The 47,824-nt window shown below is 60.0% G+C and carries 42 protein-coding genes; 13 read left to right on the forward strand and 29 right to left on the reverse strand.

From position 1 onward, the window contains the following. Positions 1–197 precede the first annotated feature (197 nt). The gene (gene eat, locus ACI2KB_RS27355) at positions 198–1,562 is read right to left on the reverse strand and encodes an ethanolamine permease (RefSeq protein WP_404639918.1); all 1,365 of its coding nucleotides are present in this window, start codon (positions 1,560–1,562) and stop codon (positions 198–200) included. A gap of 360 nt (positions 1,563–1,922) precedes the next feature. Between eat and pyrF the strand changes: the two genes are divergently transcribed. Further along, positions 1,923–2,621 carry an orotidine-5'-phosphate decarboxylase gene (gene pyrF / locus ACI2KB_RS27360; protein WP_404639994.1) on the forward strand — a complete coding sequence of 233 codons (699 nt, stop codon included), beginning with the start codon at positions 1,923–1,925 and terminating at the stop codon, positions 2,619–2,621. Positions 2,622–2,695: 74 nt separating this feature from the next. Here pyrF and ACI2KB_RS27365 read toward each other — a convergent pair whose 3' ends face one another. Further along, positions 2,696–3,784: a glycerophosphodiester phosphodiesterase gene (locus ACI2KB_RS27365; protein WP_404639920.1), complete on the reverse strand. Its 1,089-nt coding sequence runs from the start codon at positions 3,782–3,784 to the stop codon at positions 2,696–2,698. A 343-nt stretch (positions 3,785–4,127) separates the two neighbouring features. Here ACI2KB_RS27365 and ACI2KB_RS27370 point away from each other — a divergent pair, with 343 nt between their 5' ends. From ACI2KB_RS27370 to ACI2KB_RS27390, 5 genes are all read left to right on the forward strand, one after another. Further along, positions 4,128–5,486 (forward strand): diguanylate cyclase domain-containing protein, encoded by a 1,359-nt coding sequence (locus tag ACI2KB_RS27370; RefSeq protein ID WP_404639922.1) that lies wholly within the window; start codon positions 4,128–4,130, stop codon positions 5,484–5,486. A 100-nt stretch (positions 5,487–5,586) separates the two neighbouring features. Beyond that, positions 5,587–6,522, forward strand: a complete 936-nt coding sequence (locus tag ACI2KB_RS27375) for a 2-hydroxyacid dehydrogenase (RefSeq protein ID WP_404639996.1) — start codon at positions 5,587–5,589, stop codon at positions 6,520–6,522. 153 nt (positions 6,523–6,675) lie between these two features. Then, the gene (locus ACI2KB_RS27380; RefSeq protein WP_404639924.1) at positions 6,676–7,440 is read left to right on the forward strand and encodes an SDR family oxidoreductase; all 765 of its coding nucleotides are present in this window, start codon (positions 6,676–6,678) and stop codon (positions 7,438–7,440) included. 332 nt (positions 7,441–7,772) lie between these two features. Continuing rightward, a complete protein-coding gene (locus ACI2KB_RS27385; protein ID WP_404639926.1) occupies positions 7,773–8,462 on the forward strand; it encodes a fumarylacetoacetate hydrolase family protein in 690 nt (229 codons plus the stop codon). Between the two features lie 83 nt (positions 8,463–8,545). Continuing rightward, positions 8,546–9,451, forward strand: coding sequence for an AraC family transcriptional regulator (locus tag ACI2KB_RS27390; protein ID WP_404639928.1), 906 nt, complete (start codon positions 8,546–8,548; stop codon positions 9,449–9,451). A 137-nt stretch (positions 9,452–9,588) separates the two neighbouring features. On the opposite strand, the gene ACI2KB_RS27395 is transcribed toward ACI2KB_RS27390, so the two are convergent. Next, positions 9,589–10,497 carry a LysR family transcriptional regulator gene (locus ACI2KB_RS27395; RefSeq protein WP_404639930.1) on the reverse strand — a complete coding sequence of 303 codons (909 nt, stop codon included), beginning with the start codon at positions 10,495–10,497 and terminating at the stop codon, positions 9,589–9,591. 60 nt (positions 10,498–10,557) lie between these two features. Here ACI2KB_RS27395 and ACI2KB_RS27400 point away from each other — a divergent pair, with 60 nt between their 5' ends. Together ACI2KB_RS27400 and ACI2KB_RS27405 are read left to right on the forward strand one after the other, a co-directional pair. Further along, on the forward strand, positions 10,558–11,268 hold the full coding sequence (locus ACI2KB_RS27400; RefSeq protein ID WP_404639932.1) for a CTP synthase: 711 nt from the start codon (positions 10,558–10,560) through the stop codon (positions 11,266–11,268). A gap of 5 nt (positions 11,269–11,273) precedes the next feature. Next, positions 11,274–11,600 carry an antibiotic biosynthesis monooxygenase family protein gene (locus ACI2KB_RS27405; RefSeq protein WP_404639934.1) on the forward strand — a complete coding sequence of 109 codons (327 nt, stop codon included), beginning with the start codon at positions 11,274–11,276 and terminating at the stop codon, positions 11,598–11,600. 117 nt (positions 11,601–11,717) lie between these two features. Here the strand turns inward: ACI2KB_RS27405 and ACI2KB_RS27410 are convergent, their stop codons facing one another. The 4 genes from ACI2KB_RS27410 to ACI2KB_RS27425 all read right to left on the reverse strand — a co-directional run bounded on the left by ACI2KB_RS27410 (position 11,718) and on the right by ACI2KB_RS27425 (position 16,056). Then, positions 11,718–12,626, reverse strand: coding sequence for a DMT family transporter (locus ACI2KB_RS27410; protein ID WP_404639936.1), 909 nt, complete (start codon positions 12,624–12,626; stop codon positions 11,718–11,720). A gap of 328 nt (positions 12,627–12,954) precedes the next feature. Continuing rightward, entirely contained in the window at positions 12,955–14,373 is a 1,419-nt protein-coding gene (locus ACI2KB_RS27415) for a short-chain fatty acid transporter (protein ID WP_404639938.1), read from the reverse strand. A 273-nt stretch (positions 14,374–14,646) separates the two neighbouring features. After that, a complete protein-coding gene (locus ACI2KB_RS27420) occupies positions 14,647–15,303 on the reverse strand; it encodes a CoA transferase subunit B (protein WP_404639940.1) in 657 nt (218 codons plus the stop codon). A 51-nt stretch (positions 15,304–15,354) separates the two neighbouring features. Further along, complete coding sequence (locus ACI2KB_RS27425) at positions 15,355–16,056, reverse strand: CoA transferase subunit A (RefSeq protein WP_404639942.1); 702 nt, start codon at positions 16,054–16,056, stop codon at positions 15,355–15,357. 132 nt (positions 16,057–16,188) lie between these two features. Here ACI2KB_RS27425 and ACI2KB_RS27430 point away from each other — a divergent pair, with 132 nt between their 5' ends. The 4 genes from ACI2KB_RS27430 (at position 16,189) to ACI2KB_RS27445 (ending at position 20,063) form a co-directional block, all read left to right on the forward strand. After that, positions 16,189–17,088 carry a LysR family transcriptional regulator gene (locus tag ACI2KB_RS27430; RefSeq protein WP_404639944.1) on the forward strand — a complete coding sequence of 300 codons (900 nt, stop codon included), beginning with the start codon at positions 16,189–16,191 and terminating at the stop codon, positions 17,086–17,088. 303 nt (positions 17,089–17,391) lie between these two features. Further along, on the forward strand, positions 17,392–18,762 hold the full coding sequence (locus ACI2KB_RS27435; RefSeq protein WP_404639946.1) for a gluconate:H+ symporter: 1,371 nt from the start codon (positions 17,392–17,394) through the stop codon (positions 18,760–18,762). 265 nt (positions 18,763–19,027) lie between these two features. Next, positions 19,028–19,303 carry a hypothetical protein gene (locus ACI2KB_RS27440; protein ID WP_404639948.1) on the forward strand — a complete coding sequence of 92 codons (276 nt, stop codon included), beginning with the start codon at positions 19,028–19,030 and terminating at the stop codon, positions 19,301–19,303. A 154-nt stretch (positions 19,304–19,457) separates the two neighbouring features. Next, positions 19,458–20,063, forward strand: a complete 606-nt coding sequence (locus ACI2KB_RS27445) for a LysE family translocator (protein WP_404639998.1) — start codon at positions 19,458–19,460, stop codon at positions 20,061–20,063. A gap of 5 nt (positions 20,064–20,068) precedes the next feature. On the opposite strand, the gene ACI2KB_RS27450 is transcribed toward ACI2KB_RS27445, so the two are convergent. The 20 genes from ACI2KB_RS27450 to ACI2KB_RS27545 form a co-directional block, all read right to left on the reverse strand. Continuing rightward, positions 20,069–21,457: a heavy metal sensor histidine kinase gene (locus ACI2KB_RS27450; protein ID WP_404639950.1), complete on the reverse strand. Its 1,389-nt coding sequence runs from the start codon at positions 21,455–21,457 to the stop codon at positions 20,069–20,071. Next, positions 21,454–22,128, reverse strand: a complete 675-nt coding sequence (locus tag ACI2KB_RS27455) for a heavy metal response regulator transcription factor (protein ID WP_404639952.1) — start codon at positions 22,126–22,128, stop codon at positions 21,454–21,456. The genes ACI2KB_RS27450 and ACI2KB_RS27455 overlap by 4 nt, the downstream gene beginning before the upstream one ends. A 75-nt stretch (positions 22,129–22,203) precedes the next feature. Beyond that, positions 22,204–22,890 carry an alpha/beta hydrolase gene (locus ACI2KB_RS27460; protein WP_404640000.1) on the reverse strand — a complete coding sequence of 229 codons (687 nt, stop codon included), beginning with the start codon at positions 22,888–22,890 and terminating at the stop codon, positions 22,204–22,206. A 187-nt stretch (positions 22,891–23,077) separates the two neighbouring features. Further along, positions 23,078–23,662 carry an NADPH-dependent FMN reductase gene (gene ssuE / locus ACI2KB_RS27465; protein ID WP_404639954.1) on the reverse strand — a complete coding sequence of 195 codons (585 nt, stop codon included), beginning with the start codon at positions 23,660–23,662 and terminating at the stop codon, positions 23,078–23,080. A 1,035-nt stretch (positions 23,663–24,697) separates the two neighbouring features. Beyond that, positions 24,698–25,780, reverse strand: a complete 1,083-nt coding sequence (locus ACI2KB_RS27470; protein WP_404639956.1) for a polysaccharide biosynthesis/export family protein — start codon at positions 25,778–25,780, stop codon at positions 24,698–24,700. A gap of 164 nt (positions 25,781–25,944) precedes the next feature. Continuing rightward, a complete protein-coding gene (locus ACI2KB_RS27475; protein ID WP_404639958.1) occupies positions 25,945–27,357 on the reverse strand; it encodes an undecaprenyl-phosphate glucose phosphotransferase in 1,413 nt (470 codons plus the stop codon). 13 nt (positions 27,358–27,370) lie between these two features. Then, complete coding sequence (locus ACI2KB_RS27480) at positions 27,371–28,594, reverse strand: glycosyltransferase family 4 protein (protein ID WP_404639960.1); 1,224 nt, start codon at positions 28,592–28,594, stop codon at positions 27,371–27,373. Between the two features lie 99 nt (positions 28,595–28,693). After that, on the reverse strand, positions 28,694–29,734 hold the full coding sequence (locus ACI2KB_RS27485) for an acyltransferase family protein (RefSeq protein ID WP_404639962.1): 1,041 nt from the start codon (positions 29,732–29,734) through the stop codon (positions 28,694–28,696). A gap of 9 nt (positions 29,735–29,743) precedes the next feature. Next, the gene (locus ACI2KB_RS27490) at positions 29,744–30,865 is read right to left on the reverse strand and encodes a glycosyltransferase family 4 protein (protein ID WP_404639964.1); all 1,122 of its coding nucleotides are present in this window, start codon (positions 30,863–30,865) and stop codon (positions 29,744–29,746) included. Positions 30,866–31,025: 160 nt separating this feature from the next. After that, entirely contained in the window at positions 31,026–32,348 is a 1,323-nt protein-coding gene (locus ACI2KB_RS27495) for a hypothetical protein (RefSeq protein WP_404639966.1), read from the reverse strand. A gap of 91 nt (positions 32,349–32,439) precedes the next feature. After that, on the reverse strand, positions 32,440–33,693 hold the full coding sequence (locus ACI2KB_RS27500) for a glycosyltransferase family 4 protein (protein ID WP_404639968.1): 1,254 nt from the start codon (positions 33,691–33,693) through the stop codon (positions 32,440–32,442). Then, a complete protein-coding gene (locus tag ACI2KB_RS27505; protein WP_404639970.1) occupies positions 33,690–34,691 on the reverse strand; it encodes a glycosyltransferase in 1,002 nt (333 codons plus the stop codon). The genes ACI2KB_RS27500 and ACI2KB_RS27505 overlap by 4 nt, the downstream gene beginning before the upstream one ends. An 87-nt stretch (positions 34,692–34,778) precedes the next feature. Next, positions 34,779–35,306: a transcription/translation regulatory transformer protein RfaH gene (rfaH, locus tag ACI2KB_RS27510; RefSeq protein ID WP_404640002.1), complete on the reverse strand. Its 528-nt coding sequence runs from the start codon at positions 35,304–35,306 to the stop codon at positions 34,779–34,781. A 6-nt stretch (positions 35,307–35,312) separates the two neighbouring features. Then, positions 35,313–36,113, reverse strand: coding sequence for a WbqC family protein (locus tag ACI2KB_RS27515; RefSeq protein WP_404639972.1), 801 nt, complete (start codon positions 36,111–36,113; stop codon positions 35,313–35,315). Between the two features lie 54 nt (positions 36,114–36,167). Then, complete coding sequence (locus ACI2KB_RS27520; protein WP_404639974.1) at positions 36,168–38,381, reverse strand: polysaccharide biosynthesis tyrosine autokinase; 2,214 nt, start codon at positions 38,379–38,381, stop codon at positions 36,168–36,170. After that, positions 38,382–38,834 carry a low molecular weight protein-tyrosine-phosphatase gene (locus tag ACI2KB_RS27525; protein WP_404639976.1) on the reverse strand — a complete coding sequence of 151 codons (453 nt, stop codon included), beginning with the start codon at positions 38,832–38,834 and terminating at the stop codon, positions 38,382–38,384. It lies immediately after the preceding gene. Beyond that, complete coding sequence (locus ACI2KB_RS27530) at positions 38,824–39,753, reverse strand: glycosyltransferase family 2 protein (protein WP_404639978.1); 930 nt, start codon at positions 39,751–39,753, stop codon at positions 38,824–38,826. Before ACI2KB_RS27530 ends, ACI2KB_RS27525 begins: the two co-directional genes overlap by 11 nt. Positions 39,754–39,756: 3 nt before the next feature. Then, the gene (locus ACI2KB_RS27535; protein WP_404639980.1) at positions 39,757–41,271 is read right to left on the reverse strand and encodes a lipopolysaccharide biosynthesis protein; all 1,515 of its coding nucleotides are present in this window, start codon (positions 41,269–41,271) and stop codon (positions 39,757–39,759) included. 49 nt (positions 41,272–41,320) lie between these two features. Continuing rightward, positions 41,321–42,442: a DegT/DnrJ/EryC1/StrS family aminotransferase gene (locus tag ACI2KB_RS27540; protein WP_404639982.1), complete on the reverse strand. Its 1,122-nt coding sequence runs from the start codon at positions 42,440–42,442 to the stop codon at positions 41,321–41,323. Positions 42,443–42,508: 66 nt separating this feature from the next. After that, positions 42,509–43,294, reverse strand: coding sequence for a hypothetical protein (locus ACI2KB_RS27545; protein ID WP_404639984.1), 786 nt, complete (start codon positions 43,292–43,294; stop codon positions 42,509–42,511). Positions 43,295–44,212: 918 nt separating this feature from the next. Between ACI2KB_RS27545 and ACI2KB_RS27550 the strand changes: the two genes are divergently transcribed. Continuing rightward, positions 44,213–46,021, forward strand: a complete 1,809-nt coding sequence (locus ACI2KB_RS27550; RefSeq protein WP_404639986.1) for an aminopeptidase P family protein — start codon at positions 44,213–44,215, stop codon at positions 46,019–46,021. A gap of 78 nt (positions 46,022–46,099) precedes the next feature. Here the strand turns inward: ACI2KB_RS27550 and ACI2KB_RS27555 are convergent, their stop codons facing one another. Continuing rightward, positions 46,100–46,390, reverse strand: a complete 291-nt coding sequence (locus tag ACI2KB_RS27555; protein WP_404639988.1) for a hypothetical protein — start codon at positions 46,388–46,390, stop codon at positions 46,100–46,102. Positions 46,391–46,567: 177 nt separating this feature from the next. Beyond that, complete coding sequence (gene rhtA / locus ACI2KB_RS27560) at positions 46,568–47,452, reverse strand: threonine/homoserine exporter RhtA (protein WP_404639990.1); 885 nt, start codon at positions 47,450–47,452, stop codon at positions 46,568–46,570. Positions 47,453–47,824: the final 372 nt, after the last annotated feature.

Raw genomic sequence — 47,824 nt, forward strand, 5'->3', positions numbered from 1 at the left:
TTGTGGGGCCTGCTTGCTGGCGAACGCGGTGTGTCATTCAACATGGATGTGTGTGACAGACTGCATTCGCCAGCAAACGGGCTCCCACAGGTATGGCGTCGAATAAAGGCTTGGGTCTGGCGCGGTCAATGTGGGAGCCGCCTTGGTGGCGAATGCGGTTGACCCGCCAACATAGAATCTCCCACATAGCGCTTCTTCTAAACCCCCGTCAACATCGAATCGGCAGGCGCCGCCGAGCGCGCATGGCCGGTTACGCCGAAATACACGAAACCTACGGCCATGAACGCCAGGAAAATCAGCCCGATCAGCGCGTTGAACCAGGCCATGGCAATCAGGCAGACCACCGCCAGCAGCAGCGCGATGCCCGGCACGATGGGGTAGCCCGGCGCGCGGAACGTACGCTCCAGCAGCGGCTCGGTCTTGCGCAGTTTGAACAGGCTCAACATGCTCATGATGTACATGACGATCGCGCCAAATACCGCCATGGTAATCATCGCCGCAGTGAGGGTCATGCCACTGAGGTTGATCAGCCCGTCACTGTAAATCGCCGCGATACCGATCACGCCCCCGGCAATGATCGCGCGATGAGGCGTTTGAAAGCGCGACAGTTTGGCCAGCGAAGCAGGCAGATAACCGGCGCGGGCGAGGGCGAAGAATTGCCGCGAATAGCCCAGAATGATGCCATGGAAACTGGCCACCAACCCGAACAGGCCGATCCACACCAGCATGTGCAGCCAGCCGGAGCTTTCGCCGACCACCGCTTTCATGGCCTGAGGCAGCGGATCATTGATGTTCGACAGGGCTTTCCAGTCGCCCACACCACCGGCGAAAAACATCACGCCCATCGCCAGCAACACCAGGGTGATGATGCCGCTGATGTAGGCTTTCGGAATGGTGCGCTTGGGATCTTTCGCTTCTTCGGCGGCCATGGCGGCGCCTTCGATGGCGAGGAAGAACCAGATGGCGAAGGGGATCGCTGCAAACATCCCGGCAATCGCCGGAGCGCCAAAACTGTCAGACCCGGCCCAGCCATTCAGCGCGAAGTTGCTGAAACTGAAGGCTGGAGCCACGACGCCCATGAACACCAGCAGTTCCAGAACGGCCAGCACGCAGACCACCAATTCGAACGTGGCCGCCAGTTTGACCCCGAGGATGTTGAGGATCATGAAAACGATATAAGCGCCGACGGCTGCATGCTTGGGGTCCAGCGCCGGAAATTGCACGTTGAGGTAAGCACCGATGGCCAGCGCGATGGCGGGCGGGGCGAAGACGAACTCGATCAGCGTCGCGAGGCCTGCGATCAACCCGCCTTTCTCACCAAAGGCTCGGCGGCTGTAGGCAAACGGACCGCCCGCGTGGGGAATGGCAGTGGTCAGCTCGGTAAAACTGAAGATGAAACAGGTGTACATGGCCGCGACCATCAGCGACGTGAGTAGAAAACCCAGCGTCCCGGCCACACCCCAGCCGTAGCTCCAGCCGAAATACTCACCGGAGATCACCAGCCCCACAGCGATCCCCCACAAATGCAGCGTGCCCAGTGTGGGCTTCAGTTGCGTATTCATGCGTCACTCCCTGGATTGATTGGCTCATCGGAAGAGAGTGCGTTGCAGTGGTCATGCCAGTAGTGTGCAAATATGTCGCAATGTTTCGAAAAGGGTCGTATACAGGATGCTAGTTCGGCGATCAGGCCTTGATCGTGCGCGATAAGTGGGCGTTCGTTGCTCTCTGTGGGAGCGAATTCATTCGCGATGAGGTCGGTATAGACACTGCATCTCCATCGTCTGGACCTCCGTCATCGCGAATGAATTCGCTCCCACAGGGTGAACCGCGATGCTGGGTCACACTTTACGATCACCGGGTCCCGCGCAGCGGCAGGTTCCGCTACAATGCGCGCCGATTTCGACTTGCCAGAGAACCCGCTCATGTCCGCTTGCCAGACCCCCATCATTGTTGCCCTGGATTTCCCGACCCGCGAAGCGGCGTTGAAACTGGCGGATCAGCTCGACCCGAAACTGTGTCGGGTCAAGGTGGGCAAGGAATTGTTCACCAGCAGCGCATCGGGCATCGTCGAAACCTTGAACGACAAGGGTTTCGAAGTGTTCCTGGACCTGAAATTCCATGACATCCCCAACACCACGGCGATGGCGGTCAAGGCCGCTGCCGAGATGGGCGTGTGGATGGTCAACGTGCACTGCTCCGGCGGCCTGCGAATGATGGAAGCCTGCCGCAATGTGCTGGAGCAGCGCAGTGGCGCCAAGCCTCTGTTGATCGGCGTGACCGTGCTGACCAGCATGGAGCGTGAAGACCTGGCGGCCATCGGTCTGGACATCGAGCCACAGGAGCAAGTGCTGCGTCTGGCGGCATTGGCGCAAAAGGCCGGGATGGACGGCCTGGTGTGCTCGGCACTCGAAGCTCAGGCCCTGAAGGCGGCCCATCCTTCGCTGCAACTGGTGACGCCAGGTATTCGCCCTGCGGGCAGTGCCCAGGACGATCAGCGCCGCATTCTGACACCGCGTCAGGCGCTGGATGCCGGTTCCGATTATCTGGTGATTGGTCGCCCGATCAGCCAGGCGGCGGATCCGGCCCAAGCGTTGGCGGCAGTGGTGGCCGAGTTGGCGTAAAAGCGTTAACACGGTGTGTGGGAGCCAGCAAGCCGGCTCCCACAGTTCTACATCCCCCCTCGCGACTTATGGGTTCAATACCCGATCCGCTTCAGAATCGACTCCATACTCTCCTTCGACGGTCGACCATAGAACTTCAGCAGTTCCGACGCCCGGTTGGTGAAGAAACCGTCGACCCCGCGCGCGCTGATGGCCTTGAAGTCCACCGCATCGTCCACGGTGTAGGGATGGATGACCAGGCCGCGATCATGGGCCATTTTGTTCATCCACGGCTGCACCAGATCCATGTAGCTCTGATCACCGCCGTCTTTCAGCGCCGCCGCAGGTCCCGTGCCGATGGCGCCGTGGGCCTTGGCCCAGTCCATCCATGCGGCGAACTCTTCCTTCGATTTCACTTCCTGTGTGGCATAGAACGCTGCTTTGTCCTTCGCGCCGGAGTCCTTGAACGTCTTGTCGGAGGCGGCCTGAATGTAGCCGTCACCCAGCCACAGCAACAGCACCTTTGGCGTGTTCGGCATGGCTTTCTGCAATAACTCAAGGCTCGGCTTTTCGAACGTCTGCAGCACCACGCGGCCCGGTGTGTGGGCCACATTGACGTAGCCCTTCTCGGCGGCCGGGCGCTGGCTCAGCCAGCCGCGCTGCTCCAGCTTTTTCTTCAAATCGTCTTCGATGCCTGGAAACTGCGCGGGGACTTTGGTCTCGATGTACAGCCCCGGTTTGTTCTTGCCGCCCTCGGCGATGTCGATCACCTCATCCAGCGTCAGAATTTTCAGTCCGGCGTAACCGGTACGGGCGCGATCCGGATGGGCCTTGTTGAACCAGGACCCGGCGTCCAGACGCTTGAGCTCTTCGAGGGTGAAGCTGCTGACCGGGTTCTTCGCACGGTCAGGATAGACCTCGGCGATGTTGGTGGTGCGCTCCAGCGTGTCGTCATGCAGTGCGATCAGCACGCCATCTTTGGTGCGCTGGATGTCCATTTCCAGATAGTCGGCACCCAATTCGCGAGCCAGGGTGTAGGAGGGGATGGTTTCTTCCGGGGCATTGAACGACGCACCCCGGTGGGCGATCACCGCAGGCCACGGGATACCGGCCTTGGCTGCCAACGCCTTGCCTGGCTCACTGGCCGCCATGGCGGGGACCGAAGACAACAGAACAGCGCTCATTGCACTGGCCAACGCTGTTCTGCAACGCAATGATCTGGAGATTCCTCTAAGCATTGATAACGTTCCTTGATAAGCATGATTCATTCATGAAGCGGCGAGAAACCGCTGCGCGTTTCTGCCTGCCAGGCAGCGCTGTGTGTCCGGGCGCATCCGTCAGACCATAAACAGCTATCTTCAGTGCGGGCAACCGATGTGTCGCGACTGGAAAAAACCTGTCGTTATGAACGCCGGTCGCATGGCCGAACGTCACGGCTTTGTGCACTATGGCGGCCCGTGTTGCGCTTTTTCATGACGGTCAGCTGTCAGGTGCGTGAACGTTCTTTTTGCAGGTGGCTTTTATCGTATGGAAACAAACACTTACGCTGCATTGGTGGGATTTGTCGACATGCTGCTGGATGCCATCTGCGTGGTCGATGCAGAGGGTCGCTACGTGTTCGTCAGTGCGGCGGCGGAGCGGATTTTCGGCTATCTGCCCCATGAACTCATCGGTCGCAAGATGATCGAGCTGGTTCATCCCGATGATCGCGAACGCACATTGGCCGAGGCCCGCGACATCATGGCCGGGCAGCCCAACGTAGGTTTCGAGAACCGTTACGTCCGCAAAGATGGCCGTGTGGTGCACATCATGTGGTCGGCGCGCTGGTCGGAAGTGGACAACCTGCGCATCGCTGTGGCCCGGGACATCACCGAGCGCAAGCGTGCCGAGTCGATGCGCGCTGCGTTGTTTCGCATCTCCGAAGCCGCTCACACGGCCAGTGATCTCTCGGCGTTGTTCAAAGACATGCACAGCGTGATCGGTGATTTGCTGCCTGCGCGCAGTTTCTTCGTCGCCCTGCGTGACAAATACAGCGGGCTGCTGAATTTTACCTACCACGTCGACGCCCTCGACCCGACCTTGCAACAGCCGATGGCCAACGCGCTGGCGACCGAAGTGGTGGGGCAGGGGCGCTCCCTGTTACTGGCCCCTGAACATGGCCAACAGGACACGCCACACTGTGCGCCTGACTACTTGCGCGCTCTGCTGGGCGCCGACGGTCTGTCCTGGCTGGCGGCACCGCTGGAAACCCAGCATGGCATCATTGGCGCGCTGCTGGTCAAGAGCCACCCTGATTGCCCGCACTACGACGAACGCGACAAGGATCTGCTGCAATTCGTCTCGACCCAGGTCGCTGCTGCCATTGAACGCAAACAACTGTATGACCGCCTCAAAAGCATGGCCCAGTACGACCAGTTGACCCAGATTCCCAACCGTATGCTGCTTCAGGAGCGATTGCAGCAATCCCTGGAGCGCGCCAAAAACAGCAAGGGCCGCCTGGCGCTGCTCTATCTGGACCTGGACAAATTCAAGCTGGTCAACGATACCCTCGGCCATGCCGCTGGGGACTTGCTGCTTCAGGAGGTCGCGCATCGACTCAAACAGTGCGTGCGCGAAACCGACACCGTGGCGCGCATCGGGGGCGACGAATTCGTGGTCTTGCTGGACCGGGTCAATAGTCGGGACGATGCAGGCAAAGTCGCCGAGAAAATCTGCAAGGTGCTCAATGTGCCGATGGTGCTCAAAGGGCACGACTGGCAGATCCTGCCGAGCATCGGCATTGCCAACTATCCGGAAAATGCGACTGATCTGGCGCAACTGTTCCGGCATGCCGATGATGCGATGTACAGCGCGAAGAAGAATGGGGGGAATCGATTCGAGGGGTAAGAGGGCACGGGCATCTACCGTGTTGAACGTAATTTCCCTGCACAACCGCTCTGACTCGCGCTACTGTCTGTCCCATCGAAAATGACCCGACGGTGTGATGATGACGAAGACGGTGCTGGTGCTGGTCGAGAGCGTGAACGAGTATTTGCCGATTCTGGAGCAGAGCGGGTTTCGCTTGATTCTGGCGCCGACCCCGGCCACGCGGGCTGAGGCGGTGGCCACTCGGGGCGATGAGATCGATGCAGTGCTGACCCGTGGGCCGTTGGGGTTTACCGCAGATGAGATGGCGGCGTTGCCGAAGCTGGGGATCATTTGTGTGATCGGTGCGGGTTACGAGCAAGTCGATCTGCCCGCTGCTGAAGCACGGGGCATTACCGTGACCAACGGCGCCGGGGTTAATGCGCCGACGGTGGCCGATCATGCCATGTCGTTACTGTTGTCGCTGGTGCGCGACATTCCCCTGGCCGATGCGTCGGCGCGGCGCAGCGAATGGCGCAAGGTGACGCGTCCGTCGTTTACCCACAAGCGGTTGGGGATTCTTGGGCTGGGCGCGGTGGGGCTGGCGATTGCCAAGCGTGCGCAGGGTTTTGACATGCAGATCAGTTATCACAACCGTTCACCACGCGCCGATGTGGACTTTCATTACTGCGATTCGCCACGGGCGCTGGCCGCAGAGTGTGACTTCCTGATCATCGCGACCCCTGGCGGCGGTGGCACACAGCATTTGATCGACAAGTCAGCCATCGAAGCGTTGGGTGCAGACGGGTTTCTCATCAACATTGCCCGCGCCAGCGTGGTTGACACCGAGGCGCTGGTCGATGCGTTGCAGCACGGGCGTCTGGCCGGAGCCGGGCTGGACGTGTTCGATGATGAGCCTCACATCCCTGACAGCCTGAAAACCCTGCACAACGTGGTGTTGACGCCCCATGTGGCGGGCCTTTCGCCAGAAGCTTCACGTGACACAGTGCAGATGGTGGCCAACAACCTGCTGGCGTTTTATGCGGGCAAACCGGTGTTGACCCCGGTGCACAGTTAACTTGAGCTCCACCTGTCTGTAGGGGTGAGCTTGCTGGCGATCCAGTCTTCAGGCCATTGCATGGGTGACTGATCGGACCTCGATCGCGAGCAAGCTCACGCCTACAGGTTCGCTCGGATGTATTCCTAATCCATTAACAAAAAGGAGTTCTCCATGTCTTTATCGCCTGCCTTGAAAGTCGCGCTGGTCACCGGCGCAGGAAGCGGCATTGGCCGCGCCGTCGCACTGCAATTGCTCGAAGACGGCTACGCCGTGGTGCTTGCCGGGCGTCGGCTGGAACCCTTGGTTGAATTGGCCGAACAAGCCAAGGCGGCGGGGCAGCAGGCGTTGGCCGTCTCTACCGATGTGCGTGACGCGGCCAGTGTCGAAGCGCTGTTCGCGACCATCGAAAACACCTTTGGACGATTGGACGTGTCGTTCAATAACGCCGGAATCGGCGCTCCGGCGGTGCCGATGGACGAATTGTCGGTCGAGCAGTGGAAAAACGTGATCGATACCAACGTCACCGGCATGTTCCTCTGCGTGCGCGGGGCGTTCGGCCTGATGCGTCGGCAAATGCCGCAGGGCGGGCGGATCATCAACAACGGCTCGATTTCGGCCCACACGCCGCGCCTGTTCAGCTCCCCCTACACCTCCAGCAAACACGCGGTGCTGGGCCTGACCAAAAGCACCTCGCTGGACGGCCGTCAGTACAACATCGCCTGCGGCCAGATCGACATCGGCAACGCGCTGACCGAAATGACCGACCGCATGACCAAGGGCGTATTGCAGCCCAATGGCGAGCTGCAAGTGGAGCCGACCATGAATGTGCAGCACGTGGCCGACGCGGTGAGTTACATGGCCAGCCTGCCGCTGTCGGCGAACGTGCTGAACATGACGGTGATGGCCAACAGCATGCCGTTTGTGGGGCGTGGGTAAGCTCCTTGGAACGCGCGGTCAGTCAGCCAGTTTTGGTGCCTGCCCCGACGCATTCGCCACCAAGGCGGCTCCCACAATGATTGCGTCGGACTGAGAACATCAGAGTTGCCGCAAAATCTGTGGGATCCGGCTGGCTGGCGAATACGATACCTCAGTCACCTCATCCCTAGCTGACCCACCGCTTTCACAACAAGTCAGCTCTCACAAGTGCTGTGTTCACCTGCAGCTCCGTTGCTCCGTCCATAACCTGCGGGGATCTGTCCAACTGCGCCTGCTGCCAAGTCCTCACACTGCTTTCATGTCAATCAACCTTCAAAAGAGAGGACATGACCATGAGCGAATTCGTCATTGCACCCATCGCCACGCCATCGCTGGCGGTGGCTGGAACGTCTGCGCGCTTTCCCATCCGTCGCGTGTTCTGCGTCGGTCGCAACTATTCCGAACACGCCCGTGAAATGGGCCACGACCCCGATCGCGAGCCGCCGTTCTTCTTCGCCAAACCCGCCGATGCCGTGGTGCCTGCCGAAGGCACGATCCCGTATCCGCCGCTGACTCAGGACTTGCACCACGAAATCGAGCTGGTGGTGGCCATCGGCAAGGATGGCGTGAACATCAACCCGCAAGACGCGTTGAGCCACGTCTGGGGCTACGGCGTCGGCCTGGACCTGACCCGTCGCGATTTGCAGGCGCAAGCCAAGAAGATGGGCCGCCCATGGGAGTGGGCCAAGGCATTCGACGCCTCGGCACCCGCCACCGCCCTGTTGCCGGTGAGCAAAGTGGGCCACCCGGACAGCGGATCGATCTGGCTGGACGTCAACGACGAATCCCGCCAGCGCGGCGATCTGGCGGACCAGATCTGGGCCGTCAAGGATGTGATTGCCTACCTGTCGCAATCGGTGGGCGTGAAAGCTGGTGACCTGATCTACACCGGCACCCCAGCGGGCGTGGGCGCGCTGCAACGGGGGGATGTGGTCACGGCGGGCATCGAAGGGCTTGCTGAGTTGACCGTCACGATCGGCTGACACACCTGACAATCTTTTGGTCGAACGGCTGTCGTTGCCCTAAGATGCGGCCGTCCGACCGAGAGTTTGCAGGTGTTTCAGCGATGGCCAATACCTCCCGCATCCAGACCTATGGCATGCAGCAACGCAGCGACCGTATGGATTTCTACATCCGTGACAAGTCCGCTCGCCCGGCCCTGACCTCGCCCCATCGACACGAATATTTCCAGATCCAGATCAACCTGGGGGGCGACACCGTGCAGCACATCGGTGGTGCGATCCGGCCCTTTCCGCGCAACACGTTGGCGTTCATCCTGCCCCATCGCCTGCACGTCATTCCTCACCCGGAAGACGGCAATTTCGTGCTGATCAACTTCTCTCAGGATTTTCTGTTGCAGCACCTGCAATGCGACCCGATGGACCTGGAGGACGTACCGCTGAACGAGGCGCCTGAGTTGGCGCCGTTTCGCTTTCAGGAACATCTGGATTTCATCCTCGACGACGCCCGTTTTGCCGAGATCACGGCATTGCTCGGTCAGATGCGCGAAGTGGATCAAACCCGGCAATTGGGTTCGGCGTCGATGTTGCGGGGGTATCTGCTGCAACTGATTGGTCAGGTCTGCAATCAGTTCGAGCCCGAGTTACGCGCGCTGTCGGCAAGCAAGGCAGAGCGCCGAGGGCGGCGGGATGCGATGGCGCGGGTGATGGATTACATTCGCGAGCATATTGCCGATCCGGCCCTGACCTTGACCGATGCGGCAGCGGCAGCGTTCCTCTCGCCCAACTACCTGACGCACCTGTTGCGCAAAGAGACGGGCAGTACGTTTTCCGAGCTGGTTCTTGAGCGGCGCATGCGCCTGGCGCGCACGTATTTGATGAACAGCAGCAAACCCCTAAGCCACATTGCCCAGATCTGCGGGTTTGCCGATGAAGCGTACTTTTCGCGACGTTTTCGCAAGGCCAATGGCATGCCACCGGGGCAGTTTCGTCGTGAGCAGCGGGGTGGGTGAGAGCGCTGGTCTCTGTGGGAGCGAATTCATTCGCGATGAGGTCCGTGCAAACGCTGCATCTCCATCGTCTGGGCCTCCGTCATCGCGAATGAATTCGCCCCCACAGGGTGCTCGCGGTGTCAGGCATATCGATGCCTTCAGGCCCATTTGAGTGTTTGGGTCAGCTCACTGAACAACGCCGACACCGAACGCAGCGCCCGGCAATCCGGTCGAGTCAGCAGCCACAGTGCGGTGTCGTAGCCTTCAAGCGGGTCCCCAAGTCGCTGCAAATCTCCCTCATGCAGCATGAAGTCCGGCAGCGCGGCCACGCCCATTCCGGCCCTCACCAATTGCGCAACCGCCAGCATTGAACTGCACCGGTAGGCCAGGTTCACGCCCGGCAGTTGCTGGCGACGCCAGGTCACAGTCGGGTGGTCAGGGAGAAAATCGTCCGGCGCAATCCAGTCCATGGCGCTCAAATCGGTCGGTTCGTGTCGTTGCAGGTAGGACGCGTTGGCGCAGACCTGATACGAAACAGTCCCCAGACGCGTACCCACCAGATGCTCCGGCGGGGCATTGGTCAGGCGCAGCGCGATATCGGCGTCGCGGCGGCTGAGGTTGGCGAAGGTGCTGGACGTGTTGAGTTCCAGCTTGAGGCCTGGATAGTCGGGCATGAAGCGGGTGAGGGCGGGCAGTAGCAGGCTTTGGAGGACGGCTTCGGTGCAGGTCAGACGTACTGTGCCGCTGACAATGTGCTGGCCTTGTTCAAGGCTGATCTGCGCCAGACTCAAGGCGTGTTCGGCGCTTTCTGCCTGCTGTGCCAACAGAATCGCTGCGCTGGTGGGGTGATACCCTGAGCGGCTCTTATCGAACAGTGCCGTGCCCACGGACGCTTCCAGCCGACGCACTGCTCGAAACACCGTCGAGACGTCGACTTTGAGTCGTTCAGCCGCCTTGGGCAACGTCTTGCCGCGCACCAGCGCGAGGATCAACGTGAGGTCGGCATGACTGATTCGATATTGCATGGCTGCATTGATCCTTTGCGTTAATGCCAATTTTGATTGCATCACGGCAAGCTTATAGTCATCCCCAGACCGATCGCAAAGCGTTTGAAACAGGGAGCAGGCATGAAGCAGAAACAGGTGATCCGTATCGCGCTGGTGGGTGATTACGATGAAAGCGTCCCCGCCCATCAGGCCATTCCCGTGGCGCTGGACCGAGTGGCAGGGGAGACCGGCATCGTCGTCGAGGGCCTCTGGGTGCCGACGACAGAGGTGGGACAGGGCGCTGAATTGGAGGCGTTCGATGGGGTTTGGTGTGTCCCGGCCAGCCCCTATCGCGACATGGACGGTGCGCTGACGGCGATTCGTTTTGCTCGGGAAAGGCAAATGCCGTTTTTGGGCACTTGCGGGGGCTTTCAGCATGCGCTGCTGGAATATGCGCGCAATCATCTCGACTGGACCGATGCCGAGCATGCCGAAACGGCGCCGGATTCCGATCAGGCGATCATCACGCCCCTCAGTTGCTCACTGGTCGAGGCGTTCGCGCCGATTCGCCTGGTGGCCGGCTCGCGTATCGCCAAGGCCTATGGGGCTGAGGAAACCCACGAGCGTTATCGCTGCCGCTACGGCTTGCGCAAGGAACTGGAAGCGCAGGTTTTCGCCGGACCTCTGAAGGTTTCAGGCTATGACCACGACGAGGAAATTCGCGCGATGGAACTGGAGGGACATCCGTTCTTCGTCGCCACTCTGTTTCAACCCGAACGCGCCGCACTGCAAGGCCGTACTCCGCCGCTGGTGAAAGCCTTCGTGCTGGCCTGCGCGGCAAGCGGAGGCTGATCGCGATGATGACCGATACCTTTGCGGTGCCATATTACGCGGTGGTCTTTACGTCGACTCGCACAAACGAGGACGACGAGGGTTATGCGCACGCCGCGCAACGAATGCTTGCCCTGGTGCGCCAGCAGCCCGGATTTTTGGGTGTGGAATCAGCAAGAGGGGCGGGTGGCGTGGGCATCACCGTTTCGTATTGGCGCGACGAAGCGGCGATTCTGGCCTGGAAAGAACACCCGGAGCATCGGGAAATCCGCGAACGCGGGAGGTCGACCTGGTATCGCCGCTGCACCACGCGGGTGACGCGGGTCGAGCGTGATTACGCCTATTCGCAGTGATGCAGCAGACGTTGTGGGAGCCGGCTTGCTGGCGAAGGTGGTGGATCAGTAATGGCAACGTTAACTGTCACACCGCCTTCGCCAGCAAGCCGGCTCCCACAGGTTATGTGATGTTCCTCAGCTTTGCGGTGCGACCCGCTGCGCCGCGATCTTTCGGCCACTTTGCAGCACGAATACTCCACCGAGGATCGCGGCAATCGCCACCACGTCCAGCACATGAGCGGGTTCGCCTGCCACGAAAATGCCGATCAGCAGGGCGATCACTGGCGGAATGTAGGTGGCCGACGCTGCGATCACCGCGCCCAGCCGTTCGACGATGAAGTAATACAGGATGTACGCCACGCCCGTACCCGACAGCCCCAGACCGAGCGAAACGCCGATCATGGCTTTCGGGCTTTCACTGATGTGTTCGATGCCGGTGCGGTCGGTGACGGCGAACAGGATCAGCATGGCGATGCCGATCTGATAGGTGCACAGCGCCACCGCTGAAATGTTCAGTCCGGTCAGGAAGCGTTTGGCGTAGACGAACGAGCAGCCGATGCTCAGCGAGCCGAGCATCATGTACATCACACCCTTCGCTGAAATGGCGGCATCGCCACTGGCCCAGGGCCGCGCGATCAGCAGCACCCCGATGAAGCCCATCAACACGCCCAGGGTCATGCGGGCATTGAGTTTTTCCTCTCGCAGAAACAGAAATGCACAACCAAAGGTAAACAGCGGAATCACGCCGCTGAGCAGGCCCGCGACGCTGGACAGCAGCAACGTCGTGCCTTGGGCGTAGAGGTAGTAATAGACCGCCGTCGCCAGCAGGGCCATGACCAGAAAATGATGGGCGTGGCGCAGGTGCTTCCAGCTCAGGGCGCGGGTGGCGAGGGCGTAGATCAGGATCGGCAGGAAACCGAACACCGAGCGCACCAGCACGATTTGCGCCGGGGAAATCCATTCCAACGCCCACTTCATGAACATGAAGTTGGTGCCCCAAATCAGCCCCAGGAGGGCGAAGGCAAAGTAGGCGATGTTTTTCATGGGGACTGCCGGGTGGTCGATGAGGGGCAGCGATTGTGCGGGGTTATGTGGTTCGATACAAATTATCGTCAACCAGCCGACACGGCACTGTGGCGCGCCGAATGATTCCGGCCGGATGCGACGCTTGTGGGAGCCGACTTGCTGGCGAAGGCGAAGGGTCAGTAATCGAAACGTTGACTGACACACCGCCTTCGCCAGCAAGCCGGCTCCCACTGAATCAGCGTCGATCACAAATCCATGATTCGACATGCAACCTGTGGGAGCCGCCTTGGTGGCTAAAGGGGTTGATTAGTCAACATAGAATCCCCCACAGGTTATGTGGAGACCCTTACGGCATCACTGGCGGGATATACGCCAGCGTAGTCCCCAACGCCCACAGCAGGAACAGCACCAACGGCGTGTGCACCAGCAATTGCACGAAGGAGAAGCCAATCAAATCCCGCGCCTTCAGGCCCAGCACGCCGAGCAGCGGCAGCATGTAGAACGGGTTGATCAGGTTCGGCAGCGCTTCGGCCGCGTTGTAGATCTGCACCGCCCAGCCCAGGTGGTACTTCAGGTCGTTGGCCACTTGCATCACGTACGGCGCTTCGATGATCCACTTGCCGCCACCGGACGGAATGAAGAAGCCCAGGACTGCCGAGTACACGCCCATCAGCAGGGCATAGGTGTCGTGAGACGCGATGCTGGTGAAGAACGTCGAAATATGGTGCGCGACAGTCTGTGCATCGCCGCCTTTGACGGTGGTCAGCAGCGCGGCAATCGAACCGTACAGCGGGAACTGAATCAGCACGCCCGTGGTGGTCGGCACGGCGCGAGCCACGGCATCGAGGAAGCTGCGTGGACGCCAGTGCAGCAGGGCGCCGACCATGATGAACAGGAAGTTGTAGGTGTTCAGGCCCGAAATCGCGGTGATCGCAGGCTTGGTGGTGAACTCGTTGTACAGCCAGCCGGACGCTAGCACTACCATCAGAATGATCAGCAGTGGGCTGTATTCCAGCCATTCGCCCGGGCGGGTGCGGGCAGGCAGCGGTGGCAGGCTGAATGCCGGGTCGACGCCGCATTCCTTGGCGTCACGGGCGTTGGCCGGGCCAGGGGCGGTGGCGTAGGCGACGATGATCGAAATCACCACCAGCGCCAGCAGCATGATGCCCGATTGCCAGAGGAAGATGGTCTGAGTGAACGGGATCATCCCGGTAATCGCCAGAATCGACGGCGGCAGGCTGGCCGGGTTGGCTTGCAGTTGCGCAGCCGACGACGACAAGCCCAGTGCCCAGACAGCGCCCAGACCCAGATAGGCGGCTGCACCGGCAGCGCGGTAGTCCATTTTCAGATCGGTACGACGGGCCAGTGCACGCACCAGCAAGCCGCCGAATACCAGCGACAGGCCCCAGTTGAGCAGCGAGGCGACCATGGAAATCAGCGCGACCCAGGCCACGGCGGAGCGACCGTTTTTTGGAATCCGGGCCAGACGGTCGATCAGTTTGACGGCGGGTGGCGAGCTGGCGACGACGTAGCCGCCGATGACCACGAAGGCCATTTGCATGGTGAAGGGAATCAGGCTCCAGAAGCCGTCACCAAAGGCCTTGGCGGTGTCGGCGGGTTTTGCGCCAATGGCCAGCGTGGCGAGGGTGACGATCACCACGGCGAGGGCGGCGAACACCCAGGAGTCAGGGAACCAGCGCTCGGCCCACTTGGCGCAGCGCAGAGCAAATCGGGCGGAGCGGCTTTCTTCGAGATCGGCGGCCACGTGTGTTACCTCTTGGAGTTATTTTTGGATGCTATTGGCATAGCTGTTTTTAGTGTTGGCAGTGACGCAAGAAAAGGTGCAGCGCTAGATACGGCAAAGCCCCTTCATTGCTGAAAGGGCAAAGTGGCATAGCGATGTGACATCAGATGTGACACTTGGCTTCTGGCCGAAGGCCGTGGGAGCCGGCTTGCTGGCGAATGCGGTGGGTCATTCACAGTTGTGTTGTCTGACACGCCGTATTCGCCAGCAAGCCGGCTCCCACAGGTGTCGCAATCAGAACGTCATCTCAACCACATCATCCGGCACGATCAATTTACCGGCGGTTTTGGCGACGATCTCTTCGACGCTCACGCCCGGCGCGGTTTCGCGCAGGATGAAGGCGCCGTTTTCGATTTCCAGGTAAGCCAGGTCGGTCAAAACTTTCTTGATGCAACCGGCGCCGGTCAGCGGCAGGCTGCAACGCGACAGCAGTTTGGACTCGCCGTCCTTGGAGGCGTGGGTCATGGTTACGATGATGTTGTCGGCGCCGGCCACCAGGTCCATCGCGCCGCCCATGCCTTTGACCAGCTTGCCGGGGATCATCCACGAGGCGATGTTGCCGTTGACGTCGACTTCGAAGGCGCCCAGTACGGTCAGGTCCACATGGCCGCCACGGATCATGGCGAAGGATTCGGCGGAGGAGAAGATCGAAGCGCCCACGCGGGCTGTCACGGTCTGCTTACCGGCGTTGATCATGTCGGCGTCGATGGTCTCTTCGGTCGGAAAGGCGCCCATGCCAAGCAGGCCGTTTTCCGATTGCAGCATCACGTCGATGCCTTCAGGAACGTAGTTGGCGACCAGGGTCGGAATGCCGATGCCCAAGTTCACGTAAAAGCCGTCTTGCAGTTCGCGCGCCACGCGCTGTGCCATTTGTTCGCGGGAGAGTGCCATGGTTCGGGTCCTTTTATTGTGTTCGGTGGCCCATGCTCTGATGGGGACAGATCAGGCTTTTCTGACGGTGCGCTGCTCGATGCGCTTCTCGAAAGTGCCCTGAATCACGCGGTCCACATAAATGCCCGGCGTGTGGATTTCGGTCGGCAGCAGTACGCCTGGCTCGACGATTTCCTCGACTTCGACCACGGTGATCTTGCCCGCCGTGGCGGCAACCGGGTTGAAGTTCTGCGCGGTGTGGCGATAGACCACGTTACCGAAGTGGTCGGCTTTCCAGCCCTTGATGATCGCGAAGTCGCCGGTAATGGCTTCTTCCAGAATCACGTTGCGGCCTTTGAACTGGCGAGTTTCCTTGCCTTCGGCAACCGGAGTGCCGTAGCCAGTGGCGGTGTAGAAGGCGGGGATACCGGCACCGCCTGCGCGCATTTTCTCGGCGAGGGTGCCTTGGGGAGTGAGTTCGACTTCCAGTTGGCCGTTGAGCAACTGCTCTTCGAACAGTTTGTTCTCGCCGACGTAGGAAGCGATCATTTTGCGGATCTGCCGGTCTTCCAGCAGGATGCCCAGACCGAAGCCATCGACGCCGCAGTTGTTGGACACAACCGTCAGGCCTTTCACACCCATGCGCTTGATCTGCGCGATGAGGTTTTCCGGGATACCGCACAGGCCGAAACCACCGGCCAGTACTGTCATGTTGTCAGTCAGCCCGGCGAGGGCTTCTTCGTAGGTTGCGACGCGTTTGTCGAGTCCGGCCATGGTGCTTGGTCCCCGCTTCGTTGTAGTTGTGTCCGACAATCGCCTTGCCGGAGGGCGTTGGTCTCATCTTCCTCCCGCGTCAGTGATTTGTTAATTTTGTTTTTTTCATGAATTGATAAGTTAAATAAATCAATGAACGTCAAGCAGCTTCGCGCGTTTCTAGCAGTGGCCCAATGCCTAAGCTTCGCTCAAGCGGGGGAACGGCTGCACCTGTCGCAACCGGCGTTGAGCCTGACCATCAAAGCGTTGGAGGACGATCTGGGGGGGCAACTGCTGACGCGCACAACGCGCACCGTCAGCCTGACCCCGGAAGGCGAAGCGTTGCTGCCCCTGGCGCGACAGTTGCTGGCGGACTGGGACAACGCTGAAGAAGTCCTGCGCCAGCGCTTTACCTTGCAAATGGGCAAGGTGTCGATCGCAGCGATGCCGTCGTTTGCCGGAAGCCTGTTGCCGGTGGCGCTCAAGGTGTTTCGCGAGCGCTATCCCCGCGTGAACGTGGCGGTTCACGACGTGATCAACGAGCAGGTGCTGGAGATGGTCGATCATCGGCGCGTCGAGCTGGGCATCGGGTTTGAGCCTGAATCGAGGAACAGCATGACCTTCACTCCGTTTTACCTGGACCGCTTTGTCGCGGTGGTGCCCTCGAATTCACCCTTGGCCGGGCGCGGCGTGGTGAGCTGGGACGAACTGCTGCACCACGATTTCATTACCTTGCAACGGCCTTCGGCAGTGCGTCTGTTGCTGGAGCAGGACTTGCAAACTCAACACGGCAAGTTGTCTGTGGCCTTCGAAAGTCATCAGTTGTCAACGGTGGGAAGAATGGTCGCCAACGGCCTGGGCGTCAGTGCCGTGCCGTCCCTGTGCATTCAGCAAATGGAAGAATTGGGCGCTCGTTGCGTGGCGCTGGAAGGCCCGCGTATCGAGCGGCGGATCGGGTTGATGACCTTGGCCGATCACAAATTGTCGGCAGCGGCGCAGGCGTTGCGGGATGTGTTGATTGAGTGTGCACAACCCGCTTTGGAGGCTGACTGAGATCCCCTCTGTGGGAGCGAATTCATTCGCGATGCGTTAGTACACCCGCCAGAAATGTGTCGGACGTACCGTCGCATCGCGGATGAATCCGCTCCCACAGGCTTCGGCGCTCATCCAGTCATTTGTGAGAAACGGACTTTTTTTGAAATTCATTTAGATGAATGAATGAATGGCACGCCGTTTCGGCCACTTCCTGCGAAAAAAATCACTGCGACGTCTTGCCGCATCCGGTATCGTTCGGCCGTCTGAAACAAATTGTTGCAGACATACCTTCAATAAGAATCGAACGATAAGGGGTTCCGCGTGGATCTGTCGTCTGCTGCGTGGGTGTTTCACGACACCCGCCTGATCATCTGCTGTCTGGTCGCCATTGCCACGATTATCGTGCTGATCAGCGCCACCAAACTTCCACCGTTTCTGTCGATTCTGGTGGGCACTTTCATCGCAGGGATAGGTGCGGGGCTGCCAGCGGAGGCGGTTGCAAAAGCGTTCAGCAAGGGCGCTGGCGGGATTCTTGGCGAGGCCGGGATCATCATCGCGTTGGGTGCGATGCTCGGCGCGTTGATGGCTGAATCGGGCGCGGCGGACCGCATTGCCTCGACGCTGCTCGGGCTGGGCAAAGGCAAGACCTTGCCGTGGGTCATGGCGTTGGTGGCGATGGTCATCGGCTTGCCGCTGTTCTTCGAAGTGGGCCTGGTGATGATGGTGCCGATCATCTTCGTGATGGCACGTCAGTCCAATCTGCCGCTGCTGAAAATCGCCATTCCGGCATTGGCAGGCATGACCACCTTGCACGCCCTGATGCCACCGCACCCCGGTCCACTGATCGCCGTCAGCGCGTTGCACGCCGACCTGGGGCTGACCATGTTGCTGGGTTTCTGCATCGCGGTGCCTGCGGTGATTCTGGCAGGTCCCCTGTATGGCAACTGGCTCTCCAAGCGCTTGCACGTTGAAGAGCCTGCTGAATTGGGCGAGCTGTTTTCGGCCAAGTCGAAAGTCGCGCGCCAGCCGGGCTTCGGCATTTCGCTGTTGATCATCTTGTTGCCAGTGATCCTGATGCTGGGCAGCACCCTGGCCAAAGTCGCCATGGAGCCGGAAAGCGGCATCGCGCTGACCTTGAAGTTCCTCGGTGAGCCGCTGGTGGCACTGGGCATTGCCGTGCTGGCCGCGACGGTATGCCTGGGTTGGGCCAACGGCATTTCCCGCGAGCACGTGGGGGCAACCTTGCGTAAAAGCCTGGCGCCGATTGCGGTGCTCCTGCTGACCATCGGTGCCGGTGGCGGCCTGAAACAGACCTTGCTGGATGCCGGTGTCAGCCAGACCATCAGTAAAGCCGCCGAAGGCGCGCACATGCCGTATCTGCTGCTGGCGTGGTTGATTGCCGTGGCGCTTCGCCAGGCCACCGGATCGGCTACCGTCGCCACCACCACGACCGCAGGCATTCTTGCGCCGATGATGGCGGGGCTGGCACCGATCGAGGCATCGCTGGTGGCGTTAGTGATTGGTGCCGGTTCGGTGTTCTTCTGCCACGTCAACGACGCGGGCTTCTGGATGGTGCGCGAATATTTCGGCCTCCAACTCAAGCAGACGATCTGGGTGTGGTCGGTGTTGCAAACCATCGTCTCGGTGGTCGGCCTGATCGGCACCTCGTTGTTGTGGCATTGGTTGGTTTAACCGCTTTCGAGTGACACAGAGATTACTGTGGGAGCGAGTTTGCTCACGAATGCTGCGTTACAGGCACAAGAGATGTTGTGGCTGGACTGTCCTCTTCGTGAGCAAGCTCACTCCCACAGATTCTGCAGCGTCTCCTCTTTTACCGGTGTGCTCAGGCATCGGTTCTGAAAACCCGATAGCGACTATCAAGACGACTGATTTCTGCTGAAAAGCCCCGGCGCGTAGCCTTGGCTTCATTCCAGAAACGAGCCGAATGGAGGCTCCCATGAATCGTCTTCTCGCCCTCGCCATGTTGCTTTCAGTCGCTGTTCTTTCCGGCTGTGCCGCTGGCAATCATCCTGAATTGCGCCCTTACACCGCTGAAGAAACCCACCAGTTGGCCCTTGAAGACCTGAACCGTCGCGGCCTGTCCTACGACGAATATCAGGCTCGCAAAGCGCAACTGATGGCTGAGCCGCAACTGCAACAAGCCCACGAATTCGACACCCGCGGCGAAGTGAACGCCGACATCAGTACCCCGTCGAAAGCGCGTCAGGGCTAAGCGCTCTGGCTCAAGGGTTTGAACGAACAGTTTCATCTGTTATGCAGGTTTGATGAAACTGTACGGGTAAAAGTCAGCCTCACTGTCCGTGTGTTTCACGCCGCGCTTTCGATAGCGTGAGCGCCAGAAATCAGAAAACACACCGTGGACCCGCATCATGCTGACTGCCGATTTGCTGCTCGCCTTTGTTCTGTTTGCCTTCGTGTCATCGATTACCCCAGGCCCCAACAACACCATGTTGTTGTCCTCGGGCGTGAACTTCGGTTTCAACCGCACCATTCCGCACATGCTCGGCGTGAGCTTCGGCTTTGCGCTGATGGTGCTCGCTGTCGGCTTTGGTCTGGGCGCTGTGTTCAAGGCGTATCCGGTGTTGTACACCGCGTTGCGCTATGCGGGGGCGGCGTATTTGCTCTATCTCGCGTACAAGATCGCCACCTCGGGTCCCGCCAGCGAGAGTGCTGAGCGCAGGGGCAAGCCCATGAGCTGCCTGAGCGCGGCGGCGTTTCAGTGGGTCAACCCGAAAGCCTGGGTGATGGCCGTTGGTGCCATCAGCACCTACACCCCCATGAATGGCTACTTCACTAACGTCGTGCTGATCGCGATGGTCTTCGGGATCGTCAACCTGCCCGCCGTGGGCATGTGGGCGGGCTTCGGCAGTCTGTTGCGTAATGTGCTGCGCGACCCGTTCTGGCTGCGGGTGTTCAACGGGATCATGGCGTTGCTGCTGGTGTTGTCGCTGTATCCGCTGTTGGAGCACTGATCGACTCAGGCATGGGGGAACCACAGGCTGAAGACGGTCACGCCCCCCTCGCTGGCGACCCGACATTGCCCCCCATGCAGTTTCATGATCGAGGCGACGATGGACAGCCCCAGCCCGCTGCGTTCAGAAGACTGTTGCCGCGAATGGTCCGCACGATAGAAGCGGTCGAATAATCGTTCGATCACTGCCGGGGCAATGGTCTCCCCCAGATTGCTGACCTGTACGATGCTGAAGTGCGCCTTTCGCTGTACCTCGACACGGATTTCGCTGCCCGTTTGGGCATGCCGCACGGCGTTGGACACCAGATTCGCCAATGCACGACGAAACAGGGTGACGTCCGCCCACAAGGTGCCGTCGCCGCTCCAGGTCAGGCGCACGCCGCGCTCTTCGGTCAGGTCCTCGAAATAACTGCCGATGCGCGCCAGCTCTTGCGCGACGTTGATGTCGCTTCGCTCGATGGCTTCTTCGGCGTGTTCGGTCCGGGCGAGAAACAGCATGCTGTCGATCATCTTTGAAAGCCGCTGTAGTTCCTCGTAATTGGAACCCAGCAAACGCTGGTAGTAGTCCATTTCCCGGGCTTTTCCCAACCCGACCTCGATCTGGCCCAGCAGGTTGCCGATGGGCGTGCGCAGGTCGTGGGCCATGTCGGCGCTGACCTGTCTGAGATCGATGAACCCTCGTTCGAGCCGGGCCAGCATGGCGTTGAACTGAGCGATGACGGCATCGAGTTCCTGCGGTGCGTTCTCTCGATCGATACGGCTGGACAGCGTGCCGATGCCAATGGTCGCAGTCTGTTCGGCCAGTCGACGCAGCGGCCGCATACTGCGTCGCGCCAGAACATACGCCAGCAGCGCGATCAGCACCGCCGTGACGCTGGACAGCGTGAGGATGTCGTTGCGATAACCCGCCAGAATCCGCGCCCGCTCGTTGAGCAGACGCCCGGAGGTGACTTTCAGCGGCGGCTGATTGCCTGTCGTTCGCACCTCGGCCGCCATGTAGATGAATGGCGTGCCGTCAGCGGCCTGGCCATGCTGAACCTGCTTCAGCGACAGCGGTGTGTCGGCATCAACGGCGTCGACCTGCGGCACATCGCGATTGCCGGGGTTGACCGCAATCAGCTCGGCGCCACCTTGGGTTTGCACGATCAGCAGGGATTCGGAGTTGCCCAGCATGTTGCCGAACAGGCGCGGTTTGTCGCGCACCATTTCCTGGGCGTCGCTGTCTTGCAGCAGATTGCGGATTTGATCGACCCGAGTGACCAGCGCGGCGTCGTCGCTCAGGGAAAGTTGCGCGCGCAGCCCGAAGTACAGCGCCGAGCCGAGAATGGCCATGGCGCCAAAAGCAAAAAACGCCAGCAACAGGGCCAGGCGCAGCGTCAGCGACAGCCGATTCATGCCTCGTACTCGAAGCGATAGCCCACGCCATGCACAGTGTGAATCAGCCGGGTGGGGAAGGGGTCGTCGAGCTTCTGGCGCAGGCGCCGGACAGCGACATCGACCACATTGGTGTCGCTGTCGAAATTCATGTCCCAGACCAGCGACGCCAGCAGACTGCGCGGCAGAACTTCATCGCGCCGTTGAATAAAGCACATCAGCAGGCTGAACTCCTTGTTGGTCAGGCTCAGACGTTGCCCGCCACGGGTCACTCGACGCTTGGCCACATCGACCTGCAAATCGCCGACCTCGATGGCGTCCACAGGGCGTTCTACGTGGCCTCGACGCAGGATGATGCGGATTCGCGCCAGCAGTTCGGCGAAGGAAAACGGCTTGACCAGGTATTCATCGGCACCCAGGCCCAACCCGCGCAAGCGGTCTTCCAGGGTGCCGCGGGCGCTGAGAAACAGCACCGGTGTTTGCTGGCGGCTGCCCAGTTTTTCCATCACCGTCCAGCCGTCCATCTCGGGCAGCATGACGTCCAGCAAAATGAGGTCGTAATGATTTTCACGGGCCATGTGCAGGCCGTCGATGCCATTGCTGGCGTGATCGACGACATACCCCGCTTCGGTCAGCCCCGCGCAGAGGTAGGAGGCGGTCTTGAGTTCGTCCTCGATGATCAGGATGTTCATAGGCGCGATGCACCAACCTCGTCAAGCGAGTGGAGGCCGGAGCGGGCGCCCCGGCCGATGGACTCAGTGTAACGATTAATGAGCGTCCGTCGCGTGGGTGGCCTGCACGATCAGGTCAGCGACTTTCTCAGGCTGGGAAATCAGCGACACATGGCTGGCGGCGAGCTCGATGGTATGGGCCTTCATGCGCTGGGCCATAAAGCGCTCAAGATCGGGGTTGATGGTGCGGTCGTCGGTCGACACCGCGTACCAGCTTGGCTTGTCGCGCCAGGCGGCCACGGTGGTCTTGGCGGTGGTCACCGCCTTGGCGACCGGCTGCTGAACGGCAAAGTAAGTGCGCGCTTCTTTTTCGGGCAGATCCCCTGCGAAGTCATGCACGAAAGCCTGTTCGGAGAGCAAACCGTAGCCATCACTGGACCATTGCAGGCCTGCGCCCGCCGGGGCCGCAGGGAATTTTTTGGTCAGGGCTGGATAGTCCTCGCCAACATCCGGTGCGCGGGCGGCGATGTACACCAGGCCTTTGACCTTGGGATCGTCACCGGCCTGGGTGATCACCATGCCCGCGTAGGAGTGGCCGACCAGAATCGTCGGGCCGTCCTGCATGGCCAGTGTGCGCTTGACCGCATCGACGTCGGCGTCCAGCGAGGTGGTCGGGTTTTGCACGGCAGTCACGTGCAGGCCCTTGGCTTGCAGCAGTGGGATCACCTTGGCCCAACTGGAGCCGTCGGCGTACAGGCCGTGGACCAGCACGACGTTCTTGATGTCACCCGCAGAAGCCGGCGCGGCCTGGGCTTGAGCGACCGCGAACAACGACAGGGCTGAGAAAGCGAGGGCAAGGGGAAGACGCATGTTCATGGTGACCACTCCGATCAGTTCTGTGAGTGGCCACTCTAGAAAGCCCGCTCCCTCAGGAGGGTGACGCAAGGATTACAAAAAACTGACAGGCGATTCACAGCGCCAGCTTCAAGTGCCCCCCGGCTTCCTTGTGCCGCGCGTTGGTCCGGTGTTGCAGGCCGAGGAAGAAATGATCCAGCCCGTCGTGCAGGCGCTGAGTCAGCAACTCATCCAGCTCACCGCCTAACGGACTGTCGTCGACGTAGCTGATCTGGCTGTCGATGGCGAACACGCCATGCAGCACTTCCTGGCACTTGAGCGCGGACAGCACGGGCTTCAGCGCATAGTCGACCGCGAGCATGTGAGCGATGCTGCCGCCGGTGGCCAGTGGCAGCACCACTTTGCCGTGCAGCGAGCGCTCGGGGAGCAAGTCCAGCAAGGTTTTCAAGGCACCGGAAAACGAGGCTTTATAGACCGGTGTGCCGATCAGCAAACCATCGGCCTTGGCCACCGCCTCGATGAAGGCGACGACTTCCGGGCTGTCGAAACGGGCGTACAACAAGTCTTCAGCGTTGAAATCCTGAATGCGCACGGTTTTTACACCGACACCATGATCGGCCAGCCACTGCGCCGCATGTTTGAGCAACACGCCCGAACGGGATCGGGTTGCAGGACTGCCTGAAATTGAAACCACCAGCATGTTCTGATTCCTTGGGGTCAGCGCGAAAATGATGGGCGTTTGGACCCTTTGGTGTTTCAAAGCAGCATGTGTGCCAGAGCGGTTGAGGCCAGAGAGTGGCCAACAAAACCGTGGGTTTCAGCGTATTCGAAGCCTTGACTATTGATACTCCATACTGGCTCGCGATGCTGTAAGTGTTGATCTGCTGTTGCTGTATCAACACCTCCGGTTTCCCATAAATTTCGTGGTAAATGCACATCTGAACGCCGACTTCTCGTCGCGTCAGCTCTCGCTCTCGCTTTTGCCCTTGCTCTTCATACACAAATAGCCCAGACACCGCCGAACGCGACTTGGGTGCTGGCTGAACGGAGGTGTCGTGTAGTGGGTTGAGCCGCATGGATGCGGCGAGAGCCGATCGGCCATGGATGGCCGTCATCGGCGTGCCCACGCAGCGGCGCAGGAGTGAAGGGACCCGGCGCAGCCGGGCCAAACCAGGAGCAAGCGGTTTTCCCCCATTTTGCCAAGACAAAATGGGGTCGCCCGTAAGGGGCGAAACCCTGAATCTCTATATCCCCAATAACGGATCTGCACCCGATTCCAAAGGCGCCAGTCCTTAAAAGCGTGGTCCAGATATCGGGGGCTAATCCGTTCGCGAAGGTGACGCTGATTCACCTTTCCGCTCTTACAGCGGGCAACTTTTTCTTTCGGGAAAAAGTCACCAAAAACCATTGCTCCTGGTTTGGCCCGGCTGCGCCGGGTTCCTTCTCTCCGGCGCCGCTCCGTGGGCACGCGAGGGATGGCCATCCATGGCCACCTCGCTCTCGCCGCATCCCTGCGGCTCAACCCACTCCACGACACCTGCGTTCAGCCAGCACCCAAGTCGCGTCCGGCGGCGTCTGGGCTGTTTGTGTATGAAGAGCAAGAGCGGACGAGGACGAGGACGAGAATATTGAGTCTGTGAAGAGCCAGAATCTCAGGGCAAAAAAAATCCCCGCAGCCACTGACTGCGAGGATTTTGCCGTTGCTTCCAACTTGCCGCTTGAAGCTTGCCGCTGATCAGTTCCGGAACATCGCACCCGTCTGGATGATGTTGTTCGAACCCAACAGTTGGCTCACATAACGGCTCCAACGGGTAATGTTGGCAGGGCCAACGAACACCACGTCCTGAGCTGCCAGTTCGAAGCCCTTGGCCAGCGCGTAACTGGTCGGCTTCTTGGCGTTAAGGTGATACACGGTCGCCGAGTGGGTCGCGTCCTGCGCCCGAATCACGTACACCGCCTCACCGTCCGCCGCATCAGGGCTCAGGCCGCCGGACGTGCCGAGGGCTTCAAGCAGCGTCACGCTGGTGGTGCTGAACGAAATCACCTGAGGGCGCTGAACCTCACCCAACACGTAGATCTTGTTCTTCGAGTTGCTGTTCAGGTGCAGGTAGTCGCCGTCCTTGAGGAAAATCTTGCTCAGTTGTGAATCCTTGCGGTTGAGCGAGTCGACGTCGATCACATAATCCTTGCCGTCGCGACGCAGGGTCAGGCCCGCGAGGTTGGCGTCGGTCAGGTCAAGACCGGCCTGGCTGATGGCCTGAACCAGACTCAGCGGAATGTTGGTGATCGGCTGTGGGCCGGGGGTCTTGAATGCGCCGGACAGGAGCACGCGCTGACTGTTGTAACGCAGCACTTTGACGTCGACCTTGACCTCGGTGTACTGCGGCAACAGGCCCATGCGCAGCTGCTCGCGAATTTGCGAAACGGTCTTGCCCGCCGCCTGGATGCGGCCGACGTACGGGAAGAACACCGTGCCGTCGTTCAACACCTCACGGCTGTTGGCGTCCAGTTGCTCCTGAGAACCGGGGGCCGTCAGTTCAGGGTGTTCGAACACTGTGACCAGCAGGGCGTCACCCGGCCCGACCACGTACTCAGGGGTCTTGTAGTTCAACAGCTCCGGTGGCAGCGGTTTGGCGGCAGCCGCGGCCACTTTCTGTTGCTGGGCCAGGGTGGTGGGCGTGATGTTGACCAACGTGACCGCCGGACCATCCGGGTCTTTATCGGTGACATCGCTGAGTGACATGTACTGACCGGGGGCGAATGCGCAGCCTTGCAGAACCAGACTGGAAAGCAGCACTACCGCGAACGTTACTTTCATATGAGTGTTCCTTCTTAATCCTAAAAGGTGCGTACTGGCACCGCAGTGATTTCGTTGCATCCCTTACTCACACCGAACATCGGATCTCTTTCGCTCATACACCCGTGCACCTCCTGCCGTGCGTAGCTGCGCGGCCAAGTCGTTATTGTTGGCAGTTGTCTTTTTTAGAAGGCGTTCTTGTTGACGAAGCCTTTGAAGAGCGTCAGCAGGATGATTTTCATGTCCAGCCAGACCGACCAGTGCTCGATGTACTGCAGGTCGAATTCCACACGTTTCTGCATCTTGTCCAGCGTGTCGGTTTCGCCACGCCAGCCGTTGATCTGTGCCCAGCCGGTGATGCCCGGCTTGACCTTATGCCGCAGCATGTAGCCCGACACCTGCTTGCGGTATTGCTCGTTGTGCGCCACCGCGTGAGGGCGCGGACCGACGATGGACATCTCGCCGCGCAGCACGTTGAAGAACTGCGGCAGTTCATCCAGCGAGGTGCGTCGCAGGAACGCGCCCAACGGGGTGATGCGGCTATCGTTGCGGGTGGCCTGTTTCACCACGTCGCCGTTCTCCTGCACGCTCATGCTGCGGAATTTCCAGACCATGATCGGTCGGCCATCCAGCCCGTAACGACGCTGACGAAACAGCACGGGGCCGGGCGAGGTGAGCTTGATCGCCAGCGCAATGAGCATCAGCGGCAGGGCGATCATGCTCAGGATCAGGCTCGACAGGACGATGTCCTCAAGGCGTTTGACCAGGCTCCAGGCGCCGTCCATGGGCGAGTCGAAAATGCTGATGCTCGGCAGACCGTTGATGCTTTCGCTGCGAGCGTGCAGCAGCTCGAACATGAACACGTCCGGGATCACATAGACCGACGCAGTGGTGTCGCTCAGGCCCTTGATCAGTTCTTGAAGCCTGGCCTGGGCGCCGAGGGTCAGGGTGATGTAGACCTTGTCGATCTTGCCGTCGCGGGCGTCCTGAATCAGCGCGTCCAGATCACCCAGCACCGGGATGCGTCGGCCGATGCGGGCCAGGTCCATCTGTTCGGGTTTTTCGTCGTAAAAGCCCAACAGGTTCAAGCCCATCCACGGCGCGCTTTCGATGGACATCGCCAGACGCTCGCCACAATGGCCAGTGCCGACGATGGCTACGCGGCGGGTGTTGAAGCCCCGGCTGCGCAGGGTGTGCAGCAAGCTGCGAATCGCCAGGCGATAGCCGCACAGGGCGACCAGCACGCTGGCAAACCAGGCCATCTGGCTGTTGTCGGCCAGATCGGCGGGCTGCAACAGCAGGTAATCGACAAACAGCAACAGGACGAAGGCCAGCCCCCAGTAGTTGGCGACTTTCAGCAACTCGCGCAGGATCCGTTCACCGCGCCATGAGCCGTACAACTGGTGGTACTCGGCCAGCCAGTGGAAGGCCACGGCGGCCAGCAGGATTTGCATCCAGATTTCCGTGCTCATGCCGGTGCCGGCGAGGACGTTCACGCCGTAGCCGCCGATGACGACCACCGCCAGGTCCAGCAGGCGATGAGCAACCGACAACGACGATTGATGAGCATGCAAGATGCCGCGAAGAGGTGTGCGCATGTTTTGTGCTCGCTCAGACAGATTTGATCGGAACAACGCGGGCGGACAGTTCATTGGCGACCAGGCCGGAAGGCGCCGAAGTCGGCCGTGTGGGTGGGGGCTGACGCGTCTGGCGTACGGCGAGCAGGCGGTGCTCGACGAACTGGCGCATTTCCTGTTCGAAGCGCGCTTCGCTGAAACGCTCGGCGTTGGCCCGACAGGCCTGCGCGGTGATGCGCGAGCGTTCCGCTTCGAAAGTCTCGATGGCGGCGATTAACGAGGCCGCGTTCTGCTCCGGGTAGAACACCCCGGTGGGTTGCGGGTGGTCCAGACCACAAACGGTTTCCAGCACACCGCCCTTGCCGAAAGCGATCACAGGCGTGCCACAGGCCTGTGCCTCCACCGGGCTGATACCAAAATCTTCCTCGGCGGCGAACACGAAGCCCTTGGCGTTGCGCATGTGTTCCTGCAACACCGCGAAGGGTTGATAGCCGAGCAGCGTGACGTTCGGCGCGTGGGCCGCAGCGGCTTTGGCTTTTTCCATTTCCGGGCCGTCGCCGACCACCACCAGACGCTTGTCCGGCATCGCCGCGAAGGCTTCGATGATCATCGGCAGGCGCTTGTACGGCACCATGCGTGAGGCCGTGAAGTAGTAGTCCTGCTTCTGTTCTTGCAGAGCGAAGCCACGGGTGTCGACCGGTGGGTAAATCACCGTCGATTCGCGGCGGTACGATTTGGTGATCCGCGCACCGATGAAATGCGAGTTGGCGATGAACTCGTCGACTCCGGCAGAGGTGCGCTGATCCCACATGCGCATGTAATGCAGGATCATCCGCGCCACTTTGCCTTTCAGCCCGGCACTCAGGTTGGCTTCCTTGAGGTACTGGTGTTGTAGGTCCCAGGCGTAACGGATCGGCGAATGCACATAGCTGATGTGCAACTGATCGGGGCCGCACAGCACCCCCTTGGCCACCGCATGGCTGCTGCTGATGATCAGGTCATAACCGGACAAGTCCAGTTGTTCGATGGCCATCGGCATCAGCGGCAGGTAGCGCTGGTATTTGGTTTTCGCGTGGGGCAGTCGCTGGATGAAGGTGGTGGTCGCCACCTTGCCGCCCAGTTGCGCGCGGTCTTGGTCGCTGAGGAAATCGATGACGGAAAACAGGTCCGCCTCGGGCCAGATTTTAATGAGCGAGGCCAAAACCCTTTCGGCACCGGCGTACGTCACCAGCCAGTCGTGGACAATTGCAATCTTCATTGGAGTTCTCTGCTGTAACGGCTCACGTGACCCCCGTACGCCTAGCGCAGCTAGTCTCGGGGCGGGAGCGGTTGTTTTTGCGCAGGCCGACTACAAGCGTTAAGCGTTTACTGGCTGCGTCCGTGCTTTGCGATTGTTCAAGCGTTTGCCGAGTTGAATGAACGGCGATTCGATGCAGTGGAAACACAGGTGCGCGGCACCGAGTGTCAGGAGTGTGGCGAACACCGCGACCACCAGATCAGATGCGCCCGTGTTGTTCAGCAACCACTCGGCGAGCATGCCCATCGAGGGGTGCAGCAGGTACAGCGAGTAACTCACCGCGCCCAGCCAGACCAGTGCGGGATGGTCCAGGCGCACACTGCGGGTCAGCAGCAGAAAGCTGCTGATGGCCACGGCGTAGGTGAAGCAGTAACGGCCCCAGGTTTCACCATTGCCCATGTCCTTGTTGTACGCCATGAACAGGGTCGGTGGCAGCAACACAGCAAAGGCAATCAGCAAGGTTTTCAGGTTGCGGGTCAGTTCCTGGCTGTGTTCGGCCAGCAGCCACTGGCGCCAGATCGAACCGAAGAACATCAGCGACAACGCCAGCGGCAGGGCCACCGGCAACTTGCGTTCGCTCAATGCGCGAACGACACCCATCGCCAGCGCCATCAGCAGAAACACCAGTGAACAGCGCGTGCGAAAGGTCTGGTCGTACAGCTTGCCGCCCATGAACAGCGCCAGGCACAGGGCGTAAAACACCAGCTCGATGAACAGCGTCCAGTACAGACCGATCACATCGTCGAAGCCCAGTGCGGCCTGGACCATCGTCAGGTTCGCGCCAACCTGAGCCAACGAGGGCAGGGGAGCGCCGGTCAGCTTGAGCACCGCGATAAACAGAAACAGCGACAGCCAGTACGCCGGATACAAGCGCATGAAGCGCGACACCAGAAACCGCTGCGCGCCGTCGGGGCCGGGCTTGAGGCTGTAGGGGATCACCACGCCGCTGATCATGAAAAACCACAGCACCCCCAGCTTGCCAGGGTCGATCAAGTAGTCGAACACCCAGACATGCCCGACGACCGGTAAATACAGGTGGGTGAACACCACCAGCAACGCAGCGATGCCGCGCAGCGCGTCGAGATAGGCCAAACGTTTCATGGGCGTGCCTCAGAGCTTGCTGGAGGATTCACGACGCAGGGCGTCAGCGCTGGAAGCGGCGCGGCGGTCCTTGGGGCGGTTGAGCAACGTGTCGATGCGTTGAGACACCCGCCGCGCCGACTCATCCCAGGAAAACCGGGTCACGTTGTTCAAGCCGCGCCGTCGCAAGGACTGGCGCAGCGGCAGGTCGATGAGAATGCGCTCCATCGCCGACGCCATGTGGCTGATGTCCAGCGGGTCGAAATACAGTGCGCTGGCTTGCAGCACCTCTGGGATCGACGCGGCGTTGGCGGCCAGTACCGGGCAGCCACAGGCTTGCGCTTCCAGAGGGGGAATGCCGAACCCTTCATAGAGCGACGGAAACACGAATGCGGTTGCGCCCTGATACTGCTCGATCAACTCGTCATCGTTCAGGCGTCCGAGAAAACGGATGCGTGAGTCGCGGCTGGCCAGGCGTTGCAGGTTGTCATCGGCGAACACGTCGCTGGCGCCGCCGACGATGCGCAGCTGCACGTCGTCGTGGTCGCGCAGCATCAGGAACGCCTGAATCATGCGGCTGAAGTTCTTGTGCGCGCTGGGAGAGGACACCGCCAGCAGGTATTCCGGTTGATCACGCAGGGGCGGCCCCGGCTGGAACGCGCCGCTGACCGCATTGGGCACGACGAAAATCTTCTTTTCCGGGTAGTTGTAGAACTGCGAGATCTCGCCCTTGGAAAAGTTGCTGACCGTCAGCAGCGCCTTGATTCGCGACAGCATGATGGGGGTCATTGTCCGGTACAGCAGGCGAAACAGCCGAGTGTAGCTTTCCGGATGGCGCACATAGGTGACGTCGTGGTGGGTGGCGATTTGGTTGCTGTAGAACAACGGCGCGGTGCTGCACAGCGACACCAGCAGCGGGGTGCCCTGACGGCGCAGGTACAACGGCAGGTCCAGTTGTTCCCACAGATGGCCGCCGTGGCGTCCGATGCATTGCACGTTCAACGCGTTGGCGCTGTCATGCATCTTGATCCCGTGGGGCGCGACGAAAACCACGTCGTCGCGCAACTGCGCGAGCGCCAGACAGGTCTGCTCTGCGAAGCGCTGAACGCCGCGTAACTCCTGTGTCAGAAAGCGTGCATTGATCACAATCATTGTGGTCGACCTGTAAGAGAGGGGGTCTGATATTCGTTGTGGGAGCCGGCTTGCTGGCAAAAAGCGGTGTGCCAGTCACCTCACCGGTCACTGATCCAGCGCTTTCGCCAGCAAGCCGGCGCCTACAGAAAGGGTGTACGCCTCAAAAGCAAGTTAGGTATCAAGGCAAGGCAAACAACGCTGGGCGGGTGCCCAGCGTGATGATTTTCGGAAACTCGTCGATCGGCACTTGCGCTGAACAGCGGCCTTCGTTGCAGTTCCACGGTATGCCACTGTCGACCAGCCCGTTCTGCGGCTCGCGGGTGTCGATGTACTGCACGTTGCCGCGTATCACGCTGCTCGCGTCAACCTTTATCGAGCGGGGCAGACCGGCGGTCCAGGCGACCATGATCTGGTCCGAGCCTTTGGCAAAGCGCAGCAGGTATTGCGAGTCGATTTCACGACTTTTCTCCGCGTCATAGCGAAACTGGTGCAGCGTCGGGCTGATCGCCTTCAGGGTCAGGTACGCCTGTTTGATGCTCAGGTCCTGATTGAGCAGCCCGAAATTCTGTTCAGGGTCGGTGGCGTCCGGGCCGTCGTTGAGCAAGCCGTTCCACCACATGCCCTTGACGTTGGGCATGGTCTGGACCAGAAAAAAACTGCGGGCCAGAAACGCGGCCTGGGTCTTCTCGTCACCCCCGCAGCGCCCGTCGTTGCTGGGCCAGCCCATTTCTGTCAGGTACAGCGGCACGTCCGTCTTGTTCTTCGTCTTGTCCTTGAGGTCTTCGTTGATTCGTCGCAGCCAGGCAATCCAGTTCTCCGGGGTGTTGCGTTCATCCGAGCGGCAATGCACATAAGGGTGCAGCGACAACCCGTCGACATGATTGAGAATCCCCGATTCCACCAGCCGGTCCGCGAAGCCCAGGTCCATCCCCTGACTGGTCACCGCCCCGGCCAGAATCATCATGGGCCGCTGGTTGGTGCGAATACGCCTGGAGGCTTCTTCGATCAACAGGCTGTAGTCCTGAGCGAAGGCCGGAACAACGGGGTTTTCCTTGTCCCACTCGTTCCAGATTTCGTAAAAATCCACGCTGTCGGTGAGCTGCCGAGTCACGAAGCTGACGTAGTTGGCGTACGCATCGCGAATCAGCGGTTTACGCGGTTTGGCGTAGTTGTCGTAAAACGGGTTGCCGTAGCCCAGCACCAACAGGGGGCGTAAATGGTGTTCTTGGGCCTTGCTCAAGTAGGCCTGCCAGGCCGGTTCAATCCTCATCAAGCCTCGTCGGGGCTCGGCGCTGGACCAGTAGGCGTCATCCCGCACCGAGTCCACGCCTGCCGCTTCGAGCAGTTGCAGCGCCTTGGCCGAGGTGGTGCTCTTGTTCATCAAGTGTGTGTCGACGCCAATGATGAACCCGTCGTCAGCCAGGGCCGAGCCACTGATCACCCAGCTCAGCAGCAGGATTTTCAATGGTCGTCGTAACCTCGTCAGGCGCGTGATCGGCATGGCTTGTCTCAGTGAAGAGGCACGGTCCGGAGCGCTTGCTCAGTCAGGTCTCGGGCCGTCGGCAAGGAATGTCGCGTGCGCACGCGGCTCGTCAGACCGGATGCGGCAGGACCGTCGGGTCGCGGTGCACGATGTTGTCGAGCAACGTCTGGGCGAAGATGCTTTCGTAGCTGTCCAGCATCAGGTCCAGATTCAACAATGCCGCCACACTGACCCGTGCCTGGCGGCTCAAGCGGGCCAGCAATTCCGGCTGTTGATGCAGGCGGAGCAACGCATGGCCCAGCGAGTCAGGATCGTCCGGGTTGCACAACAAGCCGTTGAGCGGGTCCTGGATGATCTCCGGCAGCCCGCCCATGCGGCTGGCAATGACCGGCACCGAGTGCGCGCACGCCTCGACGGCGACCATGCCGAACGGCTCGTTCCAGAGCGACGGCACCACGGCCACATCGATCTGGCTGTAGAACGTTTCAGGCTGCTGATATCCGACGAAACTGATATTCGGCGACGTGACCAAGGCTCTGAAGGCGGCCTCATCGCTGGCCTGTCCGCGCCCGGCAATCTGCAAGGTGGCGTCGAACGGCAGGCGCTGAAACTGTTCGATGAGCCAGCGTACGCCTTTCTGCTCCGAGAGGGTGCCCATATATCCGAAACGCAGCGGGGCCTTCTTCAGTGCCGGGTCAAACTGCCGTTGTGTGCTCGGCGAGTTGTACACCGCCGCGTAGGGGCTGGCGTTGTGCACCACATAGCCTTTGGCCGCGTTGAAATAGCCGCGCTTTTGCAACTTGTCGAGGATGAACTGGCTGACCCCGACTACCGCCGACACCTGCGCCGAGCGGGCATCGTGACCTTTGCGAAACTGTTGGCACGTGCCGCAGGGCTGCTGGCAGCACTGGCCGCGTTTGAACATGTTGGCACTCGGGCACATCAAGTACATGTCGTGCAGCACTTGAACGATGGGCAGTTGCGCGGCAGTGATCTCATCCCACACCGACACCGACCAGCCCGCCAGGTTGTGGCACACCACCAGTTGCGGCTGTTGTTCCTGAATCACCTGCTTCACATAGCTGCGCATCGCGCCGTTGTAGCGATCGCGCAGGTGCCAGCCCAACCGGGCCAGACGTCCCGGCCGCTGCGCCCCGAAATGCCAGTAAAAATTGTGCAGACCGGCGCGATAGACCGTTACGCCGTTGACCTTTTCGCTCGCCAGCCCCGCGTCGGGACCGGTCACCAGCACGCTGACCTGGCAGCCTCGTTGTTGCAGGCCTTCGACGGTGCGCTGAAGAATGATCTCCGCGCCGCCGCCGATGTGAGGTGAATACAGGCTGCTGATGAACAGGATATTCATAATGGATACGACTGATTCAGACCCAGTACGCCGGACTCACCGTCACGGATGGCTTTTTCGATCAGGTTCAAACGCGCCTCGGCGCCGCGTTTGCGGGCGATCAGGCGCAACAGCCGGAAGAACACCCAGCGGTTGAGGCTGTACAGCATGGATGAGTTGGCCCAGACGTTCTTGTCGAACCACGCCTGGTTGCGCGCACCGTAATAGGCCCGCAGGTCCGAGCCGCCGAGCAGGAAGCTCTCGTAGATGTTGTTGGTGCGCGCCTTGATGTTCCAAGAGTTCTCCAGGTCATCGAGCACTGCCTCGGGCACCAGGAAAATCCGCCCACCCCCTGCGGTGATGCGCCAGGTGTATTCGCTGTCATCGGCGTACAGCATCAGCGCGTCCAGCGGCAGGCCGATCTTGCGGTACAGGTTGCGATGAGCGAGCAGGCCGCCATAGGTCGCGAACGGCAGTTGCACCATTGGCAAAGTGCCGGGCGCGGCCTGCGGTGCGCCCCAGGGCAGGCGACGCCAGATCTTGTACGGCAACTGGGCGATGTGAAAACCGAAGAAGCTGGAACGGCGTTGAATCGCGAAACGCTTTGGCACCCCGGCAGCGATGTCGGCCTGGTGCGTTGGGCGGAAACCCAGCACGGCGGCCTTGTCTTCGCCGTCGATCAGCTTGCGCTCCTCCAGCACCCGGTGCAGCGTAGCGATGGCATTGATGGTCGGTGCGTTGTCGTCGTCCATCAGCCAGATGTGCTCGGCCCCCGCGTCCAGCGCGGCCTGAATCCCCACCGAATACCCCCGGGCAGAACCGGTGTTCTCGTGCAGGTAAATCACGCTGACCTCGCTGGGCCAGGTGCGACGCAGGGTTTCCAGCGGCGCCGTGGAGGCATTGCTGACGATGATCACCCGATCGATCAGCGGGCTTTCCAGTGAACGGCTGACGAGCGTGTGCAGATAGTTGAAACGGTCACCATAGGTGAGCGTCACCAGCGTCGTTTTCGGGATCATGGTGAGTTTCCGGGCGAAAAGGGTTCAAGAGGCTGAAAGCGTCAGCCCCTATAGAATTCGAGGTATTGAATGCAGGAGTGCGCGGTTTCAGCTCACCCGCGCTTCCATCCGCGACAGGCTGCTGACCGGCAGGGTCACTTTCTGTTCGCGGTGCAGCAGGTTGAGCAGGATCACCGCACGCTCATCGCCATCGGCCGCGAGGAAAATCGCTTCGATGTCGTTGAATCCGTCGGCCGTGATGCGCACCGCCTCGCCTTGCTGGAAGACCACCTTGGGCGGCGGCGCCAGCAGGCGTTCACGAATCTGTTCGATCAACTCGTCCTGCACCGGAATCGGCATCCCGCCGAAAGTCACGATGCGGGCCACGCCACGAGTGGAGCGGATCGGGTACCAGTTATCGTTCGTTTGATCCATGCGGATGAACAGGTAGCCGGGAAACAGCTCTTCTTCGGAAGGGCCGCGAGCGCCGCGTTTTTTCTCGCCATGCTTGACCGGACGGTAGCATTCGAAGCTTTGGCGTTGCAGGTGCTCCTGCGCGCGGGCTTCCTGGCGGGGTTTGGTTTGAATCAGATACCAGCGTGCTGGGTTACTTGAGGTGCTGACGGCTTGAGACATCATTGATCACTCCACTGCAATCCGGTTCGACAGAGTTGATACAAGCTCAGGGTGGTGCGTCATTCGGGCCAGCAATCCGGGCTCGGCAGCGGGCGGGTTCTTGTCCAGCTGGAACTGGGTCAACATGTGTTGAACCTGCTCCACGCAGTTGAACATCAATACGTCGATGATCGACAGATTGGCGACGAAAGGTTGTCTGAACTGCCGGTATTCCACCGGATTCATCCGGAAGAATCGCACCAGCAGGCCGTTACGTGCGAAATGGTCCCGGTCGTACACCACCGAGCCGCCTTCCGGCGTGATGAACGTGGTCGCATCGAAAGTGTGCGCGATTCGGATAATGCGCTCCTGCTTGTCGGCGGGATTGCCAAGAATCAGGTCAGAACTGCGCATGATCGGCGTCACGATGTGCAGATAGGCGCAAAGCTCGCGAATTGCATGTTCGGCACACAGCGCAATGTTCTGCTGTGGAAAACGGATCAACCGTTCAATCAGCGGCATGACCTGGGCGAAATAGGGTGCCTCTTCGTAGCTCTCGGCGATCAACGCGATCAGCCGTTCGGCCTCTTCGGCGAAGCGATCACACAGTTGCCGCTGATTGATCTGTAACTGAAAGCGGTCTTTCTTCAGCGGGAAGCTGATCAGCCGCGCCTCATCGTTGTGCAGGATTCGGTTGCGATTGACCCAGCCGGACCGCACGTACTGCAGGTCGTCTCCCAGGACGAAGACGTCTGCAGCGGCGATCAGTTGAAAATACCCCAAGTAAGGAAAGAGGTAGGGTTGCATCACTGCGATGGTCCTGGCCATATACGTCTCCTTTACTGCTGTGAATCACGCCCCGCGCTCGCGCAGGGCTTTCGGTTATTTCCGGACAGTGGTGTAGTCGTATCCGTAGGCGGCGCAGTCATAGTCGGCCGTCGACGCCTTGCGCAGCACCCCGTTGAAAATCGCGCCTTTGATCAGGATGCCGTTGTGCATCAGACGGCGTTTGCACGCCTCGATTTCCTTGGCACTGCTCAGGCCGAACCGGGTGACCAGCAGGCAAGTGCCCGACTGACGACCCACCAGCGTGGCGTCGGTGACGGCCAGGATCGGCGGGGTATCGACGATCACCAGGTCGTACAGCGGCGACAGGTCGGTGATCAGCTTGTTGAAGTTGTCATGCATCAACAGCTCCGACGGGTTGGGCGCGGCGAAACCACAGGAAATGAAGTCCAGGTTGCGCACTTCGGTGTGGTTGATCACTTCCTTGCTCTTCAGCCGCGCGGCCAGGGTGTCGGACAGACCGTGTTTGGGCGTCAGGTTGAACAGCTTGTGCAGATAGCCTTTGCGCATGTCGGCGTCGATCAACAGCACCCGTTTGCCGGTCTGGGCGATGATCACCGCCAGGTTGCTGGAGATGAACGATTTGCCCACACCCGGCGTCGGGCTGGAAATCATCAGCACGTTGTTGCGCGCCTCCAGCATCGCGAAATGCAGGCTGGTGCGCAGGCTGCGCAGCGATTCAATGGCCAGTTCCGTCGGCGCGCTGACGCTGAGCAGACGCGGTTCCTTGTTGCCCGAGCGGTTGCCGAGTTTGTCCATGCGCTCCTGCTGACGGGAAAACGGCAACGAGGCGTAGACCGGCATGCCCAGGTTTTCGATCACGTCCGGGTTGTCGATGCCACGGTAGAACGCCTGGCGCACGAACACCGTCGCCACCGCCACCAGCAGGCCGACGAGGGCAGCCACCAGTACGATGAGTTTGCGCATTGGCTTGACCGGCTCTTCGACATTGGCGTCGGCATTGTCGATGATGCGCACGTTGCCGATGCTGCCTGCGCGCAGAATGTCCTGCTCCTGGCTCTTGTCCAGCAGCAGGGTGTAGGTCTGCGAGGTGACCTGCATGTCGCGGTTCAGGCGCAGCAGTTCTTGCTGGGTCGCAGGCAGGGTTTCGATTTTCTTCAACAGCGCCGCTTTTTGCGCTTCGACCTGGCCGATCTGCGTCATCAGGCCGCGATAGGTCGGGTGTTCAGGCGTGTACAGACGCTCCACGTCGACCCGCTTCATCTTCAGGTCCGACAGCGTGCCTTCGAGCTTGACCACCTGATCGAGCACCGACTTGGTTTCCACGCTCAGGTCCACCGATTTGGCGCTGGTCTGGAAATTGTTCAGGGCAATTTCCGATTGCTCCAGTTGCTTGCGCACGGCAGGCAGTTGCGAACGCAGGAATTCCAGACGCTGAGCCGCTTCAGCCGAGCTGCGCTCCACGTTCTGACGCACGTACAGGCGGCTGACTTCGTTGAGAATGCGCTTGGCCAGTACCGGATCGGGGTCTTGGATCGACAGGTAGACAATCCCGGAATCCTTGCCCGCTTCGATGATTTTCAGGCGATCCTGATAATCCAGAGCAGCCGTCAGGGTGCGTTGGCGAATCACCCGGAACTCGGTGCCAGGACGGCCATTGAGGGCCGCCACCTGAATTTTCACGCCGCTGCCTTCCACCGTCTGACCGACCGGGCCGCTGAGCAGCTTGTTGTGGTCTTCGTCATACAGGGTGAAGTTGTCAGGTTTGTCGATGACCATGGTCATCTTCTCGCCCAGCAGCGCGTCAGGCACTTCCAACTGGAAGATGTCGATCTTCTCGCCGCCCCAGGCGAAGCTGTCCAGACCGAACATCGGCGCGGCCAGTTCTCCGTCATGATCCGGCTTGAAATGACGGGCCATATAGCCGCCAATGCCAGGCACGTACTTGGGCTTCTGGATGATGTAGAGCTTCAGGTCATCGACCACTTTGCCCAGTACGGCGCGGGATTTGATCAGCTCTATTTCGGTGGTCGCCTGGGAGACCGACAGCGGTTTGCTGCTGACCTCGGTGCGGCCTTCGATGCCGATTTTCTTCGGCTCGATCTGAATCATCGCGTTGGCCTGGAAAATCGGCGTGGCGAGCACGGCGTAGGTGAGCCCCAGCAGAATGCAGACCCCGACGATCGCTGCAATCATTCCCTTGTGATCGAATAGTGTGCGCAAGATAGTCGCCAGATCGATCCGGGAGTCCTGGACGTCGTCCAGGGAAGTACGGTTCATAGCGGTCATTTATCTTGGATCTCCTGACTGAAGATAAGGAAGCCAGTCGTCGACGCAACGCGAGAGCTGCTCGTAGGTCTGTTCAAAGGCTAATTTCGGGCGCCGGTACGGGTCGGCGATTTCCATGTCCTGCTGCCACTTGCCAATCAGAAACGTCTTGCCGCGCACTTCGGGGGCCAGCTTCAGTACGCTTTGGGTCTGGCGATGCTCCATCAGCAGGATCAGGTCCGCGTCGTACAGCATCTGGCGGTCTATCTGACGGCTGCGATGGCGATGGGCTTCAACGCCGTTGACGTGCAACACGGCCCGGGCCAGTGGGTCCATGGTTGAGCTGAGCATGGCGTGGGTGCCTGCCGACGAGATGGCGACGCGATCATTGCGTACGCGTTGTCGGAACATGGCTTCGGCCATGGGGCTGCGACAGATATTGCCGACGCAGACCACTAACACGTTACTGAACATGACCTTTGCTGAAGGTCGTCATCAGTCTTTTGCCGATGTTGGTGCTGAAGTTTCTGCCCACTTGCAACAGGGTCTGAGCCTTGCGCTGGGGCGTGATCGCGGACATGGAGTAACCGACCAGTTCCATCAGGAAATACTCATAGAGTTCGTCGTTGCCCAAGCGGTTGTAGTAATTGGCCAGTGCGCCCGACGTTTGCAGTGCCATGTGCAGTTTTCGCTTGTTGGAGCGCATGGAGAACACGCCACCGGGGTGCATGCGATAGGCCGCCGGTTTGATCTCGCCCATGAACTTGCCCTTGCCATAGGCGCCGAGCAGCGACCACCAGACCAGATCGTTGAGCGGCGCGCCGATCAGCTCTTTGGGCAGCGAGTCGAAGACGTTGCGAAACACCGTGGTCAGCGTCGAGATGGGGCGTGCCTTTTGCAGCTCAAGCGCCGTGGCGTCGCCGCGCAGCTTGCCCTGCAACTGGATGCCGTACTGGCCGTTGACGTCGAAGGGGATCGCGTCGTGGTAGGTCAGCACGTAATCGGGGTGGTTTTCGAGGAATTCCACCTGAATTTGCAGCTTGCGCGGATCGGTCCAGTAATCATCGCCTTCACAGAACGCGATATAGCGCCCACGGGCCTCGCCAAACAGGCGCGGCACCGAGGGTTTGCCTTGCGAATACTGGTTCGTCTCGTGATAGAAGGGGCGGATCAGCGTCGGGTAGCGTGCGACGTATTCCGCGATGATGCGGGCGGTGCCATCGGTGGAGGCATCGTCGTTGACCAGGATTTCCACGTCATACGACGTTTCCTGCATCAGAAAGCCGTCCAGCGTCTGGGCGATATAGGCTTCCTGGTTGTAGGCTGGGCAGACGATGCTGACCAGGGGGGCGGCGGACGCCGACAACGGCGTCTTTTTGCTAATAGCATCCATGGCTTAAGTACTCAATTTGCTGAACAAGACGGAAATCTTCGTCACCAGTGGCTTGTAGCTTGCTGCTACCACCATCAGCGTGATCAGGCCGCTGACGGCCAGACCCATGAACGTATTGAAGCGGTTGTCATCAGCGATCAGGCGCAACACCGGTTCGCTGATCGCCAGGCCCACGGCGGTCATCACGCTGATGCGGATGATGTCGCGCAGCCACAAACCGTGAATCCCCGGTGCCAGTCGTTGGTGCACCACCATCGGCCAGATGGCGAACGACACCGAACGCAGGACGAACCAGGCAATGGCGGCCCCAAGCGCGCCGTAGAAATGAATCGCCAGGACCATCGTCGGCACCGTGATCAGCGCCGAAATCACGCTGTACCAGACATGCAAACGCATCTGGCCGTAGGCGTACTGCAGGTAAAACTGAAACGCGCTGACAGCCATGATCGCGCTGCCCAGCGAGTACCACGGCAGGATCAGTCGGCTCCATTCGGCCGCCGGTCGATCGCCGGACCAGGCATACACCATGTCGTGGGCATGCAAGGCGATCAGCGCGGCCAGCGGGAACAGAAACGTGCAGACAAAACGGTTGGCAGCCAGAAACAGCGCGTGCATGTCATCCCGTCGGCCCTCGGCCATCAACACCGTCAGGCGCGGCAGCAGCGTCTGCGCCAGCGGGTTGCTCAGCATCATGATCCCGGTGGTGATCAGCGCCACCAGCGAGAAGTAGCCGTACTCATTGAGCGGCAGTAGCTCGGAGAGCAGCACCTTGTCGATTTGGGTCAGCACGATCCACAACACTGCGGTGCCCGACATGCTCGCCGCGAACGGAATGATCGGCTTCACCAGGTGCCAGTCGAAGCCGGTCAGCCATGAGGGCGTCGGCATCTGCTGGTACGCGCGAGCGGCGAAGATCAGGGTTTCGATCAGGCCCACCAGCGCTTGAAACTGAAAGAACAGCACCGGATCGCTGGAAATCGTACTCACCAGAAACAATCCGCCGAAGTAGCGCAGGGTGGCGATGATGACGTTGGCCAGGTTCAGCCAGGCGTGCTGCTCAAGGCCCTGAATGCCGCTTTTGTACAGCGTCGAATACAGGCGCAGAGCGATCACGATGCCCATCAGGCCGATGCACTCGACCAGCGTCCGTGTCGACAACTCCTTGGCGTTGAGCCAGTGCACCGCGATCCATTCGCTGCCCAGGTACATCGCCGCGCAGCAGGCCCCGGTCAATGGCAGAAAGATGATCTCGAACGAGCGCAGCAGACGACCTGACAAAAAATCCTGAGTCTGAGCGGCCTGCTGATGCGCCACCGCGCGCACCAGGCTCGGCGACAGGCCCGCATCCAACAGTTGCAGCCAGGCCTGCAAGACCGAAAAAAAACCGATCAGGCCGTAGGCCTCGGCACCCATGTGACCGAGGTAGAACGGCATGATCAGGATGCCCACCAGCAAGGTGTAAGCCTGTCCGGCATAGCTCAACGCAGTGTTGCGTATGACTGAGCGCTTGGTTTGCATGGGGTGTCCTTTCTCGCCAGAAACGTGGGCGTGTTGCGTTCAGCCGGTGTCAGATCACATGCGCCAGATCGGGCACCTGGTACGAGGCATGGCCCAGACTGCACTCGGCGATCACGGTGTTGATCACCCGTTCCTGATCTTCCCGTTGCAGGCCCGGATAAATCGGCAGGCACAGCACTCGTTCGCTCAGTGAGCGCGAAGCGGTTTGCGCCGCTTGCGGTTGCAGGTATTCCAGGGTGTCCAGCGACGGGTAGAAGTAGCGGCGCGGGTTGATGCCGTTGGTGTTCAGGGCACTGCGCAGACGCAACAGTTGCTGCTCGTCGCTCAGGGCGACCGGGTAGTAGCTGTGGTTCAACTCGCTGTTGTTTTCCGGCTTTTGCAGATCGACGTAATCGCCCAGGCGAGTGGTGTAGCAGTGGGCAATTTCAGCGCGCTCCTGAAGAATGTTCTCGATGTCGTCGAGAATGCACAGCCCCATCGCCGCGGAAAATTCGTTGAGCTTGGCATTGATGCCAATGCCGTCGATCTTGTCGACGTCAACGATGCCGAAGTTGCACAGCAAATGGATACGGCGCGCCAGTTCGTCGTCGTTGGTGATGATCGCGCCGCCTTCAATGGTGTGAAACAGCTTGGTGGCGTGGAAGCTCAAGGTGCTGATGTCGCCCCAGTTGAGCACTGACTGACCGGCATGGCGCACGGCAAAGGCATGGGCGCCGTCGTACACCACTTTCAGATTGCGCCGACGGGCAATCTCTTCGATGCGTTCCACCGCACACGGGTTGCCGAACACGTGAGTGCCGACGATGGCGGTGGTGTCCGAGACGATGCGGCTCTCGATGTGTTCCGGGGAAATGTTCCAGGTCTGCGCATCGATGTCGGCGAAGATTGGACGAATGCCTTCCCATTGCAGCGAGCTGCTGGTGGCCACGAAACTGAATGGCGTGGTCACGGCGCTGCCGCTCAACCCCATGGCGCGATAGGCGACTTGCAGGGCGAGAGTGCCGTTGTTGGTCAGAATCACGTGCTTGACGCCCAGATAATCCTTCAGGCGCTGCTCCAGCTCGCACACCAGTGGCCCGTGGTTGGTCAGCCATCCACGCGCGTAGATGCCTTCGACGTACGTCTTGAACTTGTCGATATCGCCCAGGTAAGTCTTGGTTACGTTGATCATCGAAGTCTCCATTTCTGATGCAAAGCGTGAAGGCGTGTGTAGCAGGCTGGCTGTCGAAGCAAGGGCTCAACGCGGATGGGACGCGGGCGGCTGAGTGCCGACCTTGTTGCTCATACGCCGCGCCCGGCCCTGGTTGATTCTGAGGATCAGGCGAGTCGCCAGGCTTCCTGTGTGTGGATCACCAAAATGGAACAGCGCGGTGGCGCGTTTCAGGCCAGGGCTGCATGTCTTGTTGGCGTGCAGCGTGCGATAGCCCCAAAAGAAATAAACGTTGCCGGGCTCCAGGCGCAGGATGTATGGCTTGAGCCAATTGCGCTGCATGCCCTTGATGATCCAGCTGCGCGCCAGCTTGTTCTGTAACAGCGCCTTTTCGAACACATTGAACAGCACCCATGAGCGCACCCGACGAATGTTGGGAAACAGCATCAGATCGCCGCGTTCTTCACCTTCGGTGGGGATGAACACAGGAATAAGTGCCGTTACCAGGCTTGCGTCGTAGTGAAAGGCGTTGGACTCGCGTTTGCCGATGTCGCCCTGTACGCAGCGCAGTACCGGGAAAATCCGGTCGCTGAGTGGGTCGCGTTGCGCGGCGTGCCGATAAAGGCCCGCCAGCAGCGACTTGAAGCGTGGGTCGGCCCAATAACTGGCCAACAGGCTCTCGCCCAGCATGCCTTCGCCGTGGTACGCGAAGTATTCACCGTGATGCTTCTGCGCCTGTTCGTCCGTCCAGGTCCGCAGTTGCTGCAGGTCGGTGTCATTGACGGCACCACTGAGTTTTGCAAAGCCGTTGGCATCGATTTCGTCAGCCAGACGCATGGCCAGCTGCTCATCCGTGTCGAAAGATAAAGGCATTGCCTCGCGCCCCTGTAGTCATGAAGCAGAGCACAGCGTTGGCAAAGGGGGTTCAGGCACGCTACCGCCCGAATCTGCAGATCCTGCCGTGGTGTTCGCTGTCTCTGATATCCGTCGTATGTCGTGAAGGTCGGCCTGAGCGAGTCGTTGGGCAAAGCTACCGCCCGACCGGACACTTTCAGTCATTTCGCAACACTTTCTTTTGGCCAACACTTTCCCGTCGGCGCGAGAAACGCACCGTGGGGATTGCAAACTTCGTTGGCAGATACAGAGTGATGAAGTCTGAATGTTCTCCGCGCACGGCTCTGTGGCCGCACTGCTGAAACAGGAAAACATGAGACAGGCATATATATCGACGGCTGCGCAGAGTCTGTCAATTTATTTCGCCAACATTCTGTTAAATTTTTGATAAACGGGGGATTTGTCTATGTAAGTTATTGATTTTTAATGAAGTCAAAAAAACATCAATGCTCCATCACGGTGCGCTGACGCTTTTCCAGCGGCGATTCGTAATGGCGTTGAGCCCGCAAAAGCGCGTGGATAGACAATTTTATACCGCCAAAAGTCAGTCACCCTCCATGGAAGGCAATTTTATGGCGTTCATTAATTGAACGGGATGCGGGTCCTGTTAGTTAATAATTCTGGAACTAATGACGTGCTGAATGAACAGGGGTAATTACTCGTTTTAGGGTATTTATTTCCATTCGATTAACAGCGAACGCCGTGACGCGTGAGACGGCCATGTCTTGAAGTATTTACCCCTGTGTAATGTCAGGCTATTTCTAACTGTGTGCCTTCAAGCGGTTCTTTGGAGGTGGACTGTCATCCTTCGACACGGGCATGCGGTTGCTCCCGTTCGAGTCGTCCTCCATTATCTGACGGGTACGGTGCAAACCGATCCGGTCAGCAGGAGAGTCAATGAATACGCAGTCGAAAACCACTGGAGTGGTGGCGCAACGCTTGGTGCAGGCACGCGCCCTGATGAGTCGTGAAGGTATCGATGCCTGGCTGGTGCCATCGGCCGATCCTCACCTTTCCGAATACTTGCCGGGGTACTGGCAAGGGCGTCAATGGTTGTCAGGGTTTCACGGATCGGTCGGCACCTTGATCGTCACTCAGGATTTCGCTGGTCTCTGGGCTGACAGTCGCTATTGGGAACAGGCCGCTAAAGAACTGGCGGGTAGCGGTATTGAGCTGGTCAAGCTGCAGCCGGGTCAGCAAGGTCCGCTAGAGTGGCTGGCCGATCAGGCCAGCGCTGATTCGGTGGTCGCCGTCGATGGCGCGGTGCTGGCGGTGGCATCGTCACGGACCCTGGCGAGCAACCTCTATGAACGCGGCGCCCGGCTGCGCACCGATCTTGACCCATTGACCGAGCTTTGGGACGACCGTCCGGCGCTGCCGACGCAAGCCATCTATGAGCATGTGGCACCGCAGGCCACTCAGAGCCGTGAAGAAAAGCTGGCACGGCTGCGCAGCGTGCTCGCCGAGCGTGGAGCCGATTGGCATTTTCTCGCCACCCTGGATGACATCGCGTGGTTGTTCAACCTGCGCGGTGAAGACGTTTCCTATAACCCGGTGTTCATTTCCTTCGCCTTGATCGGCCCGGACAGCGTGAGCCTGTTCGTCGCGCCGGAAAAAGTGAACCCGGCACTGCGCAAGACGCTGGAAGGCGAGGGCATCATCTTGCGCGATTACACTCACATTGGTGCCGCGTTGCGTGAGGTGCCTAAAGAAGCGCGTCTGCTGGTGGATCCTGCGCGCGTGACCTGCGGTCTGCTCGATTACCTGGACAGCGAAGTGAGCCTGGTTGAAGGGCTCAATCCCACGACCCTGTTCAAATCGCAGAAGAGCGAGGCTGATGCGCAGCACATTCGTCAGGCGATGGAGCAGGACGGCGCGGCCTTGTGCGAATTCTTCGCCTGGCTGGATTCGGCGTTGGGCAACGAGCCTGTCAGTGAACTGACCATCGACGAAAAACTCGGCGCTGCCCGTGCCAGGCGGCCGGGTTACATCTCCCAGAGTTTCGCCACCATTGCTGGTTTCAATGGCAACGGCGCAATGCCGCACTACCGTGCCACTGAAGAGGCCTATGCGCAGATTGAGGGTGATGGCCTGCTGTTGATTGACTCTGGCGGTCAGTACTTGGGGGGCACCACGGATATCACGCGCATGGTGCCAATCGGCACGCCGAGCGCGGAGCAGAAGAGGGACTGCACCCGTGTGCTAAAGGGCGTGATTGCGTTGTCCCGTGCGCAATTTCCGCGAGGCATCCTGTCGCCATTGCTCGACGCCATCGCTCGCGCACCGATCTGGGCCGAGGGCGTCAACTACGGTCACGGCACCGGGCATGGCGTGGGGTACTTCCTTAATGTGCACGAAGGTCCGCAAGTCATTGCGTATCAGGCTGCCACGACGCCGCAAACGGCCATGCAACCGGGGATGATCACGTCGATCGAGCCGGGCACCTACCGTCCGGGGCAATGGGGTGTGCGCATCGAAAACCTGGTCATCAATCAGGAAGCGGGCAAAACCGAATTTGGCGAGTTTCTCAAGTTCGAGACCCTGACGTTGTGCCCGATCGATACCCGCTGCCTGGACATCGGTTTGCTGACTCAGGAAGAAAAGGAATGGCTGAACGCTTATCACGCTCAGGTCAGGCACCGCTTGAGCCCGTTGGTTGACGGCGCGGCCTTGACTTGGCTGGAGACGCGCACGGCGGCTGTCTGAGGGCAATGCCGCACCGTCTCAGCGGTGTGGCATCTGCATGGATTCTCGCGGGACTGCCGACAGGGTGCGTCAGCTGCATCAAGGTTGGGTTGGTTTCTTGCAGACTATGATCATGCTGCGGCTGGTGTAACCTGCGGGATTGAGACCCAGCGGAAAGTCACCCGGTTCTTCGGCTGCGTCTCCCGATTTGGCGATGACTCGGTACTGCTTCGACTCGCAAGAGTCGGTTGCCATCTGGTAGCACTTGTCCCAGGAGGACGAAAGGCCGGAGCAATTTATGTGCAGTCCCCGCTTGCTCTTGACTGGCTTTGAAGTGGCCGCGCACCCGGCGACAGTCAAGGCCGCCAGGATTATTAAAATGTACTTCATTCATTTCCTTACCTGACCGGGATCGGACCGCTCAGTCTTCCGCTTGAGTTCGCTCGTTTGCGTTGGCCATCAACTGTTTCCGTCCGAGTGAAGCTCCATACTGGATGAGGGCAGGACGTAAACATGGCGCAACGGCGTTACAAATACCAGCGACATCGTGTAACGAGCGTAAAAAAATCAGTCACTGGGCACGAGTGCGGCGGGTTCCGGGCGTGTGGTCAACGTCGCCCCCGCGGATGCAATGACGATGGCTCCGATGGCAAACCACTGGGTCAGTGTCAGGTTTTCGTGCAGAAATGCCAGGCCGGATAACGCGCCAACGGCAGGCTCCATGCTCATCAGTGTGCCGAAGGTGCGTACCGGCATGCGGGTCAGGGCAATCATCTCAAGGCTATAAGGCAACGCAGTGGACAGGATCGCTACACCCAAAGCGACGGGAATCAGTTCTGTGTCGAATATCGCACTGCCTGCATGGGCCACGCCGAGTGGTGCAATAAAGATTGCAGCGATCAGAACGCCCAATGCTGCCGTTTGAACGCCGTGATCCGCGCCGGCCTTCTGACCGAACAGAATATAAGCAGCCCAGCACACGCCTGCCCCCAACGCGTAGAGCGCTCCGGTCAGGTCCAGACTTTCTGCGTGCCCGGTTGGGATCAGCAGGGCAAGGCCGGTGACCGCCAGCGCGATCCAGATGAAATCGGTCACCTTGCGCGAGTGGAACAAGGCAACCGCCAATGGGCCTGTGAACTCCAGGGCCACCGCAATTCCCAAAGGCGTTGTCCGGATAGACATATAGAAGAGGAAATTCATCCCGCCCAACGCGATGCCATATATAAGCACCGCGCGCAGGGAGGCTGAGGTGAAGGTTGTCCGCCATGGGCGCAGGATGAGCAACATCAGCACGCTGGCGAAAACCAGGCGCAGGGCAGTGGCGCCTTGGGCACCGACGACGGGGAACAGTGATTTGGCCAGCGAGGCGCCGGTCTGGACCGAAGCCATGGCGATCAGCAGCATGGCAACGGGAAGAACGACCGAACTCAGGCCGTTTTGCTTAGCGTTCATTATTAAAGGGGTCCGAAGAGTAGTAGGCAGAGCAAGAGAGGGCGCAATAATGCGGAAGAATTGATCCATGAGCAATATAGTGCGCAATTTTCCGATTTATGGGGATTTGGCAAAAAACGAAATTAATGGTTGACGCCCCTTCAGATGTCTCTATAATTCGCCCCACTTCCGGCGCAGTCGGAACCGAAAACTCCTTGTAGATCAAAGAGTTAACGGTTTCTAGATAGGGTTGGAAGTGCTTCGGTTTTCCGGCTTGTGGCTCGAATCGAAAGCGGTGAAAAAGGGTGTTGACAGCAGCGAGTAACGCTGTAGAATTCGCCTCCCGCTAACGTGAGATACCAAATCGAACGAAGCGCAAGTGGTTGAAGTTGA

Source organism: Pseudomonas sp. NPDC088444 (assembly GCF_044900175.1).
GTDB lineage: Bacteria > Pseudomonadota > Gammaproteobacteria > Pseudomonadales > Pseudomonadaceae > Aquipseudomonas.

What these genes read in the sequence shown, in the direction of transcription:
- rfaH (WP_404640002.1), bottom strand. Translation starts at nt 35,306, where the DNA reads ATGTCTCAAGCCGTCAGCACCTCAAGTAACCCAGCACGCTGGTATCTG.
- ACI2KB_RS27385 (WP_404639926.1), top strand. Translation starts at nt 7,773, where the DNA reads ATGAGCGAATTCGTCATTGCACCCATCGCCACGCCATCGCTGGCGGTG.
- ACI2KB_RS27515 (WP_404639972.1), bottom strand. Translation starts at nt 36,113, where the DNA reads ATGGCCAGGACCATCGCAGTGATGCAACCCTACCTCTTTCCTTACTTG.
- ACI2KB_RS27400 (WP_404639932.1), top strand. Translation starts at nt 10,558, where the DNA reads ATGAAGCAGAAACAGGTGATCCGTATCGCGCTGGTGGGTGATTACGAT.
- ACI2KB_RS27505 (WP_404639970.1), bottom strand. Translation starts at nt 34,691, where the DNA reads ATGATCCCGAAAACGACGCTGGTGACGCTCACCTATGGTGACCGTTTC.
- eat (WP_404639918.1), bottom strand. Translation starts at nt 1,562, where the DNA reads ATGAATACGCAACTGAAGCCCACACTGGGCACGCTGCATTTGTGGGGG.
- ACI2KB_RS27500 (WP_404639968.1), bottom strand. Translation starts at nt 33,693, where the DNA reads ATGAATATCCTGTTCATCAGCAGCCTGTATTCACCTCACATCGGCGGC.
- ssuE (WP_404639954.1), bottom strand. Translation starts at nt 23,662, where the DNA reads ATGCTGGTGGTTTCAATTTCAGGCAGTCCTGCAACCCGATCCCGTTCG.
- ACI2KB_RS27425 (WP_404639942.1), bottom strand. Translation starts at nt 16,056, where the DNA reads ATGGCCGGACTCGACAAACGCGTCGCAACCTACGAAGAAGCCCTCGCC.
- ACI2KB_RS27545 (WP_404639984.1), bottom strand. Translation starts at nt 43,294, where the DNA reads ATGCCTTTATCTTTCGACACGGATGAGCAGCTGGCCATGCGTCTGGCT.
- ACI2KB_RS27490 (WP_404639964.1), bottom strand. Translation starts at nt 30,865, where the DNA reads ATGATTGTGATCAATGCACGCTTTCTGACACAGGAGTTACGCGGCGTT.
- ACI2KB_RS27455 (WP_404639952.1), bottom strand. Translation starts at nt 22,128, where the DNA reads ATGAACATCCTGATCATCGAGGACGAACTCAAGACCGCCTCCTACCTC.
- ACI2KB_RS27375 (WP_404639996.1), top strand. Translation starts at nt 5,587, where the DNA reads ATGACGAAGACGGTGCTGGTGCTGGTCGAGAGCGTGAACGAGTATTTG.
- ACI2KB_RS27405 (WP_404639934.1), top strand. Translation starts at nt 11,274, where the DNA reads ATGATGACCGATACCTTTGCGGTGCCATATTACGCGGTGGTCTTTACG.
- ACI2KB_RS27420 (WP_404639940.1), bottom strand. Translation starts at nt 15,303, where the DNA reads ATGGCACTCTCCCGCGAACAAATGGCACAGCGCGTGGCGCGCGAACTG.
- ACI2KB_RS27555 (WP_404639988.1), bottom strand. Translation starts at nt 46,390, where the DNA reads ATGAAGTACATTTTAATAATCCTGGCGGCCTTGACTGTCGCCGGGTGC.
- ACI2KB_RS27390 (WP_404639928.1), top strand. Translation starts at nt 8,546, where the DNA reads ATGGCCAATACCTCCCGCATCCAGACCTATGGCATGCAGCAACGCAGC.
- ACI2KB_RS27395 (WP_404639930.1), bottom strand. Translation starts at nt 10,497, where the DNA reads ATGCAATCAAAATTGGCATTAACGCAAAGGATCAATGCAGCCATGCAA.
- ACI2KB_RS27530 (WP_404639978.1), bottom strand. Translation starts at nt 39,753, where the DNA reads ATGGATGCTATTAGCAAAAAGACGCCGTTGTCGGCGTCCGCCGCCCCC.
- pyrF (WP_404639994.1), top strand. Translation starts at nt 1,923, where the DNA reads ATGTCCGCTTGCCAGACCCCCATCATTGTTGCCCTGGATTTCCCGACC.
- ACI2KB_RS27450 (WP_404639950.1), bottom strand. Translation starts at nt 21,457, where the DNA reads ATGAATCGGCTGTCGCTGACGCTGCGCCTGGCCCTGTTGCTGGCGTTT.
- ACI2KB_RS27535 (WP_404639980.1), bottom strand. Translation starts at nt 41,271, where the DNA reads ATGCAAACCAAGCGCTCAGTCATACGCAACACTGCGTTGAGCTATGCC.
- ACI2KB_RS27370 (WP_404639922.1), top strand. Translation starts at nt 4,128, where the DNA reads ATGGAAACAAACACTTACGCTGCATTGGTGGGATTTGTCGACATGCTG.
- ACI2KB_RS27540 (WP_404639982.1), bottom strand. Translation starts at nt 42,442, where the DNA reads ATGATCAACGTAACCAAGACTTACCTGGGCGATATCGACAAGTTCAAG.
- ACI2KB_RS27470 (WP_404639956.1), bottom strand. Translation starts at nt 25,780, where the DNA reads ATGAAAGTAACGTTCGCGGTAGTGCTGCTTTCCAGTCTGGTTCTGCAA.
- ACI2KB_RS27430 (WP_404639944.1), top strand. Translation starts at nt 16,189, where the DNA reads ATGAACGTCAAGCAGCTTCGCGCGTTTCTAGCAGTGGCCCAATGCCTA.
- rhtA (WP_404639990.1), bottom strand. Translation starts at nt 47,452, where the DNA reads ATGAACGCTAAGCAAAACGGCCTGAGTTCGGTCGTTCTTCCCGTTGCC.
- ACI2KB_RS27520 (WP_404639974.1), bottom strand. Translation starts at nt 38,381, where the DNA reads ATGACCGCTATGAACCGTACTTCCCTGGACGACGTCCAGGACTCCCGG.
- ACI2KB_RS27380 (WP_404639924.1), top strand. Translation starts at nt 6,676, where the DNA reads ATGTCTTTATCGCCTGCCTTGAAAGTCGCGCTGGTCACCGGCGCAGGA.
- ACI2KB_RS27410 (WP_404639936.1), bottom strand. Translation starts at nt 12,626, where the DNA reads ATGAAAAACATCGCCTACTTTGCCTTCGCCCTCCTGGGGCTGATTTGG.
- ACI2KB_RS27480 (WP_404639960.1), bottom strand. Translation starts at nt 28,594, where the DNA reads ATGAAGATTGCAATTGTCCACGACTGGCTGGTGACGTACGCCGGTGCC.
- ACI2KB_RS27525 (WP_404639976.1), bottom strand. Translation starts at nt 38,834, where the DNA reads ATGTTCAGTAACGTGTTAGTGGTCTGCGTCGGCAATATCTGTCGCAGC.
- ACI2KB_RS27475 (WP_404639958.1), bottom strand. Translation starts at nt 27,357, where the DNA reads ATGCGCACACCTCTTCGCGGCATCTTGCATGCTCATCAATCGTCGTTG.
- ACI2KB_RS27495 (WP_404639966.1), bottom strand. Translation starts at nt 32,348, where the DNA reads ATGCCGATCACGCGCCTGACGAGGTTACGACGACCATTGAAAATCCTG.
- ACI2KB_RS27365 (WP_404639920.1), bottom strand. Translation starts at nt 3,784, where the DNA reads ATGAGCGCTGTTCTGTTGTCTTCGGTCCCCGCCATGGCGGCCAGTGAG.
- ACI2KB_RS27440 (WP_404639948.1), top strand. Translation starts at nt 19,028, where the DNA reads ATGAATCGTCTTCTCGCCCTCGCCATGTTGCTTTCAGTCGCTGTTCTT.
- ACI2KB_RS27550 (WP_404639986.1), top strand. Translation starts at nt 44,213, where the DNA reads ATGAATACGCAGTCGAAAACCACTGGAGTGGTGGCGCAACGCTTGGTG.
- ACI2KB_RS27485 (WP_404639962.1), bottom strand. Translation starts at nt 29,734, where the DNA reads ATGAAACGTTTGGCCTATCTCGACGCGCTGCGCGGCATCGCTGCGTTG.